This window comes from Cognatiluteimonas sedimenti, assembly GCF_022808325.1.
Classification (GTDB): domain Bacteria; phylum Pseudomonadota; class Gammaproteobacteria; order Xanthomonadales; family Xanthomonadaceae; genus Cognatiluteimonas; species Cognatiluteimonas sedimenti.
This window is the reverse complement of sequence record NZ_JALGCL010000001.1, coordinates 1,072,554-1,128,196: the sequence shown is the minus strand read 5'-3', so window position 1 is coordinate 1,128,196 and position 55,643 is coordinate 1,072,554. Positions and strand designations below refer to the sequence as shown.

The window sequence follows — 55,643 nt, the reverse complement described above, 5'->3', positions numbered from 1 at the left end:
GCCGTTCCCGATGCTGGCCGACATCAAGAAGGACCTGGTCTCGGCGCTGGGCATCCTCACCGACGAGGGCGTGGCGCAGCGCGCGACCTTCCTGGTCGACCCGGAAGGCATCATCCGCTTCGTCTACGTGACCGACGGTTCGGTCGGCCGCAACCCGGCCGAAGTGCTGCGGGTGCTCGATGCGCTGCAGACCGACGAACTGTGCCCGTGCAACTGGAAGCAGGGCGACGAAGTGCTCAAGGCCGCGTAAGCGCGCCAACCCCCTTCCCGCGCGACACGCCGCTCCCCCTCGGCGCTCCCTCCCCGGTCGCGCGGGTGCAAAGGCGGCTACGGCCGCCTTTGTTCTGACTGAACCTGGAGAAATGCGATGAACCTTCCCGAACTGCGCAATGCGCTTCCCGATTACGCCAAGGACCTCAAGCTGAACCTCGACAGCGTGCTCAGCGAAGCCGGCGCCGCAGGCCTGGACGGCAAGCAGTTGCGCGCGGTCGCCCTGGCCTGCGCGATCGCCGCGCGCCACGCGCCGCTGGTGTCGGCGATCGAAAACTTCGCCGCCGAACAGCTGTCGGCCGAGGAAATCGATGGCGCCCGCGCCGCGGCCGCGATCATGGCGATGAACAACATCTACTACCGCGCCACCCACCTGATCCACAACGACGAGTACGGGCAACTGCGCGCGGGCCTGCGCATGAACGTCATGGCCAAGCCGGGCATCGACAAGATGACCTTCGAGCTGGCGTCGCTGGCGGTGTCTGCGATCAATGGCTGCGGTGCGTGCATGGACTCGCACGAGCGCACCCTGCGCCAGCACGACATCGGCGCGCAGGGCGTGCAGAGCGCGCTGAAGATCGCCGCGGTGGTGCACGCGGTGGCCGTCACCCTGGAGCAGGCGCAGGCGTAAGGCGAGCAGGGAAAGCAACGAATCCGCGGCGCGGACGTGGATTGCGGCTTCCGGGCCGCACAACTGTGCCGTCATACACCGCGGATGTAGGAGCGGCTTACAGCCGCGAGCCATTCGCCCCTGATTGCCGCGGGAGCGATGTAAGACGCAATCCTTCGGGATGGTGATGGCACCGTACGTCGCTCCTGCGACGGTGCAGCGAGGCTTAAGAGCTCGCGGCTGTAAGCCGCTCCTGCACGGGGATTTCCCGGGCCGGCGCCGGATCGGCCGCGTGTGCATGCGGTTCGCGCAGCAACGTGCTGCGTACGCTGCGTTCGTCGTCGGGCGACAACGGCGCCAGGATCTCCACGTTGCCTGCAACCAGCGTCGCCAGCACGATGCCGTCGCGATACAGCACGCGCGCACCGGGCAGCCGGGACACCTTGCCGCCGGGCAGCACGGTGCCCGCCAGGTTGAGCGGATCGGAGGCGGACAACGCCAGCAACGCGCCGTCGGGCGCCCGCCTGCGCACCGCGCGCAGCGCGCCCACGGCCTCGGGGAGGGCGAACTGCTCGCCCGAGAGGCCGGCGATGAAGCGGCCGCCGCGGATCTCGCCGCGTGCTTCCATCCGGTGGTACACGCGCAGCAGTTCGCGCCACGACGGCAACCAGGCGGCCTCGCGCTCGAGCAGGCGCCAACAGACCACGCCATAGCGACGCAGCAGGGTGCGGGCGATGTGTTCGATCGCCTCGGGCGAAGGCTTCTGCACGTCACCGCCGCGAACGCGAGGATCCGGTGGCCTTGCATTTCCACCGGCGACAGCGTCAACGACGCAAGCCGCCGAGGTCCCGCCTTTGCCGGAAGGACGGCCCGATGCGGGCCGCACCAGCGTCCAGCGCCCCGCGTCCTCGATCCCGAACAGCGCCGCGCGACGGCCACGGCGGTTGAACGCCGACGGCCGCTTCGACTGCGGCACCAGCAGCGCACGCAGGCCGGCGAAACTGTCGCAATGCACGTGGCCGCGCGCGACCAGTTCGGCCAGCGCGTCCTCCAGTTCGGTCCGCAGCAGGTGCGCGCCCGCCACCAGTTCGTCGAAGAACGAGGCGCCGTGGTCGCGCAGGTAGCCGGCAACCTTTTCCGCGCGCGTGGACAGCGGCGGCTCATCGTCGTGCTGCCCCGCCGTGGCCTGCGTCCACAGCGGCAGCTGCCGCCGCGGCAGCAGGGCGATCGGGGTGGCGCGCACCGGTGCATTGCGCGCGCCGCTGCCCTCGGCCTGCGCGGGAATGCCGCGCAGCCGCGTCCAGGCGATGCGGCCGGCCGTGCACAGGTCGTCGAGCCAGGACAGCGAGTAGTCGGACACGCGCGCCGGCAGCAGTTCGCTTTCCCATGTGCTTGCGGGCGCCTCGTAGCCCTCCAGCTGCGCCAGCACGCCGGCGAGCGCCTCCGGACCGCTGACGCGGGTGGCCCGCGACACGCGTTGCCAGTCGAACAGGAAGCGCATGAAATCGCGCGGCTCGACCGGTTCGATCTCCTTGCGCAGGCGGCCGATGGTGTAGCGGTGGATGCGCGCCAGCAGGTTGCGTTCGCACCATTCCTCGGCCTGGGTGCCGGGAGTGAAGCGGCCGCGCATCGCGTAGCCTTCGCCTTCCAGTTGCACCAGCGCCATGTCCACGTCCAGTTGCGGCAATGCCAGCGTGTCGGCCAGTGCGCCGGACGCGACCGGCCCGAGGCCGCCCAGGCGCGCGCGCAGCAGTTCGACCAGCGCGGTTTCGCGGGCCCACGGCTGTTGCGCGAATTCGGCCGGTGCCTGGATCGCGGGCGCAGGCGTCGCGCCCGGATACAGCGCCTGCAACTGCGGCAGCCGTTCGGCCGCGCACCACAGGCTGGCGCCGACGTCGATGCGGGCGGCGCGGTGTTCCTTCGCCAGCCGTTGCAGCAGTTCCGCCCAGCCGGCATTGCTCAACGCCTCGCGCGCGGTGACGCAGCCCAGGCCCATCAGCGCGTCATGCATCTCGTCGGCGGTGCGGACCTGCGGCCAGGCCTGTTCGCGCACCTGCGCGATGGCGTCGGGATCGAGCCGGGCGAGGTCGCCGGCATCGCCGGCATCGACGTAACGGCGCGACATCACCGCCTGGGTGCGGCGTTCCTCCAGCGGGGCGTCGTCGAGGAAGGCGTAGGGGCGCGCGTTCAGCGCCTCGGCGGCGAATGGCGACGGCGCGGTCAGGTCGCGGGCGACGACCTCGACCTCCCCCGACTCCAGCCTGCGCAGCAGCGCCAGCCAACCCTCGCTGTCCATCGCCTCGTGCAGGCAGTCGTCGAGCGTCTGCGCGACCAGCGGGTGGTCGGGTATCTCGCGCTCGCCGACGATGTTTTCCAGGCATGCGACCTGGTCCGGGAAGACCGACGCCAGCAGGTCCTCGGACTTCATCCGCTGCAGTTGCGGCGCGACTTTCTTGCCGCCGACGAAGCGGGGCAGGGCGAGCGCGGTGGTCGCGTTCCAGCGCCAGCGCGCGCCGAACAGCGGTGCGTCCAGCAGTGCCTGCACCAGCACGTGCTCGGCGGACGCCGAATGCAGGTAGCCGGCGACTTCGATCAGCGGGAAGCTGTGGCTGGTCGACAGCGACAGGACGATCGCGTTCTCGGTGGCGGCGGCCTGCAGCTCGAAGTTGAACTTGCGGCAGAAGCGCTTGCGCAGCGCCAGGCCCCATGCGCGGTTGATGCGGCTGCCGAACGGCGAATGGATCACCAGCTGGGTGCCGCCGGATTCGTCGAAGAAGCGTTCCAGCACGATCCGCCCTTGCGTCGGCATGGCGCCGGCCTCGGCCAGCTGGCGGCCGCAGTAGTCGACCAGCTGGCGCGCGGCCGCATCGCCGATGCCGACCTCGCCCGACAGCCAGGCCACCACCGCATCTTCGCCGTGGCCGAGGCGGGCGGCGATCTCCTCGCGCAGGCGCGACACGCCGAACGAAAGTTCGTCGCTGCGACCCGGCGCCTCGCCCAGCCAGAACGGGATCGACGGCGGCAGCCCCTGCGCGTCCTCGACCCGCACGCGCCCGGTTTCGACCCGCAGGATCCGGTAGCTGGCGTTGCCGAGCTGGAAGATGTCGCCGGCGATCGACTCGATCGCGAAATCCTCGTTGACATTGCCGATCGTGATCGCCTGCGGCTCCAGGACCACGGCGTAGTCGCCGGTGTCGGGGATGGTGCCGCCGGACATCACCGCGGTCATGCGCCCGCCCGCGCGGCCACGCAGGCGGCCGTGCACGGCGTCGCGATGCAGGTAGCTGCCGCGCTGGCCGCGGCGGGTCGCGTAGCCTTCTGCCAGCATCCGCACCACGGCGTCGAAATCCGCGCGCTGCAGGTCGCGGTACGGCCAGGCACGGCGCAGCCAGTCGTACAGCGCGTCCTCGCTCCACTCCGTGGAGGCGACCTCCGCCACGACCTGCTGCGCCAGCACGTCCAGCGGCGCCTGCGGCATGACCAGCGCATCGAGCTCGCCGCGGCGCACGCAGTCGAGGAGGGCCGCGCATTCGACCAGGTCGTCGCGCGAGGACGGGAACAGGCGACCCTTCGGAACGCCGCCGACGAAGTGCCCGGAGCGGCCCACCCGTTGCAGGAACGCCGCGATCGCGCGCGGCGAGCCGAGCTGGCATACCAGGTCGACGTCGCCGATGTCGATGCCCAGTTCCAGCGACGCGGTCGCCACCAGCACCTTGAGCTCGCCGCGCTTGAGCCGCTGCTCGGCGTCCAGCCGCAACTCCTTGGCCAGGCTGCCGTGGTGCGCGGCGACGTGTTCCTTGCCCAGCTGCTCGGCCAGGTGCCGCGCGGCGCGCTCGGCCATGCGCCGGGTGTTGACGAACACCAGCGTGGTGCTGTGGGCCGCGACCAGCTCTGCCAGGCGCGCGTACACCAGCTCCCACTGCTCGTTGGACATCACCGCCTGCAACGGCACCGGCGGCAGTTCCAGCGCGAGGTCGCGCGGGCGGTCGTAACCGATGTCGACGATCGCGCAATCCGGCGTTCCATCCGCTGCCACGGCCGCGGCGCCGACCAGGAAACGCGCGACTTCCGCGATCGGCTTCTGCGTCGCCGACAGCCCGATGCGTGCCAGGCGCCTGCCGCACAACGCCTCGAGCCGCTCCAGCGTCAGCGCCAGGTGGCTGCCGCGCTTGCTGGCGGCCACCGCGTGGATCTCGTCGACGATCACCGTGCGCACGCTGGCCAGCATCGTCCGCCCGGAATCCGAACCCAGCAGCACGTACAGCGATTCGGGCGTGGTGACCAGGATGTGCGGCGGCGTCCGTCGCAGCGCTGCGCGTTCGGACTGCGGCGTGTCGCCGGTGCGCACCGCGGTGCGGATGCCGACGTCGGGCAGGCCCAGGCGCGCGAGTTCCTCGCGGATGCCCGCCAGCGGCGCCTCGAGGTTGAGGTGGATGTCGTTGGACAGCGCCTTCAGCGGCGACACGTAGACCACCTGGGTGGCGTCGGCCAGGCCGTGCGCCAGGCCTTCGCGCACCAGCGCATCGATCGCCGACAGGAACGCGGTCAGGGTCTTGCCCGATCCGGTCGGCGCCGCCACCAGCGTGTTGCGGCCGCGGCGGATCGCAGGCCAGGCCTGTGCCTGGGCCTGGGTAGGAGAAGCGAACGTGCGCTCGAACCACGCCGCCACGGCGGGGTGGAAATCCTGCATTGGCGGCGTTCGCGACGGCATCGCGCCATTATCGTGCGCGACCGCGGCCTCCGGGTGAATGCACAGGTGCAGCCCGATCTGTCCGTTCATAGCCGCAGCATGGGCCGGCGGCGTCGCAGGATCCGCGATCCGGGACCCTCGGTGCGTTCACCTCATCCTTACGCGCATTGGCCATCCTGTTGGGCGATTCCAACGACCGGAGCCGGCATGACCACCGCACTCGACAAGCCCCTGCGCCGCGAGATCCCGATCGGCGACCGCGCCTACACCCTGACCATCGATCCCAGCGGCCTGAAGCTGGTGGAGAAGGGGCGCCGCAACGGCGTCGAACTGGCCTGGCAGGATCTCGTCAACGGCGATGCCGCCCTGGCGAGCGCCTTGCAGGCCACCGTCGCCAAGGGCTGACGTCCCGCGGCGCGCGCACGCCTGACGCCCGCGCGCGCGCGCCGGTACGCCGCCCGCGGATCCTTACAGGCGTGGCGATCCCGGATCCCGGCCGCCGACACGGATCCGGTGGACCGGTACTTTTGTCAGGGTCGGTCGGCGGCCGGCTCGCGCTAGTCTCCCCTGATTCCATGGGGAGACGATCCAGATGATCCTGCGCCGCACCGTGCTTGCCACCGCCCTGCTGGCCGCTACCGGCCTCGCGTCGGCCGCCGGCAGTTCCATTCCCACCGGCCCGCTGCCGCGCACCGTGGTGCCGAGCGAGGTTGCCCTGCAGTTGACGATCGACCCGACCCGGGACCGGTTCTCCGGCCATGTCGACCTCAGCGTCGACGTTGCCAGTGCCACCGACACCATCTGGATGCACGGTAAAGGGTTGAACATCACCCGCGCCGTGTACATGCCGTCCAACGGCGACAACCAGACGCTCAGTGCGCAGCAGGTCGATGTCTCGGGGGTGCTGAAGCTGACCGCGCCCAGGCAGATCGCCGCCGGCAAGGGCGTGATCGCGATCGACTACGACGCCCCCTTCGGCGAGTTGCAGGGCGCCTACAAGGTCAAGCCGGACGGCCGCGACTACGTAATGACCCAGATGGAGCCGCTGGGCGCGCGCACCGCGTTCCCGGGCTTCGACGAGCCGAGCTTCAAGCAGCCCTGGCGCATGACCCTGGTGGTGCCCGACGCCGACGTCGCCGTCGCCAACGGCGCCGAGACCGCCACCACCGACCTCGACGGGCCGATGAAGAAGGTCGTGTTCGAGAAGACCGAAGCGCTGCCGAGCTACCTGGTCGCGTTCGCGGTCGGTCCGTGGGACGTGGTCGACGGCCCCGACATCGCGCCCAACGGCGAGCGCACCACCCCGATCAAGCTGCGCGGCGTCGCCGCCAGCGGCCAGGGCGGCAAGATGGCGTATTCGCTCGAGCACACGCCCGAGATCGTGCGCGCGCTAGAGGACTACTTCGGCATCCCGTATCCGTTCGGCAAGCTCGACAACCTCGCCGCGCCCGATTTCTGGGCCGGGGCGATGGAGAACGCGGGCCTGATCGTGTATCGCGACAGCCTGATGTTCCCCGACGAGAACTCCGCGGTCGGGCGCCGCCAGGCGTTCTGGGGGGTCAGCGCGCACGAGCTCGCGCACCAGTGGTTCGGCGACCTGGTCACCACCCGCTGGTGGGACGACATCTGGCTCAACGAAGGCTTCGCCACCTGGATGGGCAACAAGATCCACGGCCAGCTGCAGCCGCAGGCGCACACCGACCGTGGCCTGCTGGAAGGCGCGATCGGCGCGATGGGCGCCGACAGCCTCGCCAGCACCCGTCGCGTGCACGAGCCGATCAAGGACTTCACCGACGTGCAATCCGCGTTCGATGGCATCACCTACCAGAAGGGTGGCGCCACGCTCAACATGTTCGAGCAATACATCGGGCCGGAGCCGTTCCGCACCGGGATCCGCAACTACCTCAAGGAACACGCGCGCGGCAACGCCACCAGCGCCGACCTGATCGCCGCCCTCGCCGCGCAGAGCGACGATCCGGCCGCGGTCAGCCAGGCGTTCTTCAGCTTCATCGACCAGCCCGGGGTTCCCTTCGTCAAGGTCGACCTGGACTGCAGCGGCGCGAAGCCCGCGCTGCTGCTGGAGCAGCAGCGCTACCTGCCGATCGGTTCGACCGCAAGTGCGGACATGACCTGGGGCATCCCGTTGACCGTGCGCTACGGCGACGGCGGCAACGTGCGCACGCAGAAGATGATGTTCACCGGCAAGCAGGGACGGATGGAACTGGACCAGGCGAGCGGCTGCCCGGCGTGGGTCATGCCCAATGCGCATGGCACCGGTTACTACCGCTTTGCATTGGCGCCGAAGTGGCAGGAAGCCCTGTCCGGCGCCTTCGCCCAGCTCGACGAGCGCGAGCAGCGCGTCTACGCCGACTCGGTCACCGCCGCGTACGGCGCCGGCAACCTGACCCCGTCGCAACTGCTGGCCGCGTTGCCGCAGTTCGCCTCGGCGCCGGTGCGCCAGACCGTCACCGCCGGCATGTACAACACCGAATGGATGGCCGAACACCTGCTCGCCGACGACGCCGCGCGCGACGCCTTCCATGCCCGCGTCGCCGACATCTACCGCCCGCGCCTGCAGCAGCTGGGCATGGCGCCCAAGGCCGGCGAACCGGACGACGACGGCCTGCTGCGCAGCAGCCTGGTCGGCTTCTTCGCCGAGACGCTGAAGGACAAGGCCGTGCGCGACGCCCTGGACAAGCAGGGGCGCGCGGTCCTCGGCCTCGACGCCGGCGGCAAGCCTGCCACTGGAAAGCTCGACCTGGATGCCGCTCCGCAGGACCTGCGCGGCATTGCGCTCGACGTCGCGCTGCAGGAAGGCGGCAAGGCGGCGTTCGATGCCGCCGAGAAGCATTTCCGCGCCAGCCAGGACGCAGTGCTGCGCAGCCAGCTGCTCGGCGCGATGGGCGGCACCAAGGACGCCGCGGCCAACGAGCGGATGCGGGCGCTGGTATTCGAGGACGGGCTGTTGCGCCGCAACGAGATCTTCTCCGCGATCGGCGGCCAGGCCGGCGACAAGGCCACGCGCCCGGCGCTGCGCGAGTGGACCGACGCCCACTTCAAGCAGATCGAAGCCAAGCTCGCGCCCGCCGGTGCCGCCGTGGTCAACCTGTACTCGGCCGGCATGTGCAGCGAGGCCGAGGCGGCCGAGTTGCAGGACAAGTTCGGCAAGCGCATGGAAGACGTCGAAGGCGGCCCGCGCGAACTGAAGCAGACGGCCGAGGCGATCCGCATGTGCGCCGCGCAGGTGCAGGCGCGCAAGGGCCAGCCGGTCGAGTTCCCGAAGCACTGACAGCCCGTGCGGGAGCGACGCGATTCGCGACCCGCCAGCAACGCAGCACGGATCGCCGGCCCAGCGCCGGCGATCTTTTTTCGCCGAGGCCGCGCGCGCGGCTACCATGTCGCCATGCCCCGAGTCGCTCGCCTGCTCCGCGATGCCTCCACTCGCATCGATGCCACGGATGCGGCAGTGCTGCTCGCGCATGTCGCCGCGCGCCCGCGCTCCTGGCTGTACGCGCATGGCGACGACGAGCTCGATGGCGCGGTCGCCGACGCGTTCGCGATGCTGCTCGCGCGCCGCGAAGCCGGCGAACCGGTCGCTTACCTCACCGGTCGCCGCGGCTTCTGGCGCTTCGAGCTCGCGGTCACGCCCGATACCCTGATCCCGCGTCCGGAAACCGAACGCCTGGTGGAACTGGCGCTGGCACGGCTGCCGCCGGAGCGCGCGCTGCGCGTTGCCGACCTCGGCACCGGCAGCGGGGCGGTCGCACTGGCGCTGGCACACGAGCGCCCGCACGCATGCGTCGTTGCCACCGATGCGAGCAGCGCCGCGCTCGCGGTTGCGCGCGGCAATGCTGCAGAGCTTGCCATCGCCAACATCGAGTCCCGCGAGGGCGACTGGTGCGCGCCGCTGGCTGGGGACTGCTTCGACCTGATCGCGGCCAATCCGCCGTATATCGCCGCGGGGGATCCGCACCTGGGCGAGGGCGACCTGCGCTTCGAACCGGACGCCGCGCTGGCGTCCGGCGATGACGGGCTCGATGCGATCCGCGCGATCGTCCGTGACGCGCCGGCACGCCTGGTTCCCGGCGGCTGGCTGTTGCTCGAACACGGCTGGGAGCAGGGCACTGCCGTGCGCGCGCTGCTGCAGCAGGCAGGCTTCATCGAAGTCAGTACCGAGCGCGACCTCGAGGCCCGCGACCGCGTCACGCTCGGCCGCATCCCCGCCGGCGTCGCGCCCTTGTAGGAGCGGCTTGCGGCCGCGAGCTTCTCACTCCGTCCCGCAAGAACGGCGCAAGACGCGATCACCAGGGCAATGGGTCGCGACTGGCGTCGCTCCTGGTGGGCCGCGGCAAGGGCAGGAGCTCGCGGCTGCAAGCCGCTCCTGCCGGAGCAGCCGGCAGTGCCGGCGTTCCAGGCAGCCGCGACGGCCCGTTACACTGTCGCCATCGCACCACGGAAGCTCCCATGCGCACGCTCTATCCCGAGATCGAACCGTACGACAGCGGCACCCTCGAGGTCGACGCGCGCCACAAGCTCTACTACGAGCAGTGCGGCAACCCCGACGGCAAGCCGGTGGTGCTGCTGCACGGCGGTCCCGGCGCCGGATGCAGCGCCAAGATGCGGCGTTTCCACGACCCGGCGAAGTACCGCATCGTGCTGTTCGACCAGCGCGGAAGCGGGCGCTCGCTGCCGCACGCCGACCTGGTCGACAACACCACCTGGGACCTGGTCGCCGACATCGAAAAGCTGCGCGAGAAGCTGCGCATCGACCGCTGGCAGGTGTTCGGCGGCAGCTGGGGCTCGACCCTGGCGCTGGCGTACGCCGAAAAGCATCCCAGGCGCGTCACCGAGCTGGTGCTGCGCGGGATCTTCATGCTGCGGCGCTGGGAGCTGGAATGGTTCTACCAGGAAGGCGCGTCGCGCCTGTTCCCCGACGCATGGGAGCACTACCTCGCCGCGATCCCGGAAGTCGAGCGCGCCGACCTGATCAGTGCCTTCCACCGCCGCCTGACCTCCGACAGCGAAGCCACCCGCCTGGCCGCCGCGCGCGCGTGGAGCGTGTGGGAAGGGGCGACCAGCTTCCTGCACGTGGACAGCGATTTCGTCAGCGGCCACGAGGATGCCGCGTTCGCGCTGGCGTTCGCGCGGATCGAGAACCATTACTTCGTCAATGGCGGCTTCTTCGAGGTCGAGGACCAGTTGCTGCGCGACGCGCACGCGATCGCCGACATCCCCGGCGTGATCGTGCACGGCCGCTACGACGTGGTCTGCCCGATCCAGAACGCCTGGGACCTGCACAAGGCCTGGCCGAAATCGGAACTGGTGATCAACCCGGGCTCCGGCCACTCCGCGTTCGAGGAAGAGCACGTCCACGCCCTGGTCGAAGCCACCGACCGGTTCGCCTGACGGCCGCCGCTGCCACCCGCCGCCTGCCGTCGGCAGGCGAGCTAGCCTGGGTCCGGCGCCATGCCGGCCTGAGGCCCTTTGGCCGCCACGGCGAACCCGCATGCACGGTCCCGCGTCGTAGTTGGTTTCCAGGCGCGGTCAGCGCACTGCAGGAGGTCGCGAGGCGGTCATCGAATCGGCGTGCCATCGGGGTTGCGCTCCAGCATCCACAGCCCGCCCCAGAGCTTGAGGTCGAGTTCGTAGCCTTCGCTGCGTTTTTGCATCAGCCATGCGGGCGCCTGGTTGCGCGGGACTTCGTGGACGATGATGTCCTCGGTGCTGTCGCCGCCCCCGGGCCCCACGCGTTCCAGGCCGGTGGCGCGGACGAAGGCGATGCGCTCGTTGCTCATGCCCGACGAGGTCGGGCCTACCAGCAGTACCTCGACGTGCGCGGCGCGCCAGCCGGTTTCCTCGATCAGTTCGCGGCGCGCGGCGTCCTCCAGCGTGTCTTCCCCGGGCTGGTCGCCGACCAGGCCGGCGGGCATCTCGATGGTCCTGCCGCCCAGCGGGATGCGGCTCTGCTCGACGAACAGCACCCGGTCGTCGGGAGTGGCGGCGATGATGATCACCGCCATGCCGTCGGCGTGGGTGCGTTCGGCGTATTCCCAGCGGCCACGGCGGCGCAGGCGCAGCCACTTGCCTTCGTAGAGCGTTTCCGACGGGAGCTTGAGTTCTTCGGCGTGGTCCATGGGGCGATGCTAGCGCGGGGCGGTCACGACCGGTGTCGTCATTGCGGCGTGGCGTAGTCCAGCCCGGCGGCCTGGTGCAGGCGGCGGCGCGTCATCGGCCCGAACCCCAGGGCATCGCACAGCGCCAGCAGCTCCACGGCATCGGCGGCGGCGCGGGCAAAGTCCCGGTCGTGGCCGAGCGGCGCATCGAGCTCGATCGTGCTCAGCTGCCGGCACAGCAGCGCCTGTTCGCGGTGCGCGCGCAGTTTCGAGGCCGCCGCGGCGGCGCCGCGGAAGCGCAGGTAGGGGATTTCCTCGACGCGATCGAGCAGCGCATCGAGGCTGCCGAAATGCGCCAGCAGGATCGCCGCGGTCTTGGCGCCGATGCCGGGTACCCCGGGGATGTTGTCGACCGCGTCGCCGCATAGCGCGAGGTAGTCGGCGATCTGGTGGGCGTCGACGCCGTGCCGCGCCTTGACCCCGGCCGCGCCCCAACGTTGGCCGCGGGCGAAATCCCATTGCTCGTCGTGCTGGCCGAGCAGCTGCGACAGGTCCTTGTCCGCCGACACGATCACGCCGCGATGCCCGTGCGCGCGTGCGTGGCGCAGCGCGCTGCCGATCAGGTCGTCGGCTTCGTACTCGCGGTGCGCCAGCGTGACCAGCCCAAGCGCGGCGCACAGCGCCTTGCATTGCCCGAACTGACGCTTGAGTTCCTCCGGCGCCGGCTCGCGGTTGGCCTTGTAGGCCGGGTACAGCGCGTTGCGGAAGCACGAGTCCAGCGCCTCGTCGAAAGCCACGGCGATGTGCTGCGGGCGCGCGCGGTCCAGCAGTTCCAGCAGGAAGCGGGCGAAACCGTGCACGGCGTTGGTCGGCCAGCCATCGGCATCGCGGAAGTCGTCGGGCATCGAGTGCCAGGCGCGGAACACGTACAGGCTGGCGTCGACGAGGTAGAGGACGGGCCCTGCGTGCCGCCCGGCGTCGGCAGCCGGCACGTCCGCGTCGAGGGGCGTCATGCCGGAATCCAGTCGGTCAGCAGGGCGCCGGGATCGGGCCGTTCGCGTTCGGGTGCTTCCAGCTTCGGCGTGCCGATGTGGATGAAACCGGCGATCCGCTCGTGGGCGCCCACGCCGAGCAGGCGCCGGATCGCTTCGTCGTAGGCCGGCCATCCGGTCAGCCATTGCGCGCCGAAACCGCAGGCCTGGGCCGCCTGCAGCAGCGCGAAGCACACGCAACTGGCCGAGGAGAAGCGTTCGGACTCTGGGATCTTCTCGTCGGGTCCGAGCCTGGCGATCACCGCGATCACCAGTGGCGCATGCGCGAACCGTTGCCGGTCCTTGTCGATCATCGCCGCGCCGGCGACGGGATCATGCTGCAGTGCACGCGCCACCAACGCCTCGCCCAGTGCATGGCGGGCGTCGCCGGCGATGCGCAGGAAACGCCAGGGCGTGCGTTTGCCGTGGTCGGGGACCCGGACCGCTGCGCCCAGCATGCGTTCCAGGGTTTCCGCGTCGGGACCAGGGCCCGCCAGTTGCCGGGCGGGGACCGAGCGCCGCGCGTTCAGGCAGGCAAGGCAGCTGCTGGCCGTTCCGGCCGGGTTTGGGACTGGCATCACAGATTCCGAAGCTGGATGTGGACTGCAACCATGGTGCCACTATGCTCTCGTTCACGTCGCATTCTGCCGCAATACGTCAGCGGCACCAGGGTATATCGTGTCGACACATCCTACCGGCCTGGCCACCGTGGCGGCATCCGATCCAGCGCGCCTGCTCGACGAACTCAAGCGCATTGCCGTCGAGCAACTCGGCGCGGTGCCGGGCGGCCTGTATCGACCGATCGAGGACCAGCTGCACGATAGTCTGCGCATTGGCAGCGGCAGCGGCAGCGGCAGCGGCATCGCGCAGCGCAAAGACCTGATGACGGTGCTGGCCCTGCGCCAGCGTAGCGCCGGGTTCGTGATGCGCTACCGCGAACTGATCGCGCGGAGCTTCGACGATTTCCGCGGAGGCGGTTACTTCGGCAAGTCCGGCGCGCCGTTGGGACTGGTGCGGGAAAGCGAGCTCGAGTTCCACCTCGCCGGCCAGCGCCTGGCCGAGTCCATTGGCCGCCGCTACCAGCGTCCGCTGGAAATGCTGGACCTTCGCTTCGAGGCCCTGGCCGATGCGCTCGGCGCGCCCGCCAATGCCAATCCGATCGGCGCCACCCGGCTGGCCGGCGCGTTCCTGCAGACGTTCCGCGACGCCGACATCTCCGAGACGCTGCAGCCGTTGCTGTTCCGCCAGTACGAGCAGGAGCTGGCCAAGGTGCTCGGCGAGTTGTACGGCCGGCTCAACACCCAGTTGGCCGCGAACGGCTACCACGCGGACGCGCGCCGTGAGGGTACCGCGCCGGCGCAAGCCGCCGATGGCGGCTTCGTGCCCGTGGTGCCGCCAGCGCCAATCGAAACGCCCGAGGCGGCGCCCGCGCCAGCGGGTGCCGACGTGTTCCGCACGTCCGCCGAGGCGCGGGTCCGCCACCAGCGCCTGCGCGACATGCTGCACCAGTGGCGTGAGGGCATGCTCGCCGACCAGACGGTGCCCAGCGAGCATGCACCCGAGCGCCGCCTGGCCGAGCGTCGCGAGCTGCGGGTGCAGGAACTGGTCAGCGTGGCCTCGCTCCTGCAACGCGACAACGTGCGCCAGTTCGAAGCGGCGCTTGCCGGCAAGTGCGGCTTGAACGAATCGATCCGCGAGGAATTGCTCGAAGGCGCGCGCCGGCTCGGGCTGGATCCGGACAGCACGCGCCTGGACCAGCAGCAGGAGGACGCGATCGACCTCACCGGCCTGCTGTTCGAGTCGCTGCTCAAGAGCCACGCGCTGGTGCAGGAGTCGCGGCACATGTTCGCGCGGCTGGTGATGTCCTACGTCAAGGTCGCGCTGACCGACGAGAACCTGTTCGTGCGCCCGGACCATCCGGCGCGCCGCCTGCTCGATGTGCTGGCGTTGAGCTGCGAAAGCAACGATGGCGCCTCGCCTCAGGATCGCGAACTACTGCAGCGCGCCAACGCGCTGGTCGCGCGCGTCGTCGCCGAGTACAACGAGGACCTGGCGATCTTCGAGTTGACTGCCAACGAACTGCAGGACCTCCTGCAACAGCAGCGGCGCCGCGCCGAGGTGGTCGAGCGCCGCTCGGCCGAAACCGTGCACGGGCGCGAGCGGCTGCTGCAGGCGCGCCTGCAGGCGGCGGCGGCATTGGCACAACGCATGTCCGGGCGCACCCTGACCCCGACCATCGCGCAGTTCCTCGAACGCCACTGGCAGCACCACCTCGTGCAGGTGCTGTTGCGCGAGGGCCAGGCATCCGAACACCACGCCAAGGTGCTGGCGCTGGCCGACGAGCTGGTCGCGGTCGACGAGGCAGCCGCCCGCGGCGCCGGGAGCAGTGTCGCCGGGCGCGTGCTGGCGCTGCACGCCGGGCTGGTTGAATGCCTGTCCAGTTCCGGCCTCGACGACCAGGTCGCCAGCGAATGGATGGCGGGCCTGGCGCGTACCCTGGCATTCCCCGACGCGCCGCGCGAACTGCACGCGCAGCCGGGGATGCCGCAACTGGCCGACGACAGCGACGACACGAGGTTGCTGCAGGTGGTGGGCGGCAGCGCGACCCTCGAGTTCGATCCCGAGGTGGCGCAGCGCATGCATGCGCTGCGCCCGGGGGACTGGATGCGCCTGTTCGACGAACAGGGCGTGGAAGGCTCGGTCAAGGTCGCGTGGATCAGCCCGCTGACCTCGCGCCTGCTGCTGGTCAACCGCCGTGGCGTGCGCAAGCTGGTGGCGTCGCCGGAACAGCTGGCCGCCCTGGTCAAGAGCGGGCACCTGTTCGCCGAGGCCGATGAAATGCCGTTCGACCAGGCCATGCGCCAGGTCAGGCAGACGCTGGCGCAATCGGTCGTCCGCGCCGCCTGACGGCGCACGCCGGCCCCGCATTCGCTAGGATGCGTGGATCGATGTGGCGGAGCCGGGCATGGCGGTGATCATTGGAGTGGCGCGAGAGACCGCGGCCGGCGAGTGCCGCGTCGCGGTGACCCCGGAAACGTGCAGGAAACTCGTTGCCGCCGGCGCCATCGTGCGGGCCGAGCGCGGGCTCGGCCGCGGCGCGCATTTTCCCGACCTGGCCTACGTCGATGCCGGCGCGCAACTGGTCGACAGTGCCGATGACGCGCTGGCTGCCGCCGACCTGGTGTTGTGCGTGCAGCCGCCGCCCGCCGACGTGATCGCCCGCCTGCAGCATGGCGCGGTGCTGGTCGGCATGCTGCAACCCCAGGCCGATCCGGCGCGCGCGGCGGCGCTGGAAGCGCTGGGTGTCGTCGCCTTCCCGCTGGAACGACTGCCGCGCACCACCCGCGCGCAGGCGATGGACGTGCTCAGCTCGCAGGCCGGCATGGCCGGTTACAAGGCGATGCTGATCGCCGCGCAGCTGGCGCCGCGATTCTTCCCGATGCTGACCACTGCCGCCGGCACGATCCGGCCATCGAAAGTTCTGGTGGTGGGCGCCGGCGTCGCCGGCCTGCAGGCGATCGCGACCGCGAAGCGCCTCGGTGCGCAGGTCGAGGGCTTCGACGTGCGGCCCGAAACGCGCGAGCAGATCGAGTCGCTCGGCGGCAAGTTCCTCGACCTGGGCGTCAGCGCGGTGGGCGAGGGCGGCTACGCGCGCGCGCTCACCGACGAGGAACGCGTCGAGCAACAGCGCCGGCTGGGCGAACACCTGAAGACCGTCGACGTAGTCGTCTGCACCGCCGCGGTCCCCGGACGCCCGGCGCCGAAGATCGTCAGCGCGGCGATGGTGACCGGCATGAAGCCCGGCAGCGTGATCGTCGACCTGGCAGCCGAGACCGGCGGCAACTGCGAGTTCACCCGCCCCGGCGACACCATCGAGCACGACGGGGTCCTGGTTGCGGGGCCACTGGACCTTGCCAGCCTGGGTGCGCTGCACGCCAGCGAGATGTATGCCCGCAACGTGTTCAATTTCGCCAACCTGCTGCTGCGCGATGGCGCGCTGGCGTTCGACTGGGACGACGAATTGCTGGCCAAGACGGTGTGGCCGCCGCGGCCATCGGCATCGCCGGAACAGTAAGGGACGCAACCAGGCCCAGGACTGCCACGGAATCTACTCCGTTCCCGGGCGACGGGTCAGCGCCGCGGAAACCTTCTCTGCCGTCGCTGCAGGGGGCCGGCTTTGCGGCTGCGCTCCACGCGCGGTTCCTGCGGGGCCGCTTCAGGTGATTGCCGCTGCCGCTGGTAGGCTTCGCGCGCCTGCTGGCGCTGCTCCGGCGTCATCTGCTCCAGCCGCTCCAGGCCCCTTTGCGCGCGCAGGCGCTGGTCGGGGTTCAACTGCTGCCAGCGCCGTGCATTGCCCAGCATGCGCGCACGCGCATCTGGCTGGCTGTTCCAGCGCTCCCGCAGGGGCCCTATCAGCTCATCCCGTTGCGTCGGGCTGAGTTGTTCCCACGATGAAAGCGTCGCGTCGGCCAGGGGGGTCGTTTTTGCCTGGTCTTGGGCATGCGCTCCCGGTGCCCCGATCACGAACAACACCAGCAGGCCGCCCCCCATGAGCAGGGTCCGTGGATTGTTCCGGGAGTTATCACGTCGGGTCATGGCTTGGCTCCGCATTGGCCGGCAGGGCGTCGTCGCCCCCCAGCCACAGGTAGAAATCGGGATCTTCGTCCAGCATCAGCAGCGGTTGTTCTTCCATGGATCGAACGCCGGCCAGGGCCGCGTCGGCACCCGCTGCCGGTGACGCGGCGCTCGGCTCGACCGGAGCGGCCGCAGGCATGCCGGTGATATCGGATGGCGTGGTGCCGCGCTTCACGCTGTCCGGGTCGGCGCGACTGGCTTGCTGCGCCGCGGACAGGTCCACCAACGCCGGGCTGGACGACTCGCCGGCAGGCTGCCAGTGCAGGCCGACCGCCACCGCCAGCAGGGCAGCAGCCACGGCGCCTGCCGGCAGCAGCGGCGATGGCCTCTGCCGACGCGCCTGGACCCGCTTGCCAGCGGGCGTGGCCAACGCCGTGCGCCGCGCTGCGCGCAGCCGACCCTGCATCGCCGGCGACAGCGCCGACGCGGCCTCGACGTAGCTCGCGTGCGCGTGCTGGTCGAAGGCCCCGTGCTGGTATGTCATCGCCAATCCTCCAACCGCTTCTGCAGCGAGTCGCGCGCGCGCGCAAGGTGGGTCTTCACCGACCCTTCCGAACATCCCATGATCCGTGCCGTGGTGCCGCCATCGAGTTCCTCGAGGATCCGCAGGGTGAATGCCTCGCGTTGCCGGCCGGGCAAGCCCCGCAGTCCCTCCGCGAGTTTGGCGTACGCCTCGCGCCCATCCTGGGCGCGGGCCGGATCGGTACTGTCGTCCGCCCAGTCCGGCTGGACTCCGTCCTGCAAGTTCGACGAAAACCAGCGGAGTCGGAGCCTCCCGCGTCGTTGCGCATCGACGATGCGGCTGCGCAGGATGCTCCAGAACAAGGGCGTCCATTCCGGCGAAGGCCGTTCCCGATAGGCCATCAACTTGATCATGCTGTCCTGGACGACGTCCAGGGCGTCTTCCCGATGGCCCAGCGAGAGTTCGGCAAACCGGAAGGCGCGCGCTTCGATCGCGGCCAGGAAGCCATCGAGCGTCGCTCCTCCCGACGCAGTAGGTGTTTCCGCGGCCGTGGCGGCGCCATCAGGCTTGAACATGCGCCGACGTCGGCCGCTGGCGGACCGTCAGGCCTGCCGGGCCTCAGCGTTGCGCACGCCGGCCACCCCTGCGCGATCCCTTGCGATCCAGGCGCTTGTTGACGCGGTCGCCCTTCTGGTCGAGGCGGGTCTCGACCCGATCGCCGCTGTTGTCCAGCCAGTCGGCGCGCTTCTCGTTCCCGAGCTCATCCTGGTGCGCGGAGCGGGCATCGCGGCGCTGGTCGATGCGCTGGCCCTTGTCGTCGAGGCGCTGGTCGATGCGGTCGCCCTTGTTGTCGAGGCGATCCTCGACCCCGTCGCCCGCCGGGCAAGTGCCGGCGTCAAGGCAGGTATTGATCTTCTCCCCGCGCCGGTCGAGGCGCTGGTCGATGCGGTCACCCTGGTTGTCCAGGCGGTCCTCGATGCGGTTGCCGCTGTTGTCGAGCCAACCGGCACGCTTGTCGTGCCCGAGTTCCGCCTGGCGCTCGGACAGGGCATCGCGGCGCTGGTCGATGCGTTGGCCTTTCTCATCCAGGCGCTGGTCGATGCGATCGCCCTTGTTGTCCAGCCGGGTTTCGATCTGGTCGCCATGGTTGTCGGTCGTGGAGGTCGTGGCGGGCGTCGTGTCCTGGGCCTGCGCGGCCAGGGCGGCGCCCAGCAGCACGGGCAGGGTCAACAGCGGGAACTTGCGCATGGTGTTCTCCGGTGGGGGATGGGGTGGATGCGACTTGCTCACATCCGCGGCATACCCCCTCTGTAACGCCTCGGCGGCGGCCGGGTTGACGCAGGTGCCGCCATGTTCAGGGACGGTTATGATTCCGGGCACGACCAGCGGGGACGCAGCCATGGAAAGAAGCGGAGTGGCGCATGGAGTTTGAAGCGCTCTACATCTTCATGCTGGCTGCGATCGCCGGCCACGTGATCATAAGCCGGGTGCCGGTGATCCTGCACACGCCGCTGATGTCGGGCTCCAACTTCATCCATGGTATCGTCCTGATCGGGGCGATGGTGGTACTGGGCCATGCCGACACCACCCTGGAAAAGGTGATCGGCTTCGCGGCCGTGCTGCTGGGGGCGGGCAACGCCGCCGGCGGCTACGTGGTCACCGAGCGAATGCTGGAGATGTTCAAGACCTCGAACAAGCCGGGGCCGAAGGCATGAGCTGGCTGCCGCTGCTGGTCAAGGCCAGCTATTTCGTCGCCGCCACGCTGTTCCTGCTCGGGTTGCAGCGCATGGCCTCGCCGAAGACGGCGCGCTCGGGCATCCAGTGGGCGGGCGTGGGGATGCTGCTGGCGACCTTCGCCACGCTGCTGCTGCCGGGCCTGCACAACCTCGGCCTGATCGTGCTGGCGGCCGCGCTCGGTACCGCGGTCGCCTGGGTCTGGGGCAAGCGCGTGGCGATCACCGACATGCCGCAGATGGTGGCGCTGTTCAACGGCATGGGCGGTGGTTCGGCGGCTGCGATCGGTGCGGTCGAGTTGCTGCGGTTCTCGGCCATGGGTGCCGCGCCGTCGCTGGTGACGGTCGTGCTCGGCGTGGTCGGCGCGCTGATCGGCGCGGTCTCGCTGTCGGGCTCGGTGATCGCCTGGGCCAAGCTGGACGGGCGCATGGACAAGCGCTACACCTTCCCCGGGCAGCAATGGTTCAACGCGCTGGTGGCATTGGCCGCGGTGGCGCTGGGCGCAATGGTGGTGCATTCGCTCGGGGTGCCGCTGGTGGTCGCGTTCTTCGCCGCCGCACTCGCCCTTGGCGTGCTGATGACGCTGCCGATCGGCGGCGCCGACATGCCGGTGGTGATCTCGCTGTACAACGCGCTGACCGGCCTGGCGGTCGCCTTCGAGGGCTACGTGCTCGGCAACGAGGCGCTCATCATTGCCGGCATGATGGTCGGTGCCGCCGGCATGCTGCTGACGCGGCTGATGGCCAAGGCGATGAACCGGCCGATCTCTGGTGTGCTGTTCTCCAATTTCGGCGGCACCAGTGCACAGCAGCAGGAGATCGCCGGGGCGCAGAAGCCGATCGAAGCCGGCGACGTCGCCGCGATGATGGCTTATGCCGAGCGCGTGGTGATCGTGCCCGGCTACGGCATGGCGGTGGCCCAGGCCCAGCACAAGATCTGGGAGCTGGCGCAGCGCCTGATCGATCGCGGGGTGAAGGTCAAGTTCGCGATCCATCCCGTGGCCGGGCGCATGCCCGGGCACATGAACGTGCTGCTTGCCGAAGCCGGCGTGCCGTACGACCTGATCGCCGACATGGACGACATCAACCCGGAATTCGCCAACACCGACGTGTCGCTCGTGATCGGCGCCAACGACGTCGTCAACCCCGTCGCCAGGACCGACCCCGCCTCGCCGATTTACGGCATGCCGATCCTGGACGTATCGCAGTCGAAGAACACTGTGGTCATCAAGCGTGGCAAGGGCACCGGCTTCGCCGGGATCGAGAATGCGCTGTTCTACGGCGACAACACCCGGATGCTGTACGGCGACGGCGCGGAAATGGCCAGCGCCCTGGTCAGCGAACTCAAGGCGCTGGACGGCGGGCACTGACCGCAGGCAATCGCGCCGAGCCGGCCGCGCTCAGCGCGAAGCGATCGCCGCCAGCAACAGTGCGGCGGCCAGCCACGCCAGGTCGGCGGGCTGGTTGGCGAGCCCGGCGAGCGTCCAGGCATAGCGCGGACCGAGCTTGGACGCCGATTCCCACGGCAGCAGCCCCATCAGCTTGCCGACCTGGGCCGCGGCGATGCCCCAGTTGGCGAGGACGATGGACAACGACGTGGCGGCGACCGCCGCGAGCATGCGCAACGCGCCTGCCGGCATACGCGCCAGGCGCAGGAGCAACACTGCGTCGACCGCGGCGAAAACCGCCATCCAGCTGCATTGCCGGTCGCGGGCGATCGCGAGCAGGATCCAGGCGGCCGCGAACCCGCAACTGCCCAGCGCCACCAGTGCCGGGGCAAACAGGGCATGCAACGGCCGGTGCGCCGGTCGCGCGGTGGGATCGGTCATGGCGGGCTTCGTATCGGCAAGCGCCACAGCATAGCGTCCGCGCGGCGGTAGAATGACGCCATCGTGCAGCGCAGGCGCTGCAATCCCCACCTGGCCAATGAACATGTACTCCCGCAGCAGCGAACCCGTGCGCTTCGAGCGCGACTGCCCCGCCGTGCTGGTGCCGCAGGGTGATGCGGTCACCCTTCCGGCCGGCAGCGTCGGCTACATCACCCAGGCGCTGGGTGGCAGCTACACGGTGTTCGTCGAGGGCAACCTGTTCCGGATCGCCGGGCACGACGCCGACGCCATCGGCAAGGAGCCCGCCGAGCCGCTGGAATTGCCTCCAGGCGCCTCCGACGAGACGGTGGAGCAGCTGGTCTGGAAGCAGTTGCGCACCTGCTTCGACCCGGAGATTCCGATCAACGTCGTCGACCTCGGCCTGGTGTACGAGGCGGTTGTCAGCCATCGCGAAGACGGGCAACGCCTGGTCGAGGTCAAGATGACCCTGACCGCGCCGGGCTGCGGCATGGGCGAGATCCTGGTCGACGACGTGCGCAACAAGCTGGAACTGATCCCGACCGTGGCCGAGGCCGACGTCGAACTGGTGTTCGACCCGCCGTGGAACCGCAACATGATGTCCGAGGCCGCGCGCCTGGAAACCGGGATGCTCTGACGCGCAGCGTCACGACTTCGGTAAACGGTTACACGAAATCTGCAACCGGTTACGGTGCGAAAACGTGACATGGATCACGTTTCTGCCCGTGGAAATGCTGCGCCTGCAGCTTGAACGCCACCTGACTGTCGCATAGCGTCACTTCCGCGGCGCAGGTTGCCATCGCGTCGCCTCCTGGCTTGAACCTTGCCTCCCGGGCTGCCGTCCGTGGCGGCGAGGGCAGGGCCATTGCCGCGTCGTGCGGCCCATTCGAAAACGTCGGGGAGGCGCATGGAAGCCAGACGACAGCAGGCCGCCGGAGCAGGCGCCCCGCACCCGTGCGCGAGGTCGCGATGCCCGCGGTCGGCGAATGAGGGGAGCCACCGCCGGTCGCCCGCCGGGCGATCGCGCCACCAACCGTAACCGTCAACCAAGGACACCGTGATGCATTCCAGCAGTCGTGTTCGTTACCTCGCCGTGCTCTCGCCCCTGGCCTTCGCGTTCGCCGCCATGTCCGCGCAGGCGGCACAGCGCGTGGACCTGCACAAGCAGGATGTGGCCCAGGTCTACAAGCAGTACAAGGCCGCCACCCAGCGCCTGGGCGTGCCGGCCCGCTCCGGCGACCGCCATGCCGAGCTGCTGTCCCTCGACGCCGATTCCGGCCTGAAGCTGCTCAACAGCGCGGTCGACCGCGATGGCAGCCGGCACTACCGCTACCAGCAGACCTTCCGCGGCATCCCCGTGTTCGGCGAGCAGGTGATCGTCAGCGAGCGCAAGGACGGGACGGTGCGCAACCTGTTCGGGCGCAAGCTCGAAGGCCTGGCCGGCGACCTCCCGAGCGTGGCCGCCAGGATCGCCAAGGCGCAGGCACTGACCCTCGCCAGGCACGCGGCCTTCGGCAATCGCGCCACCGCGCTGAAGATCTCGCGCGAAAAGGCGCAGCAGATGATCTTCGTCGACGAGCGCGACCATGCGCACCTGGCCTACGTCGTGGAGATGTTCGCCGACGCCGCCCGTGGCGGCACCCCGACGCGCCCGTTCGTGGTGATCGATGCGCGCAACGGCAAGGTGCTCAAGCACTGGGACGGCCTGACCACCGCCGAGATCGGCACCGGCCCCGGCGGCAACCAGAAGACCGGCCAGTACGAGTGGGGATCCGGAGGCGTCTACGGCTACCTGGACGTCGCGCAGAGCGGCTCGACGTGCACCATGAACAACGCCAACGTGAAGTCGGTGAACCTCAATGGTGGCACCAGCGGCACCACGGCGTTCTCGTACACCTGCCCGCGCAACACCTACAAGACCATCAACGGCGGCTATTCTCCGATCAATGACGCGCATTATTTCGGCGGCGTGATCACCAAGATGTACCCCGCCTACACCGGCTACAACGCGCTTAGCTTCCAGCTGGTGATGCGCGTGCATTACAGCAGCAGCTACGAGAACGCGTTCTGGGACGGTTCGACCATGAGCTTCGGCGATGGCGCCAGCACGTTCTACCCGCTGGTCAGCGCCGACGTCGCCGGCCACGAGGTCTCGCACGGCTTCACCGAGCAGCACTCCAACCTCACCTATTCGGGCCAGTCCGGCGGCATCAACGAGTCGTTCTCCGACATGGGCGGCGAGGCCACCGAGTACTACTGGAAGGGCAGCAACGACTTCCTGGTCGGCCACGAGATCTTCAAGGGCAACGGTTCGCTGCGCTACATGGCCAATCCGCCGCAGGACGGCGGCTCCATCGACAACGCCGCCGACTACACCAGCGGCCTGGACGTGCACTACTCCTCGGGCGTGTACAACAAGGCGTTCTACCTGCTGGCGACCACGGCAGGCTGGGACACCCCGAAGGCATTCAAGGTCTTCGCCCGCGCCAACGCCCTGTACTGGACCGCAAGCAGCACCTACAACACGGCCGCCTGCGGCGTTGAAACGGCCGCCGGCGACCTTGGTTACAGCGTGGCCAACGTCACCGCCGCCTTCACCGCGGTCGGCGTGAGCTGCGGCGGTGGCGGCGGTGGCGGTGGCAGCACCGGCGGCCCGCTGACCAAGGGCGTGCCGGTGACCAACCAGTCGGCGTCCACCGGCAGTTCGGTCAACTACACGCTGGTGGTTCCGGCAGGTGCGACCAACCTGAGCTTCACCATGTCCGGCGGCACCGGTGATGCCGACATGTACGTGAAGTTCGGTAGTGCGCCGACCGACACCTCCTACGACTGCCGTCCCTACAAGAGCGGCAACGCCGAGACCTGCACCTTCGCGGCGCCGTCGGCCGGCACCTACTACGTGCGACTGAAGGCGTACTCCGCCTTCTCGGGCGTCAGCCTGGTCGGCGACTACACCACGGGCGGCGGCGGTGGCGGCGGCGGTGGCGTGCTGACCAAGGGCGTGCCGGCAACCGGCCTGTCGGCGTCGACCGGCAGTTCGGTCAACTACACGCTGAGCGTCCCCAGCGGCGCCTCGAACCTGACGTTCTCGATGTCGGGCGGCACCGGTGATGCCGACATGTACGTGAAGTTCGGCAGCGCGCCAACCGACACTTCCTACGATTGTCGTCCGTACAAGAGCGGCAACGCGGAGAGCTGCACCTTCGCCGCGCCGTCGGCGGGTACCTACTACGTGCGGCTCAAGGCGTACTCGGCGTTCTCGGGCGTCAGCCTGGTCGGCGACTACACCACGGGCGGCGGTGGCGGCGGCGTGCAGACCTACAGCAACGACGCCAACGTCAACATCCCGGATGCCGGCTCTGCGGTGACCAGCTCGATCGTGGTTTCCGGACGCAGCGGCAACGCCCCGACCAACGCGCAGGTGGCGGTCAATATCGTCCACACCTACCGCGGCGACCTCGTCGTCGACCTGGTCGCGCCGGATGGCTCCAGCTACCGCCTCAAGAACTCCAGCGGCAGCGACAGCGCCGACAACGTGGTGGCGACCTACACGGTCAACCTGTCCACCGAGGCGTTGAACGGCACCTGGAAGCTGAAGGTGCAGGACGTCTATTCGGGCGACACCGGCTACATCAACAGCTGGAGCGTCACGTTCTGATCCCAGCGACGATTACCCCCTGATGGACTTGCGACCCCGGCCTTGCGCCGGGGTCTTTTTATGGATCGGCCCAACGCCGCCGGTGGGGCGATACGCTCCCAGGACGATCCACGGCGCGCGCGCCGTATCGCCTTTAGAAGACGGGATGGCACCGGCCCATCAAGGGGCTGGATGTTGCCAGCGGACGCAACAATCCAGGATTCGCCAGGTCGCGATTCCACCCCGGCCGATGGCGGTACCGGTGCACGGAACACTCAGCGTGGCCGCAACAGGCCTTGCAGCAACACCGCGTGGTTGTGGACCGCGTCGTGGTAGGCGTAGAGCAGGGTGATGCGCTGCCTTCTCGCGAGGCTGCGAAGGGCGGGCAATGCCGGATTGGCGCGCGCCTCGGCGAGGTAGGCCTCGCGGAAATCCCCCCAGCGCTCCGGGTGCTCATGGAACCGCTTGCGCAACTCCGGGCTCGGCGCAATCTCCTTCAGCCACTCGTCCACCTGCGCCCTGGACCTGGACAAGCCGCGTGGCCAGAGGCGATCGACCAGGACGCGCAGGCCGTCGTCCTCGGCGGGTGGCTCGTAGACGCGCCTGGCACGCGGCACGGGCACCTCAGTCGAGCGCTTCGAAGCGGTTGGCGGCCACGTTCTTGCGGACCCTCGCCGGGTCCCAGATGCGCCCGTTCATGGCGATGTAGACGCCCGCCGGCAGCGACTGCACGGCACCGACCGCGGTGCCGATGTTGAACTCGGCGTCGGATCCGCGGAAGCGCGCCGGATTCAGCGCGCCGGTGAGGACGATGGTCTTGCCGGCGATGCTCGCCAGCACCTTGGCCGTCTCCACCATGCTGTCGGTGCCGTGGGTCACCAGCACGTGGCGCGCGTCCTGCGCGGCGATGGTGGCGCGCAGCAGCTCGCGATCCGCGGCGTCGATGTGCAGCGAATCCTTGCGCAGGATCGGGATCACGTTGAAGCGGAACGCAACGCCGAGCTCCTGCAGGATCCGGCCGATCTGCGGCTCACCGACCTGGTAGTCCGACTTGTCGTCGAAATAGACCTTGTCGATGGTGCCGCCGGTGGTGACGACCAACAGCTCGTCCATCGCGTGGATTCCGATTCGCGGGCCGGCAATTATACGACCGCGTTCAACCCCGCCTTGCGCCGAAGCGCGCGCGCAGGCCGGGCAGGCTGGCGGCAAGCACGATCGCCACCGCCAGCGCGACGGCCGCCAGCGCCAGACCGCGCTCCGGCGCGCGCGTCCAGGCCACCATGATGCCGTGCGAGAACCACAGCAGCGCCAATACCCCGGCCCAGAAGCCGGTGCGGGCGCCGCCGCCGCGCAGCAGCGAGAGCGCCAGCAGCAGCGGCGGCAGCGCGAACACGACGACCGCCACCCACTGCCCGTCGCGCGCGAACCACCACGCGTACAACGCGGCGAGCGCGAGCAGGGCGGCGCAGAGGATGCCGCGGGTGCGAGTCATGGCGCCAGCCTCGCGGCGAGTCGTGCGATCCGGCGGCCGAGCGCGCGCGCCAGCACGGCTTCGTCGTCGCTGGGTTGCGGGTCGTCCTGCAGCCCGGCCACATGGCTGGCGCCGTACGGCGTGCCGCCGGTGCGCGTGCTGTTCAGCGCGGGCTCGGTGAACGGGATGCCCGCGATCACGCAGCCATGGTGCAGCAGCGGCAGCAGCATCGACAGCAGCGTGGATTCCTGGCCGCCGTGCATCGTGCTGGTGGAGGTGAACACGCCGGCCGGCTTGCCGACCAGGGTGCCGCTGGCCCATTCGGCGCCGAGCCCGTCGATGAAGTGCTTGAGCGGCGCGGCCATGTTGCCGAAACGGGTCGGGCTGCCGAGCAGCAGGCCGGCGCATTCGGCGAGATCGCGGCGCTCGACGTAGGGCGCGCCGTCCTCGGGCACCGGCGCGATTGCCGCCTGGGTGGTCGCGGCAACCGGCGGCACCGTGCGCAGCCGCGCAGCCATGCCATCGACTTCGCCGATGCCGCGCGCGATCTGCCGTGCCAGTCTCGCCACCGAACCGCCGCGGCTGTAATACAACACCAGGATCTCGGGCATCGGGTACTCCAGTGGAGGCGCAAGGATAGGGGATGCCTGCGCGCCTTGCCCGCGCGCGTGCCCCGGCGGGCTGCGCCCGCGTGGCAAGCGGCAGCCGCATCGTCGTCCACGCGGCATGGGTTACCCTGCGCCCGATGGAACCGCTGGACTCGATCAACCGCTGGAGCGACCGCCTGCGCGACCGTGCGCGGGCACGTTCGTTTTTTTCGTTCCTGTGGCGGCGGTTCCTCGACGACCGGCTGTTCGAGGCCGCCGGCGCGCTCTCGTACACCACGGTATTCGCCCTGGTGCCGCTGTCGATGGTGGTGTTCGGGGTGCTGTCGGCATTCCCGGCCTTCCACGACTGGAGCGGACAGCTCAGCGACTACATCTTCTCCAACTTCGTCCCCAGCTCGGCGCGAAAGGTCGAGAGTTACCTGCTGCAGATTTCCGGCAACACCGGGACACTGACCGCCGCCGGCGTGATCGCGCTGGTGCTCTCGCTGCTGATCACCCTGACCAGCGTCGAGGCCACCTTCAACCGCATCTGGCGGGTCAGCACCGCGCGCCCGAAGTTCACGCGGTTCCTGGTCTACTGGACGGTGCTCACGCTGGGCGCGCTGGTCGCCGCGACCAGCCTGGCGCTGTCGACGCGGTTCTTCGCCCTGGCGGTGTTCGAGACCGTGCCCGGGCGCGCGCTTGAGGCGGTGATGCTGCAGCTGGCGCCGATGACGATCGAACTGGTCGCGTTCGCCGCCATCTACCGCGTGGTGCCGCATCGCACCATCAAGTGGCGCCATGCAATGGTCGGCGCGCTGCTGTCGGTGCTGCTGTTCGAAGTGGTGAAGTGGGGCATCGGCCTGTACATCGGCAGTTTCGGCGCTTACCAGAAGATATACGGGCCGCTGGCGTTCGTGCCGATCTTCCTGTTGTGGATCTACCTGGGCTGGGTTTCGATCCTGCTGGGCGCCTCGTTCGCCGCCTCGATGTCGGCGTTCCGCTACCAGCCGGCGGCGATGCGCCTGCCCAACGGCTACGAGCTGTACGGCCTGCTGCGCATGCTTGGCCGCTTCGCGGAGGCCCGGCATTCGGGCAAGGGCCTGCACAGCGACGAGCTGCAGCGGCTGGAGCCGATGCTCACCGACGCGCTGGTCCAGGAACTGCTCGGCGAGCTGAGCGCGATCGGGCTGGTCAGCCGCGCCGAGTCCGGCGAGTGGCTGCTTGCGCGGGATCTTGACGGGCTCACGATGGCCGAACTGTACGAGGCCTGCGAACTGCGCATCCCCATCGCCGAGGCGCACCTGCCGTGCCGCGAGGACGCGCTCGGAACCGCCGCGCTGGGCGAGCTCGACCAGCTGCGCCTGCCACTGCGCGAACTGCTCAAGCGTCGCGTCTCCGATGTCTTCGACGACCTTCCGAAAGGATCCACATGAACCGCCTCTTGACGCTGTCGTGCCTGGCCTTGCTGCTGCTGTCCGCCTGCAAGCAACCCGCTGGCGGGGATGCTGGCCCGCGGCCGCAGGCACCGGCCACGACCGCGCCGGGAGCACCGGCGCCGCAGCAGGATTCGACCGGAGCGGTGCCCGCGAAACCGGAACGGCCCACGTTGCAGGTCGGCACGCTCGACGGCAAGCGTTACGACCTCGCCGAGCATCGGGGCGACTGGGTGGTGGTGAATTTCTGGGCGACCTGGTGCGGGCCGTGCCTGAAGGAAATGCCCGATCTCTCGGCACTCGACGCGATGCGCGAGCACATCGACGTGATCGGCCTGGCGTACGAGGACATCCAGCCGGCCGAGCTGACTGCGTTCCTCCAGAAGCACCCGGTGGTGTACCCGATCGCGATCGTCGACGTGTACGACCCGCCCAGGGATTTCGCCACCCCGGTCGGCCTCCCGACGACCTACCTGATCGCGCCCGACGGCAAGGTTGCCAAGCACTTCATCGGACCGGTGACCGCCGCCGACATCGACGCCGCGATCGCCGCCGCCGGCGGGCCGCAGGCGGGCTGACCACGCGATGGACAGCGCGGCGCGATTCCTGGCGAGAGGCAGGGTGCAGGGGGTCTGCTTTCGCGCCGGCACGCGCGACCAGGCGCGGCGGCTGGGCCTGCGCGGCCACGCCAGCAACCTGGCGGACGGCAGCGTCGAAGTGCTGGCTGCCGGCGACCCCGCATCGATCGAGCAACTGGCCGCATGGCTGCGCCACGGGCCGCCGCATGCGCGGGTGGATCAGGTCACGCGCTCACCGGCGGAGCCGGGCGAGCTCGGCGCGGGGTTCCGGATCGCCTGAGCGCCGCCGCGGCGGCGGCCGTGCGCCACCTCAACCGTGGTACGTGGCGATCGGTTTCAGCACGCCATAACGCTCCTTCAACGGCTTGCCGGGCAGCGGAGCGAATTCGACCTTGTCCGGCGGCACCCGGGTGTCGGGCAGGCGATCAAGGAAGTCGCGCAGCAGCGTCAGGCGGCCGCGCTTCTGGTCGTTGAAATCGACCAGGGTCCATGGCGCGAAACCGGTATGCGTGGCCTTCAGCATGGTCTCGCGGGCGCGGGTGTAGTCGGCGTACCTGGCCCGCGCCGCCAGGTCGATCGGCGAGAGCTTCCAGCGCTTGAGGGGATCTTCCAGGCGCTCGGCGAAACGCTCTTCCTGTCGTTCCTGGTCGCAGCACAGCCAGTACTTGAACAGCATGATGCCGTCGTCGACCAGCATCTGCTCGAACATCGGTGCCTGCTGCAGGAATGCCTTGACCTGGGCGGCGCTGGCGAAGCCCATCACCTGCTCGACGCCGGCGCGGTTGTACCAGCTGCGGTCGAACAGCGCGATCTCGCCAGCCGCCGGCAGGTGCGCCACGTAGCGCTGGAAGTACCACTGCGTGGATTCGCGCCCGGTCGGGCTGGGCAAGGCGACCACGCGGCACTGCCGGGGGTTGACGTGCTCGCGGATGGCGTCGATGGCGCCGCCCTTGCCGGCGGTGTCGCGGCCCTCGAACAGGACCACGATGCGGCGCCCGCCATGCCGGACCCAGCGCGCCAGCGCCGCGAGCTCTTCCTGCATCGGCTCCAGCGCCTTCTCGTACTCCTCGCGCTTGAGCTTCTTCATCGGCTCGCGGCCCTGCGGGTTTTCGCGTTGGCCGTGCCGGCCATGCCGCGCGCGACTTCCAGCAGCGCGCCCCGCTGGCGTGGGTTGAGCATGCGATACGCCGCCAGCAATTCGTGCTCCCCCTTTGTCCGCGCCGGGTCCAGGGTGCTGGCCAGTTCGGACAGCAACGCGCTGGCCGGCACGCCGAAGGTGCGCGCCAGCGCATCGAGCTGGTCGCTGCCGGGCAGCTTGTCGCCACGCAACCATGCCGAGACCGTGGCCACGCCGGCACGCGCGGCCCCTGGCAAGCGCATTGCGGTGGCGATGTCGCTCGCGCTCAGGCCGCGGGCCTTGGCGAGCAGCCGCAATGTCGCGTCGATCGACATGGTCACTCCCTCAGTCGCGGGCGCAGCGCGGCGAGGTTGCAGGGTCCGGTGCGCGCATCCAGTTGCGTGCGGATGATGCGTTCCCAGGCCGTGCGGCAGGCCGAGGTCGAACCGGGCAGGGCGAACAGGAAGGTGCCGTTGGCGAGGCCGGCGAAGGCGCGGGACTGCAGCGACGAGGTGCCGATCTCCTCGAAGCTGAGCGCGCGGAACAGTTCGCCAAAGCCCGGCATCTGCTTGTCGAGGAGGGGCAGCAATGCCTCTGGCGTGGAATCGCGGCCGGTGAAGCCGGTGCCACCGGTGACCAGGATGCCGTCGACGCCTTCGTCGGCGATCCACTGCGACACCAGCGCGCGCAGCCGGTAGCGATCATCGGGCAGCAGTGCGCGCGCGTGCAGGCGGTGGCCGGCCCCGGCCACCGCGGCCACGAGGTAATCGCCGGAGCCATCCTGGGCCAGCGTGCGCGAGTCGGAGACGGTGAGCACGCACAGCGACAGGGGAACGAAATCGCGGTCGGCGGCCATGGTGTCCAGCGTGGTGCGGGGATGGGCAGTGTAGGGCGGGTTTCAGGCCGCCGCACGCGGCGGCGCGGCGCTCATGCCAGCGACAGCGAATACCACTGGGTCGCGTCTTCGTGCCAGCCCGCCGCGCGGTACAGCGCGCGCGCGGCGGCGTTGTCGCAGGTGGCTTCCAGGCTGATGCCGGCGGCGCCATCGTCGCGCGCGAATTGCGCCGCGGCGACGAGCAAGGCCCGGGCCACGCCGCTCCGCCGCGCCGTTTCCGCCACGAACAGGTCGTTGAGGATCCAGGTGCGCGCGGTGCGGACCGAGGAATACATCGGATACAGCTGGGTGAAGCCGACGGCGACGCCATCGAATTCGGCGACCAGCACGACCGATTCGCCGAAGCGCATGCGGGCGCGCAACCAGTCGCGGGCCCGCGCCAGGTCGGCGGGTTGGCCGTAGAAGCGGCGATAGGCGTCGAACAGCACGGCGAGCGCGTCCAGGTCCTCGGGTCCGGCGCGGCGGATGGCGGTCTCCATGCCCGAGTCTATTCCTTCCCCAGGCGCGCCAGTTCGTCGGCCTGGTGTTCGCGGGCCAGGCGCTCCACCAGCGCGTCGAGGTTCCCGTCCAGCACGTTGGGCAGGTCGTAGAGGGTGAGTCCTTCGACGCGATGGTCGGTGATCCGCCCCTGCGGGTAGTTGTAGGTGCGGATGCGCTGGCTGCGGTCGCCGCTGCCGACCTGCAGCTTGCGGTCCTGCGCCTGCGCGGCTTCGCGCCGGCTGGTTTCGGCTTCCACCAGCATCGCCTTGAGCCGCTTCATCGCCTTGTCGCGGTTGGCGTGCTGGCTGCGCTCGGTCTGGTTCTCGACCACCACGCCGCTGGGGACGTGGGTGATGCGGATCGCCGAGTCGGTCTTGTTGACGTGCTGGCCGCCGGCGCCGGAAGAACGGAAGGTGTCGATGCGCAGGTCCGCCGGGTTGATCTCGATGGCGACGTCGCTGCTGTCCTCGGCGATGATCGCCACGGTCGCGGCGGAGGTGTGGATGCGGCCCTGCGATTCGGTCTCGGGCACGCGCTGCACGCGATGGGTGCCGGATTCGAACTTCAGCCTGGAGTACGCGCCGCGGCCCTCGACGCGCGCGACGATCTCCTTGTAGCCGCCATGTTCGCCCGGGCTCGCCGATTCCACCTCCAGCTTCCAGCCCTGGCGCTCGGCGTAGCGGGCATACATCCGGAACAGGTCGCCCGCGAAGATCGCGGCCTCGTCGCCCCCGGTGCCGGCGCGGACTTCCAGGTACAGGTTGCCTTCGTCGCGCGGGTCCTTGGCCAGCAGGTGCGCCATCAGTTCGGATTCCAGCTCCTGCAGGCGCTTTCCGGCGGTGGCGATTTCCTCTTCGGCCAGTTCGCGCAGCTCCGGGTCCGCGCGCATCGCCTGCGCGGCGGCGAGGTCGCGTTGCGCCCGTGCCTCGGCGGACAAGGCCGTGGCGACGGGTTCCAGCTGCGCGAATTCGCGCGACAGCGCGCGGAAGCGTTCGGCGTCGGCCAGGGTGCCGGGATCGGCAAGCAGGCGTTCGAGCTCCTCGCGGCGCTCGGCCAGGACTTCGAGTTTGCGACGCAGAGACGGGAGCATGGGATCGGACCGGGAATTGAGGGCGATGGGCGGCGCGTGGCGACGGCGACGGCGTCGCTAACGCTCGTCGTCTGCTTGCCCGGTTCCCGGTTCCGGGTCCGCGGCGCCTGGCGCCTGCGGGAACAGCTTCTCGCTGGCGCGCGCCAGCTCGTGGTCGCCTTCCAGGGCGGCCTGGCGCAGCGCGATCGTCGGCGCGTGCAACAGGCGGTTGGTGAGGGTATGGGCGAGGAATTCGAGCACCGCCTGCGGATCGTTGCCCGCGGCCAGTTGCTGCCGCGCCCTGGCAAGCACGTCGGCGCGGGCGCTGTCGCCGTGCGCGCGCAGCCGCTTCAACGGTTCCACCCGGGTGCTGGCCGCCAGTGTTTCCATGAAGCGCGAGACCTGCAGCCCGACGATCGCTTCGGCCGCGTCCGCCGCTTCGCGACGGCTGCGGCGGTTGTCCTCGATCGCGCGCTCGAGGTCGTCGATGGTGTACAGGAACACGTCCGGCAGCGTGGCGACGCCGGGTTCGATGTCGCGCGGCACCGCAAGGTCGAGCAGCAGCATCGGCCGGTGCTTGCGTTGCGCCAGCGCGGTGGCGACCTGGGCGCGCGTCAGCACCGGCTCGCGGCTGGCGGTGGCGGAGAACACCATGTCGACTTCGCCCAGGTGGCGGTCGATCTCGTGCAGTGGCAGCGCGACGCCGCCGTGGCGGCTGGCCAGGTCCTGGGCATGGGCGAGGGTGCGGTTGGCGACGAGCAGCCGCTTGACCTGCGACTGCACGAGGTGGCGCGCGACCAGTTCGATGGTTTCGCCGGCGCCGACCAGCAGCACTGCCGCGTCGGACGGGCGCGCGAACGAGGCCTGCGCCAGTCGCACCGCGGTCGACGCCACCGAAACCGGGTTGGCGCCGATGCGGGTGTCGGTGCGCGCGCGCTTGGCGGTGACGAAGGCGTGCTGGAACAGGCGGTCGAGCTGGCCGCCGAGGGTGCCGGCACTGCGCGCGGCCGCCCAGGCGTGCTTGACCTGGCCGAGGATCTGCGGCTCGCCGAGCACCAGCGAATCCAGTCCGGTGGCGACCCGGAACAGGTGCCGCACGGCCGCGTCGTCCTGGTGCCGGTAGAGGTAGGCGCGCAGGTCGTGCCCGCCGAAAGCCGCGCCGTCGTCGGGATGGCTGGCGAGCCAGTCGTCGAGCGCGCGGCCGTCGTCCTCGGCGACCGCGTACAACTCGGTGCGGTTGCAGGTGGACAGCAACGCCACCTCGCGCACCGCCGGCAACCCGCGCAGTGCGGCCAGCGCGCCTGGCAGGCTGTGGTCGGCAAACGCCACCCGTTCGCGCAGGCTGACCGGCGCGGTCTGGTGGTTGATGCCGATGGCGAGCAGGGTCATGCGGTCGCGGGTCGATTCAGGTGCTTGCGCTAAGCTTCGGACCAAGCAGGGCCGCCATTTTACGGCCCGGTCGCATCCGATGCCCGTTTCCCCTTGTTTGCGCCGGCCGTGGTTGGCGGTCGCCCTGTCCGGACTGCTGGCGGGCGTGCTCGCGCCCGCGCACGCCGCGGCGCCGGTCGACGACCCCGTCGAGGCCACGATCGCCGGGGAATTCGCATTGTCGGCGGGCAAGCTGGACGAGGCTGCGCGCTGGTACCTGGAGGCCGCACGGGCGTCCGACGACGACGCCGGGCTGGCCGAGCGGGCCTCGCGGATCGCGCTGCTGGCCGACGACGACGCCCGCGCCGGCGAGGCGTTGGCATTATGGCGCGCGCGCGCGCCGCAATCGCTGGCGCTGCGCGAGGGCGAGGTCACGCTGGCATTGCGGCGCAACGATGAACGCCGTGCCCGGCGCGGGCTGGAAGCGCTGCTGCGCAGCAGCGATGCGCAAGGCAGGGGCTGGCGCCATGCGCTGCTTGCGCTGGGCGGTGGCGGCAAGCATCCCCAACTGGTGGCGAAGCTGCTTGGCGAGGTGCTGGACGACGGCCTGCTTCCGAACAAGTTGCAGGCCTGGCTTGCGTTCGGCGGCCTGGCGCAGCAGTTGGAGCAGCCGGCGCTGACCGCACGCATCGTCCAGGAGGTGATCGCGCGCTTCCCGGGGGAACCGCGGGTCGCCTTGCTGCACGCCAGCCAGCTGCGCGAAGCCGGCCAGCCCGACGATGCCCGGCGGATTCTCGCCGGCCTCGAAGACGCCACCCTCATCAGCGACGACCTGCGCCTGTCGGTTGCCGCCGAATACGATGCCCTCGGCGATCCGGTCGCCGCGGCGACGGTGCTCGCGCGCGGGCCGCAGGACGACCGCAGCTACGGCCTGCGCGCCTCGCTGCTGGCCAAGGCCGACGACAAGGTCGCGCTCGGCCAGCTGTACCAGGCGCTGCAGCGCGATTCCGGCAATCCCGACCCGCAGCGGCGCCTGCTGCTGGGCCAGACCGCGGAGTTCCTGGAGCGTTATCCCGACGCCCTGCAGTGGTACCGCAGCGTGCCTGGCGGCGACCAGCGCTGGCAGGCGCGACTGCGGGCCGCCAGCGTGCTGCACAAGCTCAAGCGCGGCGACCAGGCTTATGCCGACCTGCGCCAGTTGCAGGCCGACGCCGAAGCCGACGAGGACGCGCGCCGCAACGCCTACCTGCTGGAGGCCGAACTGCGGCAGGAGGACGGTAGCGATGCGGGGGAGTTCGATGCGTACGCCCGTGGCCTGGCGGCGTTTCCGGACGATTCTGCGCTGCTGTACGCGCGCGCGCTGGGGTGGGAGCGGCGCGACGACATCGCCCGCGCCGAGGCCGATTTCCGCCGCATCCTGGTCGCCGAGCCGGATAGCGTAATCGTCCTCAATGCGCTCGGCTACACCCTGGCCGATCGCACCACGCGCTATACCGAAGCGCTGCAGCTGATCGACCGCGCCCGCGTCGCCGAGCCCGACAACCCGGCGATCATCGACAGCTACGGCTGGGTGCTGTATCGCCTCGGCCGCATCGACCAGGCGCTGGTGCAGCTGCGGCGCGCGTTCGCGCTGCAGAAGGATCCGGAGATCGCGGCGCACCTGGGCGAGGTACTGTGGGTGAGCGGCGATCGCGAGGAAGCGCGCAGGTTCTTCGAGCAGGGGCGCAAGCTCGATCCCGACAATCGCGCGCTCAAGCGCGCGTTGGCGAAGACCGGCGCATGAGCATGCGCGGACTCCTGCTTGCCGCACTCGCCGCCGGCGTGCTCGCCGCCTGCGCCACCACGGTGCCGCGCGCGCCCTTGCCGCCAGCCGAACGCGAAGCCGCCGTCGCCCGCCAGGCATCGCGCGAGGAAGCGCTGGCGCAACAACCGGATTGGAACCTGCAGGGCCGGGTGGCGTTGTCCAATGGCCAGCGCGGCGGCAGTGGCCGCATCGACTGGCGGCAGGACGGCGCGGCCTTCCAGGTCGCGTTGAGCGCGCCGATCACGCGCCAGAGCTGGCGGATCGAAGGCGATGCGGGCTCGGCACGGCTGCAAGGCCTGGACGGCGGTCCGCGCAGTGGTCCGGATGCGGCACGACTGCTGCGCGAGGCCACCGGCTGGGACATCCCGGTGCAAGCGCTGGCCTCCTGGGTGCGTGGAGCCCGCGCCGCCCGGGGCGGGCCTGCACAACTGCAGTTCTCGGCCGACGGCCGCCTGGCCGGCCTGCAGCAGGACGGCTGGACCCTCGATTACGGCGACTGGCGCCCATCGGCTGTTCCCGGCCTGGAACTGCCGATGCGGATCAGCGCCCAGCGCGACTCCGCCCGCGTGCGGCTGGTCGTCGACGAATGGAGCGGGGACGGCGCCAGCCCGTGAGCACGCCCGCCGACACCCGCTGGTCGGAGTGGCCGGCGCCGGCCAAGCTCAACCTGTTCCTGCGCATCCCGGGTCGCCGCGCCGACGGCTACCACCTGTTGCAGACCGTTTTCCGCCTGCTCCAGTGGGGCGACACGATCCGCCTGCGCGCCCGGGAAGACGGTCGCATCTTGCGCCATGGCGATACCCTGGCCGGCTTGCACGAGGCCGATGACCTCATGGTGCGCGCAGCGAAGTTGCTGGCAACGGAAACAAAAAGCGCCAAAGGCGCGGATATCTCCATCGAAAAGCGCATTCCGGCCGGTGCCGGCTTCGGCGGCGGATCCTCCGACGCCGCGACCGTGCTGGTGGCGCTCAACCAGCTGTGGGGCGCCGGCCTGGACATCGACCAGCTGGCCGCGCTGGGCCTGCAGTTGGGGGCCGACGTGCCGGTATTCGTGCGCGGCGACAACGCCTGGGCCGAGGGGGTCGGCGAGCGCCTGGCCGCAATCGACCTGCCCCCGGCGTGGTACGTGCTGGTCGATCCGGGTGTCCACGCGTCGACCGCGGAGTTGTTCCAAGCCCCTGAATTGACGCGGGATGCGGCGCCCGCGACAATATCCGACTTCGTTTCGAGTGCTCCGCTCGGCAATTGCTTCGAGCCGGTGCTGCGCCGCCGCGAACCGGCCGTGGAGGCCGCGTTCGTCGCCTTGGCGCGGATCGGCCGTCCGCGGTTGACCGGGTCGGGCAGCGGCTGCTTCGTCGAGTTCGACGATCCTGCTTCCGCACGGGCCGGGCTGGCGACGTTGCCGGCCGGCCTGCGGGCATGGATCGCGGAAGGCGCGGCGCGGTCGCCGCTGCACGTGGCGCTGGACGCGAATCGCCTGCAGGGGCGTCGCCAAGAGGCCCAAGGCACCAGGTTTTGATCCTGGCATTCGTAGGTTCGAATCCTACCGCCCCTGCCAACCGCGACCGCTGCGCCGGGGCTCCTGCGCGCAGGCGCGGGCCTGGCGGGGTCGCAATGCAACAAACCGGCGCCTGCGGACGCCGGCGCTTGAAACAACGCAGGCCCTGCATCGTGCATGGCCCGGTTCCACAGGGTCCTCCGGGATCCGCCGCCACGGCCAGAGCGAAGCGGACATGACCAGGCAAGACGACCGCAACCTGCTGGTGTTCACCGGCAATGCCAACCGGCCGCTGGCCAATGCCGTGTGCAAGGAACTGGGCGTGCGCCCGGGCAAGGCGCTGGTCGGTCGCTTTTCCGACGGCGAGGTGCAGGTCGAGATCGAGGAGAACGTCCGCGGCCAGGACGTGTTCGTGCTGCAGCCCACGTGCGCGCCGAGCGCGGAGAACCTGGTCGAGTTGCTGGTGCTGATCGACGCGCTCAAGCGCGCATCGGTGGCCAGCGTGACCGCGGTGGTGCCGTATTTCGGCTACGCCCGGCAGGACCGCCGCCCGCGCTCGGCGCGGGTGCCGATCACCGCCAAGGTGGCCGCGCAGATGTTCTCGACCGTGCACACCGACCGGGTGCTGACGGTGGACCTGCACGCCGACCAGATCCAGGGCTTCTTCGACATCCCGGTCGACAACGTGTATTCGTCGCCGCTGCTGCTGGCCGACATCTGGCGCCACTACGGCACCGAGAACGTGATCGTGGTGTCGCCCGACGTCGGCGGCGTGGTCCGCGCCCGGGCGATCGCCAAGCGCCTGGACGACGCGGACCTGGCGATCATCGACAAGCGCCGCCCCAAGGCCAACGTCGCCACGGTGATGAACATCATCGGCGACGTCGCCGGCAAGGTCTGCGTGCTGGTCGACGACATCGTCGACACCGCCGGCACCTTGTGCGCGGCGGCCGCGGCATTGAAGGCGCAGGGCGCGACCAAGGTGGTCGCGTACTGCACGCATCCGGTGCTGTCGGGCGCCGCGCTCGACAACCTGGGCAAGTCGCAGCTCGACGAGCTGGTGGTGACCGACACCATCCCGCTGTCGGCTGCGGCCAGCGACTGCGGCAGGATCCGCCAGCTCAGCGTCGCCGAGCTGCTGGCGGAAACCATCCGCCGCATCGCCTTCGGGGAATCCGTCAGTTCGCTGTACGTGGACTGACACGGGCTTCGGCCCAAACCGCTCACCTGGTCGCGGGTGAGCGTCATCGCCGCCGCGAGGCGGTCCATTGCAAGCAAAGCGAGTAAATGAAATGTCAGAACACAAGATCACGGCCACCAGCCGCAAGGACGAGGGGAAGGGTGCGAGCCGCCGCCTGCGTCACGCCGGCCAGGTCCCGGCCATCATCTACGGCGGCAAGTCCGAGCCGAAGAGCATCCAGCTCGAGCACGAACGCACCTGGCTGCTGAGCCAGCAGGAATGGTTCTACGCGTCGATCATCGACCTGGACGTCGACGGCAAGACCGAGAAGGTCCTGCTGCGCGACATGCAGCGCCATCCGTTCAAGCAGCGGATCATGCACCTGGATTTCCAGCGCGTGAGCGCGAACGAGGCGATCCGGGTCGCGGTGCCGCTGCACTTCGTCAACGCCGAAAAGTCCGAGGCGGGCAAGACCGCCGGCGTGGTGATCACCCACGAGCTCAACGACGTGCAGATCACCTGCCTGCCGGGCGACCTGCCGGAGAACATCGAGGTCGACCTCTCCACCCTGAAGCCGGGCGACACCGTGCACCTGTCGCAGGTGAAGCTGCCCAAGGGCGTCGAAGTGCCGGAGCTGCGCCTGGGCGCCGACCATGACGTCGCCGTGGTGATGGCGCGCTTTGCCCGCACCGAGACCGAGGAAACGACGGAAGCCGCCGAGGGTGCAGCGCCGGCCGCTGCGGCCGCCGCCGAGGACTCGGACGCGGCCGACGCCGCGGCCGACGAAGGCAAGGGCGAGTAATCGCCAGGCGGGGCCGTGCCCGGTGGGCGCGGCCCCGCATGCGTTCGCGATGGCGGGCTTGCGCCTCATCGTCGGGCTGGGCAACCCCGGTCCCGAGCATCTCAGGACCCGGCACAACGCCGGGTTCTGGTTTGTGGACGCCCTCGCGCAGCGGTGCGGGGGGCGTTTCGGGCTGGAGTCGAAGCTGTTCGGCGAGACCTGCAAGGTCGAGGTCGCCGGCCGGCCGCTCTGGCTGCTGAAGCCGGCAACCTTCATGAACCTGTCGGGCAAGTCGGTCACCGCCGCGCTGCGCTACTGGAAGATCGAGCCGGAGGAGGCGCTGCTGGCGCACGACGACCTCGACCTGCCGCCGGGCGCGGCCCGGCTCAAGTTCGACGGCGGCCATGGCGGCCAGAACGGGCTGCGCGACACCATGCAGCTGCTCGGCCACGGGCGTTTCCACCGCCTGCGGATCGGCATCGGCCATCCCGGGCACAAGGACCGGGTGACGCCGTGGGTGCTGGGCAAGCCCGGGCGCGACGACGAGGCCGCGATCCTGCGCGCGGTCGGCGATGCCCTCGACGTGCTGCCGCTGGCGGTCGCCGGCGACTTCAACGAAGCCATGAAGCGGCTGCACACGCCGCGCGAATAGAAGCATCACCACGCCGGCGCCCCGCGTCGCGCGCACGGAGTAGTACACGATGGGCATCCAATGCGGCATCGTCGGCCTGCCGAACGTCGGCAAGTCGACCCTGTTCAACGCGCTGACCAAGGCCGGCATCGCCGCGGCCAATTTCCCCTTCTGCACGATCGAACCCAACGTCGGCGTGGTGCCGGTGCCGGATCCGCGGCTGGCCGCGCTGGCGGAGATCGTCAAGCCGCAGAAGGTGATCCCGACCGCGGTCGAGTTCGTCGACATCGCCGGCCTGGTCGCCGGCGCCGCCAGCGGCGAGGGCCTGGGCAACAAGTTCCTGGCGCACATCCGCGAGGTCGACGCGATCACCCACGTGGTGCGCTGCTTCGAGAACGACGACGTGATCCACGTCAGCAACCGGATCGACCCGATCGCCGACATCGAGACGATCGACACCGAGCTGGCGCTGGCGGACCTTGAATCGGTCGACAAGGCCCTGCAGCGCGCCGAGCGCAGCGCCAAGACCGGCGACAAGGACGCCAGGGCGCGGGTCGAGGTGCTCGCGCGGGTCCGTGCGGGCCTGGACGCCGGCAAGCCGGCGCGGGCGCTGGGGCTGTCGGAAGAGGACCGCGCCGCGATCCGCGACCTGTTCCTGCTGACGCTGAAGCCGGTGATGTACGTGGCCAACGTGCTCGAGGACGGCTTCAGCGACAACCCGCACCTGGAGGCCGTGCGCGCGCGGGCGCTGGGCGAGGGCGCCGAGGTGGTGCCGGTCTCGGCCGCGATCGAGGAGGAGCTGAGCCAGCTCGACGATGCCGACCGCGACGTGTTCCTGGCCGACCTGGGCCTGGACGAGCCGGGCCTGAACCGGGTGATCCGCGCCGCCTACAAGCTGCTGGGACTGCAGACCTACTTCACCGCCGGGGTCAAGGAAGTCCGCGCCTGGACGGTGAAGGCCGGCTCGACCGCGCCGCAGGCGGCGGCGGTGATCCATACCGACTTCGAGAAGGGCTTCATCCGCGCCGAGACCATCGGCTACGACGACTTCATCCGCTACCGGGGCGAATCCGGTGCCCGCGACGCCGGCCGGCTGCGGCTGGAAGGCAAGGAGTACCGGGTCCAGGAAGGCGACGTGCTGCATTTCCGCTTCAATGTCTGAACCGTGACGTGGAATCGGGTGGCGGCAGTGCCCGATGCGGCCTCCGTACCCGGTCCGGCCGTTGACACTCCCCGGCCATGGCGTCAAAATCGCGGGCTGTTTCACGATATAGCTGCATTGAACGACCGGAGGGATACCCAAGCGGCCAACGGGGGCAGACTGTAAATCTGCTGGCTTACGCCTTCGGTGGTTCGAATCCACCTCCCTCCACCAGTTTTTCCTGCAGATCCAGAGTGACCCGTCGCGGGAGTAGTTCAACGGTAGAACCTCAGCCTTCCAAGCTGATGGTGCGGGTTCGATTCCCGTCTCCCGCTCCATTGAACTCCACGCGACAACCAACAGCTCCATGCTCACGTAGCTCAGTCGGTAGAGCACCTCCTTGGTAAGGAGGAGGTCGATGGTTCGATTCCATTCGTGAGCACCACACACAACCGTTAGCGAGACGCAGCCATGGCAAAGGGTAAATTCGAGCGCACCAAGCCCCACGTGAACGTGGGCACGATCGGCCACGTGGACCACGGCAAGACGACGCTGACGGCGGCGCTGACGAAGGTGGGCGCGGAGCGTTTCGGTGGCGAGTTCAAGGCCTACGACGCGATCGACGCGGCGCCGGAGGAGAAGGCGCGCGGGATCACGATCTCGACGGCGCACGTGGAATACGAGTCCCCGACGCGCCACTACGCGCACGTGGATTGCCCGGGCCACGCCGACTACGTGAAGAACATGATCACGGGTGCGGCGCAGATGGACGGCGCGATCCTGGTGTGCTCGGCCGCGGACGGCCCGATGCCGCAGACGCGCGAGCACATCCTGCTGGCGCGCCAGGTGGGCGTGCCGTACATCGTGGTCTACCTGAACAAGGCGGACATGGTGGACGACGCCGAGCTGATGGAGCTGGTGGAGATGGAAGTCCGCGAGCTGCTCTCCAAGTACGAGTTCCCGGGCGACGACACCCCGATCATCAAGGGTTCGGCGCTGAAGGCGCTGGAAGGCGACCAGTCGGAGATCGGCGTGCCGTCGATCGTGGCGTTGGTGGAAGCGCTGGACACGTACATCCCGGAGCCCGAGCGTGACATCGACAAGCCGTTCCTGATGCCGGTCGAGGACGTGTTCTCGATCTCGGGCCGCGGCACGGTGGTGACCGGGCGCATCGAGCGCGGGATCATCAAGGTGGGCGACGAGATCGAGATCGTGGGCATCCGCCCGACGCAGAAGACGACGGTCACCGGCGTGGAGATGTTCCGCAAGCTGCTGGACCAGGGCCAGGCGGGCGACAACGCGGGCCTGCTGCTGCGCGGCACCAAGCGCGACGACGTGGAGCGCGGCCAGGTGCTGGCCAAGCCGGGTTCGATCACCCCGCACACGGAGTTCGAGGCCGAGGTGTACGTCCTGTCCAAGGACGAGGGTGGCCGCCACACGCCGTTCTTCAAGGGTTACCGCCCGCAGTTCTACTTCCGGACCACGGACATCACCGGCGCGTGCGAGCTGCCGGAGGGCGTGGAGATGGTGATGCCGGGCGACAACGTGAAGATGAAGGTGACGTTGATCAACCCGGTGGCGATGGACGAAGGCCTGCGCTTCGCGATCCGCGAGGGCGGCCGCACCGTCGGCGCCGGCGTGGTGGCCAAGATCATCAAGTGATCCCGGGTCCGGCGCCCGGCGCCGGAACGATCCCGCAACGTCCCGGTCTGATGGCCGGGCGTGCCGGAACAACGAGAAAAACGGCAGGGCGGCGCAGGCCGCCGTTGCCTTTTTCGGAAAGACGCAAAAAAACGATACGCCAGTAGCTCAATTGGCAGAGCAGCGGTCTCCAAAACCGCAGGTTGGGGGTTCGAGTCCCTCCTGGCGTGCCACCCGACCGCCGTGCGGTCGCAGACGAAAGCAGTTGCCGACAAGAGCCGGATGAACAGCAAGGTCGAACAATCCAAAGTCGCCGCGACCCCGGGCGACCTGATGAAGTACGCGCTGGCGGTCGCACTGGTGGTGGCGGGCCTGTTCGTGTGGTTCTACTTCGACGGGCAATGGCCCGACGTCGCCCGCGTGCTGTCGGTGATCGGCGGCGTGGTCGGCGGCGTGGTCGTGTTCCTGACCAGCCACAAGGGCGTGCAGACCCGCGAATTCCTGTCGGAATCGCGTTTCGAGCTGCGCAAGGTGGTGTGGCCGACGCGCCAGGAAGCGACGCGTTCGACCTGGATCGTGATCGCGGTGGTGGTCCTGATCAGCCTGGTGCTGGCCTTCTTCGACGTGATCGTGCAGTTCGCGGTGAAGTGGTTCCTGGCACGTTGACGGATGCACTGACAGCTGGAGCAGCAGGTTGATGGAAACGCAAGACAACAATACGGGTATCAATGCCGCGGAGGCCGACGTCAACAAGCCTGACGCCAACAAGCGCTGGTACGTCGTGCATGCCTATTCGGGCTTCGAGAAGTCGGTGGCCCAGGCGCTGCGCGACCGCATCGCGCGCATGGGCATGGAGGATCGCTTCGGCGACGTCATGGTCCCGACCGAGGAAGTGGTGGAAATGCGCGCCGGCCAGAAGCGCCGGTCCGAGCGCAAGTTCTTCCCCGGCTACGTGCTGGTGCAGATCGTCACCCACGACGAGGGCGGCATCCCCCGCATCGACAGCGAGAGCTGGCACCTGATCAAGGAAACGCCGAAGGTCATGGGCTTCATCGGCGGCACCGCCGACAAGCCGCTGCCGATCCGCGACGACGAGGCCGCGGCGATCCTGGACCGGGTCCAGGAAGGCGTCGAGAAGCCGCGGCCGAAGGTGCTGTTCGAGGCCGGGCAGATGGTTCGCGTGGTCGACGGCCCGTTCAACGACTTCAATGGCGTGGTCGAGGAAGTCAACTACGAAAAGAGCCGCCTGCGGGTGGCGGTGCTGATCTTCGGGCGCTCGACGCCCGTGGAGCTGGAGTTCGGCCAGGTCGAGAAGGCCTGACCGACGGAGCAATGGATTTCGTCGCTGCGAGTGGTTCGCAGCGGCAAGCAAGCGAGGAGCCGCAAGGCGCTTGCACTCGCAGGAGTAGAGAGCAATGGCAAAGAAAGTCGTCGGTTACATCAAGTTGCAGGTCAAGGCCGGCCAGGCCAATCCGTCGCCGCCCGTGGGCCCCGCCCTCGGCCAGCGCGGCCTCAACATCATGGAGTTCTGCAAGGCGTTCAACGCCGCCACGCAGAAGCTGGAGCCGGGCCTGCCGACTCCGGTGATCATCACCGCGTATTCGGACCGCACCTTCACCTTCATCACCAAGAGCACGCCGGCCACGGTGCTGCTGAAGAAGGCGGCGGGCATCTCCTCCGGATCCAAGCGCCCGAACACCGAGAAGGTGGGCAAGGTCACCCGCAAGCAGCTCGAGGACATCGCCAAGGCGAAGGAACCCGACCTGACCGCGGCCGACCTGGACGCGGCGGTGAAGACGATCGCGGGCTCGGCCCGCTCCATGGGTTTGACGGTGGAGGGCTGAAGACATGACGACCAAGCGAATCAAGGCCCAGACCAAGGTCGAGCCGGGCAAGGCCTACGCCATCGATGAGGCGTTGAAGATCGTCCAGGGCAACAGCAAGGCGAAGTTCGTCGAAGCCGTCGACGTCGCCGTGCGCCTGGGCGTGGACGCCAAGAAGTCCGACCAGCAGGTGCGCGGCTCGACCGTGCTGCCCGCCGGCACCGGCAAGTCGGTGCGCGTGGCGGTGTTCGCCCCGGCGGGCGCCAAGGCCGACGAGGCCCGCGCCGCCGGCGCCGAAGCCGTCGGCATGGACGACCTCGCCGAGGCGATGCAGGCCGGCGACATGAACTACGACGTGGTCATCGCCACGCCGGACGCGATGCGCGTGGTCGGCAAGCTCGGCCAGCTGCTCGGCCCGCGCGGCCTGATGCCCAACCCCAAGGTCGGCACCGTGTCGCCGAACCCGGCCGAGGCGGTGAAGAACGCCAAGGGTGGCCAGGTCCGCTACCGCACCGACAAGGCCGGCATCATCCACTGCACCATCGGCAAGGCCGACTTCGAGGCCGGCAAGCTGAAGGACAACCTGCAGGCGCTGCTGCTGGACCTGATCAAGGCCAAGCCGTCGAGCGCCAAGGGCCAGTACCTGCAGAAGATCTCGCTGAGCTCGACCATGGGCCCAGGCGTGATCGTCGACCAGTCGACCCTGACGCTGAAGTGATGCAACGGCGCGCTTGCGCCGGATTCGGAAGGTGGCGGTACATCGCCACCGGCAACAGGTTTTGAGGGCATCGCGATGGAGTCCATCCCGCCGCGATCGCCGTCAAAGACCGCAGGTGCGGTCAGCGCGCAATGACGACGGGCAAGGAAGCTCGCCACGGCAGGGAGTCGTCGTCATCGCCAGCGGGACCGCTTAATCGGAGCTCCCCGGAGCAACGGCCTGCGTAGATGGTGCCGCCCCCTCTGGAAATTTTCTGGAAGGGCCACCACCGGGGCGCGCGAGCGCCCTCGGCGCCACGGATGGCGTCGCCCAGGACCGCAAGCGGCAGGAGCCGCGAGCGGAGTTCACTAGGAGGAGTGCTAATGGCTCTCAATCTGTCCCAAAAGCAGGAAGTCGTCGCCGAACTGGCCGACGTCGCCGCCAAGGCCCACTCCCTGATCGCAGCCGAGTACGCGGGCACCACCGTCAGCCAGATGACGGCGATGCGCAAGAAGGCCCGCGAAACCGGCGTGTACTTGCGAGTCGTCAAGAACACGCTGGCGTCGCGCGCCGTGGCAGGCACCGAGTTCGAGGTCGTCAAGGACTCGCTCGTCGGCCCGCTGCTGTACGCGTTCTCGACCGAGGAACCCGGCGCCGCCGGGCGCCTGATCAAGGAGTTCGCCAAGGGTAACGACAAGCTCCAGGCCAAGGTCGTCGCCGTGGGTGGCCAGCTGTATCCGGCCAGCCATGTCGAAGTGCTGGCCTCGCTGCCGACCCTCGACCAGGCCCTGGCCATGCTGGCCCGCGTGCTGGCCGAGCCGGCGACGATGTTCGCCCGCGCGGTCAAGGCCGTGGCCGACCAGCAGGGCGGTGGCGAGGAAGTCGCCGCCGAAGCCCAGGCCGAGCCGGCCTGAGCCTGACGATCGAATCGCTTCAATCCGAAAACATTTTCCAGAGGTAAACACAATGTCCCTTTCCAACGAACAGATCGTCGACGCGATCGCCGGCAAGACCCTGATGGAAGTGATGGAGCTGGTGAAGGCCATCGAAGACAAGTTCGGCGTCTCCGCCGCCGCCCCGGTCGTCGCTGCCGGCCCGGCCGCCGCCGCCGCCGTGGTCGAGGAGCAGACCGAGTTCAGCGTCATCCTGAAGTCGGCCGGCGACAAGAAGGTCGAGGTCATCAAGGCCGTCCGCGCCATCACCGGCCTGGGCCTGAAGGAAGCCAAGGACCTCACCGAGGCCGGTGGCGCCGTGAAGGAAGGCGTGTCGAAGGACGACGCCGCGAAGATGAAGAAGGACCTCGAGGCCGCCGGCGCGACCGTCGAAGTCAAGTAAGCGCTACTTGCATCGCCGGCCACATGGCGATGCACGGAGGCTGGGGGCGCAAGCCCCCGGCCTTTGGCCGTTGTAAGGCGATGCGGCGAGCCAACCGAGTTGGCAGTTGGAAGTAGCGGGAGAAGGCGTGCTGGTGCCGGCAATACCAGCGACTTCCAACTGGCAATTTTCCGATCCGAAAAGTTTGTTCCCCGGGACCGCGGACGCGCGGTCCACCAGCAGCCGCCCCCCGCGGCTCCTGCGCAAACAGCAACCGAGGCGGTAAACACATGACCACGGCTTCCACGACAGCATCCAAGTCGCAGTATTCGTTCACCGAGAAGAAGCGCATCCGCAAGGACTTCGGCAAGAGCCGTTCGATCCTCGAGGTGCCGTTCCTGCTCGCGATCCAGGTCGATTCCTACCGCGAGTTCCTGCAGGAGCACGTCGAGCCGGCGCAGCGCGCCGATCGCGGCCTGCACGCGGCGTTGAAGTCGGTGTTCCCGATCGTCAGCTACAACGGCTACGCGGCGCTGGAATACGTGGGCTACAAGCTCGGCGAACCCGGCTTCGACGAGCGTGAGTGCCGCAACCGCGGCCTCAGCTACGGCGCCCCCCTGCGCGTGACCGTGCGCCTGGTGATCTACGACCGCGAGTCGTCGAGCAAGGCCATCAAGTACGTGAAGGAGCAGGAGGTCTACATGGGCGAGATCCCGCTCATGACCGACAACGGCACCTTCATCGTCAACGGCACCGAGCGCGTCATCGTCTCGCAGCTGCACCGTTCGCCGGGCGTGTTCTTCGACCACGACCGCGGCAAGACCCATTCCTCGGGCAAGCTGCTGTACAGCGCCCGCATCATCCCCTACCGCGGCTCCTGGCTGGACTTCGAGTTCGACCCGAAGGACGCGCTGTTCACCCGCATCGACCGCCGCCGCAAGCTGCCGGTCAGCGTGCTGCTGCGCGCGCTCGGCTACTCCAACGAGGAGATGCTGAACGAGTTCTTCGAGATCAACACCTTCCACATCGACCCGAAGGAAGGCGTGCAGCTGGAGCTGGTGCCCGAGCGCCTGCGCGGCGAGACCCTGAACTTCGACCTGGCCGACGGCGACAAGGTCATCGTCGAGGCGGGCAAGCGCATCACCGCGCGCCACATCAAGCAGCTGGAACAGGCCGGCGTCGCCGCGCTGGCGGTGCCGGACGAATACCTCGTCGGCCGCATCCTGTCGCATGACGTCATCGACGCCGGCACCGGCGAGCTGCTGGCCAGCGCCAACGACGAAATCGGCGAAGACCACCTGGCCGCGTTCCGCAAGGCCGGGATCGACGCCGTCGGCACGCTCTGGGTCAACGACCTGGACCGCGGCGCGTACATGTCCAACACCCTGCGCATCGACTCGACCAAGACCCAGCTCGAGGCCCTGGTCGAGATCTACCGGATGATGCGTCCCGGCGAGCCGCCGACCAAGGACGCCGCGCAGAACCTGTTCCACAACCTGTTCTTCACCTTCGAGCGCTACGACCTCTCGGCCGTGGGCCGGATGAAGTTCAACCGCCGCATCGGCCGCAAGGAAGTCACCGGCGCCTCGGTGCTGTACGACGCCAAGTACTACGCCGAGCGCAAGGACGACGAATCCGTGCGCCTGCGCGGCGAACTCGGCAACACGTCCGACATCCTCGACGTGATCAAGGTCCTGACCGAGATCCGCAACGGCCGCGGCACGGTGGACGACATCGACCACCTCGGCAACCGCCGCGTGCGCAGCGTCGGCGAGATGGCCGAGAACGTGTTCCGCGTCGGCCTGGTGCGCGTGGAGCGCGCCGTGCGCGAGCGCCTGACCATGGCCGAGGCCGATGGCCTGACCCCGCAGGAGCTGATCAACGCCAAGCCGGTCGCGGCGGCGGTCAAGGAGTTCTTCGGTTCGTCGCAGCTGTCGCAGTTCATGGACCAGAACAACCCGCTGTCCGAGGTCACCCACAAGCGCCGCGTCTCGGCCCTGGGGCCGGGCGGCCTGACCCGCGAGCGCGCCGGCTTCGAGGTGCGCGACGTGCACCCGACCCATTACGGCCGCGTCTGCACCATCGAGACCCCGGAAGGCCCGAACATCGGCCTGATCAACTCGCTGGCCGTGTTCGCGCGCACCAACAAATACGGCTTCCTGGAGACGCCGTACCGCAAGGTCATCGACGGTAAGGTCACCGACGAGGTCGAGTTCCTCTCGGCGATCGAGGAGAACGAGTACGTCATTGCCCAGGCCAATGCGGCGCAGGACGACAAGGGCCGGCTGTCGGCCCAGTTCGTCGCCTGCCGCTACCAGGGCGAGAACCTGCTCAAGCCGCCGAGCGAGATCGACTTCATGGACGTCTCGCCGATGCAGACCGTGTCGGTCGCAGCGGCGTTGGTGCCGTTCCTGGAGCACGACGACGCCAACCGCGCGCTGATGGGCGCGAACATGCAACGCCAGGCGGTACCGACGCTGCGGTCGCAGAAGCCGCTGGTCGGCACCGGCATCGAGCGCGCCGTGGCGCGCGACTCGGGCGTGACGGTGAACGCGCGCCGCGGCGGCACGATCGAGCAGATCGACGCCGCGCGCATCGTGGTCAAGGTCAACGAGGAGGAGATCTCCGGCGATACCGATGCCGGCGTCGACATCTATACCCTGATCAAGTACACGCGTTCCAACCAGAACACCTGCATCAACCAGACCCCGCTGGTCAACGTGGGCGACGTGGTCGCGCGTGGCGACGTGCTGGCCGACGGCCCCTCGACCGACATCGGCGAGTTGGCGCTGGGCCAGAACATGCTGGTCGCGTTCATGCCGTGGAACGGCTACAACTTCGAGGACTCGATCCTGCTTTCCGAGCGCGTGGTCGAGCAGGATCGCTACACCACGATCCACATCGAGGAACTGACCGTCCAGGCCCGCGACACCAAGCTCGGGCCGGAGGAAATCTCCGCCGACATCCCGAACGTGTCCGAGCAGGCCCTGAACCGCCTCGACGAGTCCGGCGTGGTCTACATCGGCGCCGAAGTGCGCGCCGGCGACATCCTGGTCGGCAAGGTCACGCCCAAGGGCGAGAGCCAGCTGACCCCGGAAGAGAAGCTGTTGCGCGCGATCTTCGGCGAGAAGGCCTCGGACGTGAAGGACAGCTCGCTGCGCGTGCCCCCGGGCATGGACGGCGTGGTCATCGACGTGCAGGTGTTCACCCGCGACGGCATCGAGAAGGACAAGCGCGCGCGCCAGATCGAGGAATCCGAGATCAAGCGCGTCAAGAAGGACTTCGACGACCAGTTCCGGATCCTCGAGGGCGCGATCTACGCGCGCCTGCGCGGGCAGTTGCTGGGCAAGGTCGCCAATGGCGGCCCGGGCCTGAAGAAGGGCGATACGGTCTCGTCGCTGGTGCTCGACGGGCTGAAGAAGTCCGACTGGTTCCAGCTGCGGATGAAGGACGACGACGCTATCGAGGCGATCGAGCGCGCGCAGAAGCAGATCGAGGCGCACGAGAAGGAATTCGAGAAGCGCTTCCAGGACAAGCGCGGCAAGATCACCCAGGGCGACGACCTCGCTCCGGGCGTGCTGAAGATGGTCAAGGTCTACCTGGCGGTGAAGCGCCGGATCCAGCCCGGCGACAAGATGGCTGGCCGCCACGGCAACAAGGGCGTGGTCTCCACCATCGTGCCGGTGCAGGACATGCCGTACATGGCCGACGGCCAGACCGTCGACATCGTGCTGAACCCGCTGGGCGTGCCGAGCCGCATGAACATCGGCCAGATCCTGGAGGTGCACCTGGGCTGGGCCGCCAAGGGCCTGGGCCAGAAGATCGACCGCATGCTCCAGGCGCAGGCCAAGGTCGCCGAGCTGCGCAAGTTCCTGGACGAGATCTACAACCACGACCATGCGACCCAGGAACAGCGCGTCGACCTCAAGCAGTTCAGCGATGCCGAACTGCTGTTGCTGGCGCAGAACCTGACCGACGGCGTGCCGATGGCGACGCCGGTGTTCGACGGCGCCTCCGAGGCCGAGATCAAGAAGATGCTCGCGCTCGCCGACCTGCCGCTCAGCGGCCAGACCGTGCTGCACGACGGCCGCACCGGCGAGGCGTTCGAACGCGAGGTCACCGTCGGCTACATGCACATGCTGAAGCTGAATCACCTGGTCGACGACAAGATGCACGCGCGTTCGACCGGCCCGTACTCGCTCGTCACCCAGCAGCCGCTGGGCGGCAAGGCGCAGTTCGGCGGCCAGCGCTTCGGCGAGATGGAAGTCTGGGCGCTGGAAGCCTACGGCGCGGCCTACACCCTGCAGGAAATGCTGACGGTGAAGTCCGACGACGTGCAGGGCCGCAACCAGATGTACAAGAACATCGTCGACGGCGAACACGAGATGGTCGCGGGCATGCCCGAGTCCTTCAACGTGCTGGTCAAGGAAATCCGCTCGCTGGCGATCAACATGGAACTCGAGGAGCACTGAGAAACGGCGCTTTGAACCAGTCCCGAATCTCGACTCCCGAATCCCGGAGATACACATGAAAGACCTACTGAACCTCTTCAACCAGCAGCGCCCGACGCTGGACTTCGACGCGATCAAGATCGCGCTCGCTTCGCCGGACCTGATCCGCTCGTGGTCCTTCGGCGAGGTGAAGAAGCCGGAGACGATCAACTACCGCACCTTCAAGCCCGAGCGCGACGGCCTGTTCTGCGCCGCCATCTTCGGCCCGATCAAGGACTACGAGTGCCTGTGCGGCAAGTACAAGCGCATGAAGCACCGCGGCGTGGTCTGCGAGAAGTGCGGCACCGAGGTGACCCTGGCCAAGGTGCGCCGCGAGCGCATGGGCCACATCGACCTGGCCAGCCCGGTCGCGCACATCTGGTTCCTGAAGTCGCTGCCCTCGCGCATCGGCCTGATGCTGGACATGACCCTGCGCGACATCGAGCGGATCCTGTACTTCGAGGCCTACGTGGTCACCGAGCCGGGCCTGACCCCGATGGAGCGCGGCCAGCTGCTCAACGAAGAGCAGTTCATGCAGATGCGCCAGGAGCACGGCGACGACTTCGATGCCGCGATGGGCGCCGAGGCGGTGTTCGAGCTGCTGCGCACGATCGACCTGCAGGCGCAGATGGTGCAGCTGCGCGAGGATATCGCCGCCACCGGCTCGGAGACCAAGCTCAAGCGCCTGACCAAGCGCATCAAGCTGGTCGAGGCGTTCCTGGAGTCCGGCAACCGCCCCGAGTGGATGGTGATGACCGTGCTGCCGGTGCTGCCGCCGGACCTGCGCCCGCTGGTGCCGCTGGACGGCGGCCGCTTCGCGACCTCCGACCTCAACGACCTGTACCGCCGCGTCATCAACCGCAACAACCGCCTGCGTCGCCTGCTGGAGCTCAACGCGCCCGACATCATCGTGCGCAACGAGAAGCGCATGCTGCAGGAGTCGGTCGACGCGCTGATGGACAACGGCCGCCGCGGCCGCGCCATCACCGGCACCAACAAGCGCCCGCTGAAGTCGCTGGCCGACATGATCAAGGGCAAGCAGGGCCGCTTCCGCCAGAACCTGCTGGGCAAGCGCGTCGACTATTCGGGCCGCTCGGTCATCGTGGTCGGCCCGTACCTCAAGCTGCACCAGTGCGGCCTGCCGAAGAAGATGGCGCTGGAGCTGTTCAAGCCCTTCATCTTCGCCAAGCTGCAGCGCCGCGGCCTCGCCACCACCATCAAGGCGGCGAAGAAGCTCGTCGAGCGCGAAGAGGCCGAGGTGTGGGACATCCTCGAGGAAGTCATCCGCGAGCATCCGGTGCTGCTGAACCGCGCGCCGACCCTGCACCGGCTGGGCATCCAGGCGTTCGAGCCGGTGCTGATCGAGGGCAAGGCAATCCAGCTGCACCCGCTGGTCTGCACCGCGTTCAACGCCGACTTCGACGGCGACCAGATGGCCGTGCACGTCCCGCTGAGCCTGGAGGCCCAGCTGGAAGCGCGCGCGCTGATGATGGCGTCCAACAACATCCTGTCGCCGGCCAACGGCGAGCCGATCATCGTGCCGTCGCAGGACGTGGTGCTTGGCCTGTACTACATGACCCGCGCGCTGGAGAACACCCCGGGCGAGGGCATGGCGCTGGCCAACATCGCCGAGGTCAAGCGCGCCTACGACAACCGCGTCGCCGGCCTGCACGCCAAGGTCAAGGTGCGCATCGCCGAGACCGTGGTCGCCGATGACGGCAGCCGCTCGCAGAAGACCTCGATCGTGGACACCACGATCGGGCGCGCGCTGCTGGCCGAGATCCTGCCCGACGGCCTGCCGTTCGCGCTGGTCAACACCGAGCTGACCAAGAAGAACATCAGCCGCCTGATCAACACCTGCTACCGCATGCTCGGCCTGAAGGACACGGTCGTGTTCGCCGACAAGCTGATGTACACCGGCTTCGCGTACGCCACGCGCGCCGGCGTCTCGATCGGCATCGACGACATGATCATCCCGGGCGAGAAGAAGGGGATCCTCGACGAGGCCGAGTCCGAGGTGCTGGAAATCCAGCAGCAGTACCAGTCGGGCCTGGTCACCGCCGGCGAGCGCTACAACAAGGTGGTCGACATCTGGTCGCGCACCAACGAGCGCGTCGCCAAGGCGATGATGGAAGCGATCGGCACCGAGACCGTGACCAACGCCAAGGGCGAGAAGGTCGCGCAGAAGTCGATGAACTCGGTCTACATCATGGCCGACTCCGGAGCCCGCGGTTCGCAGGCCCAGATCCGCCAGCTGGCCGGCATGCGCGGCCTGATGGCCAAGCCGGACGGCTCGATCATCGAGACCCCGATCACCTCGAACTTCCGCGAGGGCCTGAACGTCCAGCAGTACTTCATCTCGACCCACGGCGCCCGCAAGGGCCTGGCGGACACCGCGCTGAAGACCGCGAACTCGGGTTACCTGACCCGCCGCCTGGTCGACGTCGCCCAGGACGTGGTCATCACCGAGACCGATTGCGGCACCATGGACGGCCTCACCATGACCCCGATCGTGGAAGGCGGCGACGTGGTCGAGCCGTTGCGCGACCGCGTGCTCGGCCGGATCGTGGCCGAGGACGTGTTCCTGCCGGGCGACGACGTCGATCCGGTGGTGACCCGGAACACGCTGCTCGACGAAGCCTGGGTCGCCAGGCTCGAGGACGTCGGCGTGCAGTCGATCAAGGTGCGTTCCACGATCACCTGCGAAAGCGCCTTCGGCGTGTGCGCGCACTGCTATGGCCGCGACCTCGGCCGTGGCCACACCGTCAACCACGGCGAGGCCGTGGGCGTGGTGGCCGCGCAGTCGATCGGCGAACCCGGGACCCAGCTGACGATGCGGACCTTCCACATCGGCGGCGCGGCCTCGCGTGCGGCGGCGATCGACAACGTCACCGTCAAGACCACCGGTTCGGTCAAGTTCAACAACCTCAAGCACGTGCAGCACGCCAGCGGTAGCCTGGTCGCCGTTTCGCGCTCGGGCGAACTGTCGGTGCTCGACACCCACGGCCGCGAGCGCGAGCGCTACAAGCTGCCCTACGGCGCCACCATCACCGTCAAGGACGGTGCCGCGATCAAGGCCGGGCAGACGGTCGCCAACTGGGATCCGCACAACCACCCGATCGTGTCGGAAGTGGCGGGCTTCATCCGCTTCGTCGACTTCATCGACGGCGTCACGGTCATCGAGAAGACCGACGAGCTGACCGGCCTGGCCTCGCGCGAGATCACCGACCCCAAGCGTCGCGGCAGCCAGGGCAAGGACCTGCGCCCGATCGTGCGCATCGTCGACAAGAAGGGCGATGACCTCAACATCCCGGGCACCGACCTGCCGGCGCAGTACCTGCTGCCGCCGCGCTCGATCGTCAACCTGCAGGACGGGGCGGCGGTCGGCGTCGGCGACGTTGTCGCCAAGATCCCGCAGGAAGCCTCCAAGACCCGCGACATCACCGGCGGCCTGCCGCGCGTGGCCGACCTGTTCGAAGCCCGCAAGCCGAAGGAAGCTGCGGTGCTGGCCGAAGTGTCGGGCATCGTTTCGTTCGGCAAGGACACCAAGGGCAAGCAGCGCCTGATCATCAAGGACGCCGACGGCAACGAGCACGAGGAGCTGATCCCGAAGTACCGCCAGATCATCGTGTTCGAAGGCGAGCACGTGGAGAAGGGCGAGACCGTGGTGGACGGCGAGCCGACCCCGCAGGACATCCTGCGCCTGCTCGGCGTGGAGCCGCTGGCGGTGTACCTGACCAAGGAAATCCAGGACGTCTATCGCCTGCAGGGCGTGAAGATCAACGACAAGCACATCGAGGTGATCGTCCGCCAGATGCTGCGCAAGGTCGAGATCACCGACCAGGGCGACAGCAAGTTCCTGCATGGCGAGCAGGCCGAGCGCCAGCGCGTGATCGAGGAGAACGCCCGGTTGCTGGCCAAGGGCGAGCTGCCGGCGAAGTTCGAGCCGGTGCTGCTGGGCATCACCAAGGCCTCGCTGGCGACCGAGTCGTTCATCTCCGCGGCCTCGTTCCAGGAGACCACCCGCGTGCTGACCGAGGCGGCCGTCCGCGGCACCCGCGACAACCTGCGCGGGCTGAAGGAGAACGTGATCGTCGGCCGCCTGATCCCGGCCGGCACCGGCCTGGCCTACCACGCCCAGCGCCGCAAGAACGCGTCGGGCCTGACCGAGTCGGAGATGGAAGCCCTGTCCGGCACGGTCACGGCCGATGCCGAACCCGAACCGGTCCCGGCTGGCGACGAAGCCGACGCCGGCTGATAGAATGGCGTCGTCGGCGGCCCCGGCCTGCAAGCCGGGCCGCCACCAGAACCCGAAATGAGGCGCAGGAAGCGCCTCGTCTTCGGCCCAGGGAAGGGCGGGGAACAAGGGAAATCCGGAGTGGCCATGGGCCGCTCCCGGGGATTTCCGGCGATAGGCTGCGTTTGACGCTTGCGTCGAGCGCGGGCTATACTTTTTCGTCTAAGCAGGCCGGGTTCGGCCTGCTTCGTTTTCACCCGGCGGGCCCTGCCTGCTCCCATCGAGCTCCGAGCAACGAATGGCAACGATCAACCAGCTGGTGCGCAAGCCGCGCAACCCCGAGACCTACAAGAGCACTTCGCCGGCCCTGGCGAAC

Annotated in this window: 50 protein-coding genes, 5 tRNA genes and 1 pseudogene (1 of these 56 only partly in view); 37 read left to right on the top strand and 19 right to left on the bottom strand. The window is 69.1% G+C overall.

Translation table 11 applies throughout. The features are described 5' to 3' along the window. Positions 1–250, top strand: the 3' portion of a protein-coding gene (locus MQC88_RS05430) for a peroxiredoxin (RefSeq protein WP_243319727.1). The gene continues 287 nt to the left of window position 1, outside the view; 250 of the gene's 537 nt are visible here — the last part of the coding sequence; its start codon lies off the left edge, out of view; its stop codon occupies positions 248–250. 117 nt (positions 251–367) lie between these two features. Then, positions 368–901, top strand: a complete 534-nt coding sequence (ahpD, locus tag MQC88_RS05425) for an alkylhydroperoxidase, AhpD family (protein WP_243319725.1) — start codon at positions 368–370, stop codon at positions 899–901. Between the two features lie 205 nt (positions 902–1,106). Here the strand turns inward: ahpD and MQC88_RS05420 are convergent, their stop codons facing one another. Next, positions 1,107–5,591 (bottom strand): DEAD/DEAH box helicase, encoded by a 4,485-nt coding sequence (locus tag MQC88_RS05420; protein ID WP_243320299.1) that lies wholly within the window; start codon positions 5,589–5,591, stop codon positions 1,107–1,109. Positions 5,592–5,777: 186 nt separating this feature from the next. Between MQC88_RS05420 and MQC88_RS05415 the strand changes: the two genes are divergently transcribed. The 4 genes from MQC88_RS05415 to pip all read left to right on the top strand — a co-directional run bounded on the left by MQC88_RS05415 (position 5,778) and on the right by pip (position 10,976). Further along, the gene (locus MQC88_RS05415; protein WP_243319724.1) at positions 5,778–5,975 is read left to right on the top strand and encodes a hypothetical protein; all 198 of its coding nucleotides are present in this window, start codon (positions 5,778–5,780) and stop codon (positions 5,973–5,975) included. 187 nt (positions 5,976–6,162) lie between these two features. Next, the gene (locus MQC88_RS05410; protein WP_243319722.1) at positions 6,163–8,859 is read left to right on the top strand and encodes a M1 family metallopeptidase; all 2,697 of its coding nucleotides are present in this window, start codon (positions 6,163–6,165) and stop codon (positions 8,857–8,859) included. A 114-nt stretch (positions 8,860–8,973) separates the two neighbouring features. Beyond that, positions 8,974–9,813, top strand: a complete 840-nt coding sequence (gene prmC / locus MQC88_RS05405) for a peptide chain release factor N(5)-glutamine methyltransferase (RefSeq protein ID WP_243319720.1) — start codon at positions 8,974–8,976, stop codon at positions 9,811–9,813. A 221-nt stretch (positions 9,814–10,034) separates the two neighbouring features. Then, complete coding sequence (gene pip, locus MQC88_RS05400; protein WP_243319717.1) at positions 10,035–10,976, top strand: prolyl aminopeptidase; 942 nt, start codon at positions 10,035–10,037, stop codon at positions 10,974–10,976. A 167-nt stretch (positions 10,977–11,143) separates the two neighbouring features. On the opposite strand, the gene MQC88_RS05395 is transcribed toward pip, so the two are convergent. From MQC88_RS05395 to MQC88_RS05385, 3 genes are read right to left on the bottom strand one after another with little or no spacing between them, the layout of a single operon-like run. Beyond that, the gene (locus MQC88_RS05395) at positions 11,144–11,704 is read right to left on the bottom strand and encodes an NUDIX hydrolase (protein ID WP_243319715.1); all 561 of its coding nucleotides are present in this window, start codon (positions 11,702–11,704) and stop codon (positions 11,144–11,146) included. Positions 11,705–11,742: 38 nt separating this feature from the next. Next, positions 11,743–12,696 (bottom strand): 5'-3' exonuclease, encoded by a 954-nt coding sequence (locus tag MQC88_RS05390; RefSeq protein ID WP_243319713.1) that lies wholly within the window; start codon positions 12,694–12,696, stop codon positions 11,743–11,745. Continuing rightward, positions 12,693–13,292, bottom strand: a complete 600-nt coding sequence (locus MQC88_RS05385) for a nitroreductase family protein (RefSeq protein ID WP_243319711.1) — start codon at positions 13,290–13,292, stop codon at positions 12,693–12,695. The genes MQC88_RS05390 and MQC88_RS05385 overlap by 4 nt, the downstream gene beginning before the upstream one ends. 100 nt (positions 13,293–13,392) lie before the next feature. Between MQC88_RS05385 and MQC88_RS05380 the strand changes: the two genes are divergently transcribed. Together MQC88_RS05380 and MQC88_RS05375 are read left to right on the top strand one after the other, a co-directional pair. After that, a complete protein-coding gene (locus MQC88_RS05380; protein ID WP_243319710.1) occupies positions 13,393–15,621 on the top strand; it encodes a DUF1631 family protein in 2,229 nt (742 codons plus the stop codon). Positions 15,622–15,679: 58 nt separating this feature from the next. Further along, positions 15,680–16,789, top strand: coding sequence for an NAD(P) transhydrogenase subunit alpha (locus MQC88_RS05375; protein WP_243319708.1), 1,110 nt, complete (start codon positions 15,680–15,682; stop codon positions 16,787–16,789). Between the two features lie 56 nt (positions 16,790–16,845). On the opposite strand, the gene MQC88_RS05370 is transcribed toward MQC88_RS05375, so the two are convergent. The 4 genes from MQC88_RS05370 to MQC88_RS05355 are packed head-to-tail and all read right to left on the bottom strand — an operon-like array spanning position 16,846 to position 19,060. Further along, positions 16,846–17,265, bottom strand: coding sequence for a DUF3106 domain-containing protein (locus MQC88_RS05370; RefSeq protein ID WP_243319707.1), 420 nt, complete (start codon positions 17,263–17,265; stop codon positions 16,846–16,848). Between the two features lie 31 nt (positions 17,266–17,296). Then, positions 17,297–17,833, bottom strand: coding sequence for a hypothetical protein (locus MQC88_RS05365; RefSeq protein WP_243319705.1), 537 nt, complete (start codon positions 17,831–17,833; stop codon positions 17,297–17,299). Further along, positions 17,830–18,387 (bottom strand): RNA polymerase sigma factor, encoded by a 558-nt coding sequence (locus MQC88_RS05360; RefSeq protein ID WP_243319703.1) that lies wholly within the window; start codon positions 18,385–18,387, stop codon positions 17,830–17,832. The genes MQC88_RS05365 and MQC88_RS05360 overlap by 4 nt, the downstream gene beginning before the upstream one ends. A 43-nt stretch (positions 18,388–18,430) precedes the next feature. Further along, a complete protein-coding gene (locus MQC88_RS05355) occupies positions 18,431–19,060 on the bottom strand; it encodes a hypothetical protein (RefSeq protein WP_243319701.1) in 630 nt (209 codons plus the stop codon). Positions 19,061–19,233: 173 nt separating this feature from the next. Here MQC88_RS05355 and MQC88_RS05350 point away from each other — a divergent pair, with 173 nt between their 5' ends. Then, on the top strand, positions 19,234–19,527 hold the full coding sequence (locus MQC88_RS05350; protein WP_243319699.1) for an NAD(P) transhydrogenase subunit alpha part 2: 294 nt from the start codon (positions 19,234–19,236) through the stop codon (positions 19,525–19,527). Then, positions 19,524–20,915, top strand: a complete 1,392-nt coding sequence (locus MQC88_RS05345) for an NAD(P)(+) transhydrogenase (Re/Si-specific) subunit beta (protein WP_243319697.1) — start codon at positions 19,524–19,526, stop codon at positions 20,913–20,915. The genes MQC88_RS05350 and MQC88_RS05345 overlap by 4 nt, the downstream gene beginning before the upstream one ends. Before the next feature lie 30 nt (positions 20,916–20,945). On the opposite strand, the gene MQC88_RS05340 is transcribed toward MQC88_RS05345, so the two are convergent. Continuing rightward, positions 20,946–21,374 (bottom strand): hypothetical protein, encoded by a 429-nt coding sequence (locus tag MQC88_RS05340; RefSeq protein WP_243319695.1) that lies wholly within the window; start codon positions 21,372–21,374, stop codon positions 20,946–20,948. Between the two features lie 103 nt (positions 21,375–21,477). Between MQC88_RS05340 and sufT the strand changes: the two genes are divergently transcribed. Together sufT and MQC88_RS13045 are read left to right on the top strand one after the other, a co-directional pair. Then, a complete protein-coding gene (gene sufT / locus MQC88_RS05335; protein ID WP_243320298.1) occupies positions 21,478–22,029 on the top strand; it encodes a putative Fe-S cluster assembly protein SufT in 552 nt (183 codons plus the stop codon). A 423-nt stretch (positions 22,030–22,452) separates the two neighbouring features. Beyond that, positions 22,453–25,050 (top strand): pre-peptidase C-terminal domain-containing protein, encoded by a 2,598-nt coding sequence (locus MQC88_RS13045; RefSeq protein WP_315857072.1) that lies wholly within the window; start codon positions 22,453–22,455, stop codon positions 25,048–25,050. 254 nt (positions 25,051–25,304) lie between these two features. Here MQC88_RS13045 and MQC88_RS05315 read toward each other — a convergent pair whose 3' ends face one another. From MQC88_RS05315 to wrbA, 4 genes are read right to left on the bottom strand one after another with little or no spacing between them, the layout of a single operon-like run. Beyond that, on the bottom strand, positions 25,305–25,646 hold the full coding sequence (locus tag MQC88_RS05315; protein ID WP_243319693.1) for a DUF488 domain-containing protein: 342 nt from the start codon (positions 25,644–25,646) through the stop codon (positions 25,305–25,307). Positions 25,647–25,653: 7 nt separating this feature from the next. Next, positions 25,654–26,142, bottom strand: coding sequence for an asparaginase domain-containing protein (locus MQC88_RS05310; RefSeq protein ID WP_243319691.1), 489 nt, complete (start codon positions 26,140–26,142; stop codon positions 25,654–25,656). A 43-nt stretch (positions 26,143–26,185) separates the two neighbouring features. Beyond that, the gene (locus MQC88_RS05305; RefSeq protein WP_243319689.1) at positions 26,186–26,521 is read right to left on the bottom strand and encodes a DUF2069 domain-containing protein; all 336 of its coding nucleotides are present in this window, start codon (positions 26,519–26,521) and stop codon (positions 26,186–26,188) included. Next, positions 26,518–27,111 carry an NAD(P)H:quinone oxidoreductase gene (gene wrbA / locus MQC88_RS05300; protein WP_243319687.1) on the bottom strand — a complete coding sequence of 198 codons (594 nt, stop codon included), beginning with the start codon at positions 27,109–27,111 and terminating at the stop codon, positions 26,518–26,520. Before wrbA ends, MQC88_RS05305 begins: the two co-directional genes overlap by 4 nt. 134 nt (positions 27,112–27,245) lie before the next feature. Here wrbA and MQC88_RS05295 point away from each other — a divergent pair, with 134 nt between their 5' ends. Genes MQC88_RS05295 through yccX form a run of 3 tightly spaced genes read left to right on the top strand, consistent with a single transcriptional unit; the run spans position 27,246 to position 29,381 of the window. Further along, positions 27,246–28,523, top strand: coding sequence for a YihY family inner membrane protein (locus MQC88_RS05295; RefSeq protein WP_243320293.1), 1,278 nt, complete (start codon positions 27,246–27,248; stop codon positions 28,521–28,523). After that, positions 28,520–29,101, top strand: coding sequence for a TlpA family protein disulfide reductase (locus MQC88_RS05290; RefSeq protein ID WP_243319685.1), 582 nt, complete (start codon positions 28,520–28,522; stop codon positions 29,099–29,101). Before MQC88_RS05295 ends, MQC88_RS05290 begins: the two co-directional genes overlap by 4 nt. Positions 29,102–29,108: 7 nt before the next feature. Beyond that, on the top strand, positions 29,109–29,381 hold the full coding sequence (yccX, locus tag MQC88_RS05285) for an acylphosphatase (protein WP_243319683.1): 273 nt from the start codon (positions 29,109–29,111) through the stop codon (positions 29,379–29,381). Positions 29,382–29,411: 30 nt separating this feature from the next. Here yccX and ppk2 read toward each other — a convergent pair whose 3' ends face one another. From ppk2 to hemA, 6 genes are all read right to left on the bottom strand, one after another. Next, a complete protein-coding gene (ppk2, locus tag MQC88_RS05280; protein ID WP_243319682.1) occupies positions 29,412–30,188 on the bottom strand; it encodes a polyphosphate kinase 2 in 777 nt (258 codons plus the stop codon). Then, a complete protein-coding gene (locus MQC88_RS05275; RefSeq protein ID WP_243319680.1) occupies positions 30,185–30,553 on the bottom strand; it encodes a helix-turn-helix domain-containing protein in 369 nt (122 codons plus the stop codon). The genes ppk2 and MQC88_RS05275 overlap by 4 nt, the downstream gene beginning before the upstream one ends. Before the next feature lie 2 nt (positions 30,554–30,555). Continuing rightward, entirely contained in the window at positions 30,556–31,074 is a 519-nt protein-coding gene (gene moaB / locus MQC88_RS05270; RefSeq protein ID WP_243319679.1) for a molybdenum cofactor biosynthesis protein B, read from the bottom strand. Positions 31,075–31,145: 71 nt separating this feature from the next. Further along, positions 31,146–31,592, bottom strand: a complete 447-nt coding sequence (locus MQC88_RS05265; RefSeq protein WP_243319677.1) for a GNAT family N-acetyltransferase — start codon at positions 31,590–31,592, stop codon at positions 31,146–31,148. Between the two features lie 8 nt (positions 31,593–31,600). Then, positions 31,601–32,683, bottom strand: a complete 1,083-nt coding sequence (prfA, locus tag MQC88_RS05260; protein ID WP_243319673.1) for a peptide chain release factor 1 — start codon at positions 32,681–32,683, stop codon at positions 31,601–31,603. Between the two features lie 57 nt (positions 32,684–32,740). Beyond that, complete coding sequence (hemA, locus tag MQC88_RS05255) at positions 32,741–34,051, bottom strand: glutamyl-tRNA reductase (protein ID WP_243319671.1); 1,311 nt, start codon at positions 34,049–34,051, stop codon at positions 32,741–32,743. 79 nt (positions 34,052–34,130) lie between these two features. Between hemA and MQC88_RS05250 the strand changes: the two genes are divergently transcribed. The 22 genes and pseudogenes from MQC88_RS05250 to rpsL all read left to right on the top strand — a co-directional run. Further along, on the top strand, positions 34,131–35,813 hold the full coding sequence (locus tag MQC88_RS05250; RefSeq protein WP_243319669.1) for a tetratricopeptide repeat protein: 1,683 nt from the start codon (positions 34,131–34,133) through the stop codon (positions 35,811–35,813). 2 nt (positions 35,814–35,815) lie between these two features. Next, on the top strand, positions 35,816–36,448 hold the full coding sequence (lolB, locus tag MQC88_RS05245; RefSeq protein WP_243319667.1) for a lipoprotein insertase outer membrane protein LolB: 633 nt from the start codon (positions 35,816–35,818) through the stop codon (positions 36,446–36,448). Then, positions 36,445–37,353 carry a 4-(cytidine 5'-diphospho)-2-C-methyl-D-erythritol kinase gene (gene ispE / locus MQC88_RS05240; RefSeq protein WP_243319665.1) on the top strand — a complete coding sequence of 303 codons (909 nt, stop codon included), beginning with the start codon at positions 36,445–36,447 and terminating at the stop codon, positions 37,351–37,353. The genes lolB and ispE overlap by 4 nt, the downstream gene beginning before the upstream one ends. After that, positions 37,316–37,392, top strand: a tRNA-Gln gene (locus tag MQC88_RS05235). Before ispE ends, MQC88_RS05235 begins: the two co-directional genes overlap by 38 nt. A gap of 175 nt (positions 37,393–37,567) precedes the next feature. Continuing rightward, positions 37,568–38,533 (top strand): ribose-phosphate diphosphokinase, encoded by a 966-nt coding sequence (locus MQC88_RS05230; RefSeq protein ID WP_243319663.1) that lies wholly within the window; start codon positions 37,568–37,570, stop codon positions 38,531–38,533. 91 nt (positions 38,534–38,624) lie between these two features. Then, positions 38,625–39,314, top strand: a complete 690-nt coding sequence (locus tag MQC88_RS05225; protein ID WP_243319661.1) for a 50S ribosomal protein L25/general stress protein Ctc — start codon at positions 38,625–38,627, stop codon at positions 39,312–39,314. 49 nt (positions 39,315–39,363) lie between these two features. Next, positions 39,364–39,945, top strand: coding sequence for an aminoacyl-tRNA hydrolase (gene pth / locus MQC88_RS05220; RefSeq protein WP_243319658.1), 582 nt, complete (start codon positions 39,364–39,366; stop codon positions 39,943–39,945). 49 nt (positions 39,946–39,994) lie between these two features. Continuing rightward, complete coding sequence (gene ychF, locus MQC88_RS05215; protein WP_243319656.1) at positions 39,995–41,086, top strand: redox-regulated ATPase YchF; 1,092 nt, start codon at positions 39,995–39,997, stop codon at positions 41,084–41,086. A 127-nt stretch (positions 41,087–41,213) separates the two neighbouring features. After that, positions 41,214–41,299: transfer RNA gene (locus MQC88_RS05210), tRNA-Tyr, on the top strand. A gap of 30 nt (positions 41,300–41,329) precedes the next feature. After that, positions 41,330–41,403: transfer RNA gene (locus MQC88_RS05205), tRNA-Gly, on the top strand. A 31-nt stretch (positions 41,404–41,434) separates the two neighbouring features. Continuing rightward, positions 41,435–41,510, top strand: a tRNA-Thr gene (locus MQC88_RS05200). A 26-nt stretch (positions 41,511–41,536) separates the two neighbouring features. After that, positions 41,537–42,727, top strand: coding sequence for an elongation factor Tu (gene tuf, locus MQC88_RS05195; RefSeq protein WP_243319635.1), 1,191 nt, complete (start codon positions 41,537–41,539; stop codon positions 42,725–42,727). 136 nt (positions 42,728–42,863) lie between these two features. Continuing rightward, positions 42,864–42,939 (top strand) — tRNA-Trp (locus tag MQC88_RS05190). Positions 42,940–42,988: 49 nt separating this feature from the next. After that, positions 42,989–43,372, top strand: a complete 384-nt coding sequence (gene secE / locus MQC88_RS05185) for a preprotein translocase subunit SecE (protein WP_243319654.1) — start codon at positions 42,989–42,991, stop codon at positions 43,370–43,372. A gap of 31 nt (positions 43,373–43,403) precedes the next feature. Further along, the gene (gene nusG, locus MQC88_RS05180) at positions 43,404–44,027 is read left to right on the top strand and encodes a transcription termination/antitermination protein NusG (RefSeq protein ID WP_243319652.1); all 624 of its coding nucleotides are present in this window, start codon (positions 43,404–43,406) and stop codon (positions 44,025–44,027) included. Positions 44,028–44,121: 94 nt separating this feature from the next. Further along, positions 44,122–44,550, top strand: a complete 429-nt coding sequence (gene rplK, locus MQC88_RS05175; protein WP_243319650.1) for a 50S ribosomal protein L11 — start codon at positions 44,122–44,124, stop codon at positions 44,548–44,550. A gap of 4 nt (positions 44,551–44,554) precedes the next feature. After that, entirely contained in the window at positions 44,555–45,247 is a 693-nt protein-coding gene (gene rplA, locus MQC88_RS05170) for a 50S ribosomal protein L1 (RefSeq protein ID WP_243319649.1), read from the top strand. A gap of 362 nt (positions 45,248–45,609) precedes the next feature. Continuing rightward, positions 45,610–46,140 carry a 50S ribosomal protein L10 gene (rplJ, locus tag MQC88_RS05165; RefSeq protein WP_243319647.1) on the top strand — a complete coding sequence of 177 codons (531 nt, stop codon included), beginning with the start codon at positions 45,610–45,612 and terminating at the stop codon, positions 46,138–46,140. A 52-nt stretch (positions 46,141–46,192) separates the two neighbouring features. Continuing rightward, positions 46,193–46,561, top strand: a complete 369-nt coding sequence (rplL, locus tag MQC88_RS05160) for a 50S ribosomal protein L7/L12 (RefSeq protein ID WP_243319645.1) — start codon at positions 46,193–46,195, stop codon at positions 46,559–46,561. A gap of 269 nt (positions 46,562–46,830) precedes the next feature. Beyond that, complete coding sequence (rpoB, locus tag MQC88_RS05155; protein WP_243319642.1) at positions 46,831–51,012, top strand: DNA-directed RNA polymerase subunit beta; 4,182 nt, start codon at positions 46,831–46,833, stop codon at positions 51,010–51,012. A 55-nt stretch (positions 51,013–51,067) separates the two neighbouring features. Further along, positions 51,068–55,288, top strand: coding sequence for a DNA-directed RNA polymerase subunit beta' (rpoC, locus tag MQC88_RS05150; protein ID WP_243319640.1), 4,221 nt, complete (start codon positions 51,068–51,070; stop codon positions 55,286–55,288). Between the two features lie 277 nt (positions 55,289–55,565). Continuing rightward, a pseudogene (gene rpsL / locus MQC88_RS05145) lies at positions 55,566–55,643 on the top strand (30S ribosomal protein S12); the annotation flags it as partial.

What these genes read in the sequence shown, in the direction of transcription:
- rplJ (WP_243319647.1), top strand. Translation starts at nt 45,610, where the DNA reads ATGGCTCTCAATCTGTCCCAAAAGCAGGAAGTCGTCGCCGAACTGGCC.
- MQC88_RS05340 (WP_243319695.1), bottom strand. Translation starts at nt 21,374, where the DNA reads ATGACCGATCCCACCGCGCGACCGGCGCACCGGCCGTTGCATGCCCTG.
- rpoB (WP_243319642.1), top strand. Translation starts at nt 46,831, where the DNA reads ATGACCACGGCTTCCACGACAGCATCCAAGTCGCAGTATTCGTTCACC.
- sufT (WP_243320298.1), top strand. Translation starts at nt 21,478, where the DNA reads ATGTACTCCCGCAGCAGCGAACCCGTGCGCTTCGAGCGCGACTGCCCC.
- wrbA (WP_243319687.1), bottom strand. Translation starts at nt 27,111, where the DNA reads ATGCCCGAGATCCTGGTGTTGTATTACAGCCGCGGCGGTTCGGTGGCG.
- tuf (WP_243319635.1), top strand. Translation starts at nt 41,537, where the DNA reads ATGGCAAAGGGTAAATTCGAGCGCACCAAGCCCCACGTGAACGTGGGC.
- MQC88_RS13045 (WP_315857072.1), top strand. Translation starts at nt 22,453, where the DNA reads ATGCATTCCAGCAGTCGTGTTCGTTACCTCGCCGTGCTCTCGCCCCTG.
- MQC88_RS05310 (WP_243319691.1), bottom strand. Translation starts at nt 26,142, where the DNA reads ATGGACGAGCTGTTGGTCGTCACCACCGGCGGCACCATCGACAAGGTC.
- MQC88_RS05230 (WP_243319663.1), top strand. Translation starts at nt 37,568, where the DNA reads ATGACCAGGCAAGACGACCGCAACCTGCTGGTGTTCACCGGCAATGCC.
- prfA (WP_243319673.1), bottom strand. Translation starts at nt 32,683, where the DNA reads ATGCTCCCGTCTCTGCGTCGCAAACTCGAAGTCCTGGCCGAGCGCCGC.
- MQC88_RS05415 (WP_243319724.1), top strand. Translation starts at nt 5,778, where the DNA reads ATGACCACCGCACTCGACAAGCCCCTGCGCCGCGAGATCCCGATCGGC.
- MQC88_RS05305 (WP_243319689.1), bottom strand. Translation starts at nt 26,521, where the DNA reads ATGACTCGCACCCGCGGCATCCTCTGCGCCGCCCTGCTCGCGCTCGCC.
- secE (WP_243319654.1), top strand. Translation starts at nt 42,989, where the DNA reads ATGAACAGCAAGGTCGAACAATCCAAAGTCGCCGCGACCCCGGGCGAC.
- MQC88_RS05395 (WP_243319715.1), bottom strand. Translation starts at nt 11,704, where the DNA reads ATGGACCACGCCGAAGAACTCAAGCTCCCGTCGGAAACGCTCTACGAA.
- nusG (WP_243319652.1), top strand. Translation starts at nt 43,404, where the DNA reads ATGGAAACGCAAGACAACAATACGGGTATCAATGCCGCGGAGGCCGAC.
- lolB (WP_243319667.1), top strand. Translation starts at nt 35,816, where the DNA reads ATGCGCGGACTCCTGCTTGCCGCACTCGCCGCCGGCGTGCTCGCCGCC.
- rplL (WP_243319645.1), top strand. Translation starts at nt 46,193, where the DNA reads ATGTCCCTTTCCAACGAACAGATCGTCGACGCGATCGCCGGCAAGACC.
- ppk2 (WP_243319682.1), bottom strand. Translation starts at nt 30,188, where the DNA reads ATGAAGAAGCTCAAGCGCGAGGAGTACGAGAAGGCGCTGGAGCCGATG.
- MQC88_RS05225 (WP_243319661.1), top strand. Translation starts at nt 38,625, where the DNA reads ATGTCAGAACACAAGATCACGGCCACCAGCCGCAAGGACGAGGGGAAG.
- MQC88_RS05345 (WP_243319697.1), top strand. Translation starts at nt 19,524, where the DNA reads ATGAGCTGGCTGCCGCTGCTGGTCAAGGCCAGCTATTTCGTCGCCGCC.
- MQC88_RS05275 (WP_243319680.1), bottom strand. Translation starts at nt 30,553, where the DNA reads ATGTCGATCGACGCGACATTGCGGCTGCTCGCCAAGGCCCGCGGCCTG.
- MQC88_RS05295 (WP_243320293.1), top strand. Translation starts at nt 27,246, where the DNA reads ATGGAACCGCTGGACTCGATCAACCGCTGGAGCGACCGCCTGCGCGAC.
- MQC88_RS05410 (WP_243319722.1), top strand. Translation starts at nt 6,163, where the DNA reads ATGATCCTGCGCCGCACCGTGCTTGCCACCGCCCTGCTGGCCGCTACC.
- MQC88_RS05290 (WP_243319685.1), top strand. Translation starts at nt 28,520, where the DNA reads ATGAACCGCCTCTTGACGCTGTCGTGCCTGGCCTTGCTGCTGCTGTCC.
- rplA (WP_243319649.1), top strand. Translation starts at nt 44,555, where the DNA reads ATGACGACCAAGCGAATCAAGGCCCAGACCAAGGTCGAGCCGGGCAAG.
- MQC88_RS05265 (WP_243319677.1), bottom strand. Translation starts at nt 31,592, where the DNA reads ATGGAGACCGCCATCCGCCGCGCCGGACCCGAGGACCTGGACGCGCTC.
- MQC88_RS05390 (WP_243319713.1), bottom strand. Translation starts at nt 12,696, where the DNA reads ATGACGCCCCTCGACGCGGACGTGCCGGCTGCCGACGCCGGGCGGCAC.
- ychF (WP_243319656.1), top strand. Translation starts at nt 39,995, where the DNA reads ATGGGCATCCAATGCGGCATCGTCGGCCTGCCGAACGTCGGCAAGTCG.
- rplK (WP_243319650.1), top strand. Translation starts at nt 44,122, where the DNA reads ATGGCAAAGAAAGTCGTCGGTTACATCAAGTTGCAGGTCAAGGCCGGC.
- MQC88_RS05385 (WP_243319711.1), bottom strand. Translation starts at nt 13,292, where the DNA reads ATGCCAGTCCCAAACCCGGCCGGAACGGCCAGCAGCTGCCTTGCCTGC.
- prmC (WP_243319720.1), top strand. Translation starts at nt 8,974, where the DNA reads ATGCCCCGAGTCGCTCGCCTGCTCCGCGATGCCTCCACTCGCATCGAT.
- pip (WP_243319717.1), top strand. Translation starts at nt 10,035, where the DNA reads ATGCGCACGCTCTATCCCGAGATCGAACCGTACGACAGCGGCACCCTC.
- ahpD (WP_243319725.1), top strand. Translation starts at nt 368, where the DNA reads ATGAACCTTCCCGAACTGCGCAATGCGCTTCCCGATTACGCCAAGGAC.
- MQC88_RS05350 (WP_243319699.1), top strand. Translation starts at nt 19,234, where the DNA reads ATGGAGTTTGAAGCGCTCTACATCTTCATGCTGGCTGCGATCGCCGGC.
- moaB (WP_243319679.1), bottom strand. Translation starts at nt 31,074, where the DNA reads ATGGCCGCCGACCGCGATTTCGTTCCCCTGTCGCTGTGCGTGCTCACC.
- hemA (WP_243319671.1), bottom strand. Translation starts at nt 34,051, where the DNA reads ATGACCCTGCTCGCCATCGGCATCAACCACCAGACCGCGCCGGTCAGC.
- MQC88_RS05365 (WP_243319705.1), bottom strand. Translation starts at nt 17,833, where the DNA reads ATGACATACCAGCACGGGGCCTTCGACCAGCACGCGCACGCGAGCTAC.
- MQC88_RS05355 (WP_243319701.1), bottom strand. Translation starts at nt 19,060, where the DNA reads ATGCGCAAGTTCCCGCTGTTGACCCTGCCCGTGCTGCTGGGCGCCGCC.
- pth (WP_243319658.1), top strand. Translation starts at nt 39,364, where the DNA reads ATGGCGGGCTTGCGCCTCATCGTCGGGCTGGGCAACCCCGGTCCCGAG.
- MQC88_RS05420 (WP_243320299.1), bottom strand. Translation starts at nt 5,591, where the DNA reads ATGCCGTCGCGAACGCCGCCAATGCAGGATTTCCACCCCGCCGTGGCG.
- MQC88_RS05375 (WP_243319708.1), top strand. Translation starts at nt 15,680, where the DNA reads ATGGCGGTGATCATTGGAGTGGCGCGAGAGACCGCGGCCGGCGAGTGC.
- MQC88_RS05250 (WP_243319669.1), top strand. Translation starts at nt 34,131, where the DNA reads ATGCCCGTTTCCCCTTGTTTGCGCCGGCCGTGGTTGGCGGTCGCCCTG.
- MQC88_RS05370 (WP_243319707.1), bottom strand. Translation starts at nt 17,265, where the DNA reads ATGGGGGGCGGCCTGCTGGTGTTGTTCGTGATCGGGGCACCGGGAGCG.
- yccX (WP_243319683.1), top strand. Translation starts at nt 29,109, where the DNA reads ATGGACAGCGCGGCGCGATTCCTGGCGAGAGGCAGGGTGCAGGGGGTC.
- rpoC (WP_243319640.1), top strand. Translation starts at nt 51,068, where the DNA reads ATGAAAGACCTACTGAACCTCTTCAACCAGCAGCGCCCGACGCTGGAC.
- MQC88_RS05360 (WP_243319703.1), bottom strand. Translation starts at nt 18,387, where the DNA reads ATGTTCAAGCCTGATGGCGCCGCCACGGCCGCGGAAACACCTACTGCG.